Raw genomic sequence first — 45,163 nt, 5'->3', positions numbered from 1 at the left:
ATACACAGGTCCAGCTCTGTATCGTCCACATGGTTCGCAACTCGGTTAAGTACGTTCCGTGGAAGGACTACAAGGCCGTTACCGCTGATCTCAAGCAAATCTATCAGTCCGTCACTGAAGAAGAAGCACGGCAGGCGCTGGAACGGTTCTCTGAACGCTGGGACGATAAATACCCCCAGATCAGCCGTTCATGGCGTACACACTGGGAAAACCTGAACACACTGTTCAACTACCCTCAGGACATACGCAAGGCTATTTATACAACGAATGCCATTGAGTCACTGAACAGCGTTATCCGTAAGGCTATTAAAAAACGGAAACTGTTTCCAACGGATGACTCGGCGCGAAAAGTGATCTATCTGGCGATTCAGGATGCCTCCAAAAAATGGACAATGCCCATCAGAAACTGGAAGGCTGCCCTGAACCGATTTATGATTGAATTTGAAGACCGTTTAACGGATTACATTTAACCCTGGCAGTTACACAGAATTAATTACAGGGTCGTGAACTCTAATTATACGTGTAACTAATTAGGGGAGGTTTACAGTTAGGCCTGTGGCTCTCTGAAAATGAGGGAGCCAAGTTCTGGCTGAACGTCCTGACGGAGCTTCAGAACCGAGGCGTCAAAGACATACTCATCGCCTGTGTCGACGGCCTGAAAGGCTTTCCCGATGCGATCAATACCGCTTTTCCCAATACACAGGTCCAGCTCTGTATCGTCCACATGGTTCGCAACTCGGTTAAGTACGTTCCGTGGAAGGACTACAAGGCCGTTACCGCTGATCTCAAGCAAATCTATCAGTCCGTCACTGAAGAAGAAGCGCGGCAGGCGCTGGAACGGTTCTCTGAACGCTGGGACGATAAATACCCCCAGATCAGCCGTTCATGGCGTACACACTGGGAAAACCTGAACACACTGTTCAACTACCCTCAAGACATACGCAAGGCTATTTATACAACGAATGCCATTGAGTCACTGAACAGCGTTATCCGTAAGGCTATTAAAAAACGGAAACTGTTTCCAACGGATGACTCGGCGCGAAAAGTGATCTATCTGGCGATTCAGGATGCCTCCAAAAAATGGACAATGCCCATCAGAAACTGGAAGGCTGCCCTGAACCGATTTATGATTGAATTTGAAGACCGTTTAACGGATTACATTTAACCCTGGCAGTTACACAGAATTAATTACAGGGTCATTTACAGAAGCGGCAATATTCCTTTCTGCTTTTCCCCATTTACTTACACCTTCATTTAATAGCCTGCGGGGCTAGCCGAACCATCCGCCACCAGTAGGCTGTCTGACCAAGTAATAGCATCATTAAAAGAGAGATTGGAAACGATCGCAAAGCGAAATTTTTGTAAGGCAATGTGATAATCAGCAACAAGAGCGCAACAGCTCCTACCCTCAAAACAATTCTGTGCCACTCTGGAATGGAAATGTTACGAGATAACCTAGAAGAAAGTAAGGAGGCATAAAATAGTATGACCACAAATATCATATGTCCAAACAGGCCTGTTTCCCATAACAAAATGGTGGTTGAAGTCACATCCATAGCAAAAGGATAAGTTGCTGCAATCTCACCCAAAGAAAAATTTGTGACCTCAGTGGAACCTATACCGTGACCGAACAGCATGCCAAGTACATCATTAGACTCTATGTGTTCACGCCACCAGACTATCAAATGGGTTACCCTTCCTATCTGACCTAAATACTCTGCTTCATTCTCTGGATCAAGCGCATCCATGACACGCTCAAGCGTAGTTTTATGAACATTGTATTTCGAGAAACGAGCAGTCTCCTCAGAAGAGTAATGAAGTGCCTCATATGCTTGAAAAAGTACTACTACCAATCCTATGGCTCCTAAAGTTAGTAGAATACCTTGGATTGGACGCCGAAAAATTTCTCGCTGATAAAACAGTACAGCGACAACAGGCATTAACAGCACCGCAGCCTTTACCTCAGCCAACCCTATGGTGATAAGACAGCAAATTGCTTGGGCAGCCAGGTACTTTCGCTTTATATATTTTTCGCGTTGAAGAGCAAACGAGAGAAGAACTATGATTAAAAGGAAGACGGCCATAGCCGCGCTCTGCCCGCCACCATCCATATGGCCGGGAAAAGTTCCCACAACAGCATCCCAAGGCGATGAACGCGTGCTAATTCTTGCGACCACAAAATACTGAAACAAAGACATTGGCAGTTGCAGCAAACTAACAAGCATCAATAACTTCCAAACTCGTTCAATTGTGTAGTGACTTGACTCAGAGGCCATGAATACCAACATCACCGGCCAAACAAAGAAATACCAACGTGATGAAACAAGTAGCTCTCCAAATTTCGGTTGAACCATAATCGAAAAGAAAGCTGTTGAAAACAAAAAGAAACCAATCAACAGGACAAAACCCGGCGGACGACTAATACCCAATGACAGGTTTTTATTCCTGCCAGCGACAAAGCTCAGCCTGAAAATTAACAAGGCCGTAGCCAGATAAAAGACCCAGGAAATTTGGTTTACTCCAGTAAAATAGATTATTGGCCCTAAAAAGAGAAAACCTCCTACAATCACGGCTTGCAGAGTCCATGAAGTCGGTACTACAGAAACAGTCACGACAGCCAACAATGCCGCCAAGAAAAAACCTAAATAGAAAAGTAACTCAAACATCGTAAATTCAATCCCAAACAACCCATTTATGGATCTAACCTGCCACAGATCAATTGTAGTAATTCAGGCTCACCCATACAGGACTGGAGGCTGATCATGATCTGGGCTGATGATAATCCCTTAAAATAACGTTTCTAATTGATAATTATCTAGCTGTAATGAGTTACTCATACCTATTACAGATTATTATGAAAATAGAGTTCCCTTTGATAAGGAAAAGGCTATATACACAGATCTTCGTTAAGAGCTCGACTCAGTCAATGCCTTCTCCTCATCAACAACGTACGAAGAATAAACCGCGGATTGCCGATAATATAACGTGAAAACATTCTTTTAGGTTCAAGTAAGAAACGGTATAGCCACTCAAGGCCTCGTTTTCTCAAGAACAAAGGCGCACGACTTACTTCACCTGAATAGAAGTCAAACAACGCCCCAACACCCAAAATAACTGAAGCTTTTAGTTCATCAGCATGGCGCATTATCCACAGCTCTTGTGCCGGCACTCCCATAGCAACAAAAAGCATACTTGCACCACTATTGTTTAGAGACTCTATAACTGACTGAGTGTGTTCACTACGTAAATAGCCATGATGCGTCCAGACAATTTGTAGCCCAGGAAACTGTTCTTGCATACGTTGCGCACAACGCTCTGCGATCCCGGGCTTGGCACCCAACAAAGCGATACTCACTCCTGCGGCTGCAGCATCGCGACACAACATTGGAAATAAATCAGTGCCATTAACATTATCTCTGAGTGACTCCCCGTAAATCTTGGCTGCCAAGCGCATGCCACTCCCATCTGCATACAGAATACTTGCATCCTGAAGAGCAGCCTTGTAACTGGCATCCTTTACTGCCACATTGATACAGTGCGCATTCACAAAAAAGACTTTTTGTTTAAAACCACACCTTGCGGCCTCAATCAGATCACTAGATGATTCTTTAAGAGTGGTATTGAAAATTGACAAGTCAAACAGCAATACTTTCACACGATCAAAAAACATCCCCCCCTCCCCAAAAAAACCACATCAAACATTGCCACCCTCAAACAGAATAAATAGCAACGAACTTACCCCAGTATCTCTTGATAAACCTTTGAAACACCTTCGGCCATACTTCGATCAGAAAAAAGCAAACTCTGTTTGCCGTATGCTGCCTTTCGCATTGCAGCCCAAGCGTAGCGCCCCCCTATTAGGTCATCCAGCGTAATTGCCAGAGCATTCGCATCTCCAGGGGGTACAATCAATCCCGTACAACTCTGCTCCAGCACTTCTGGTATTCCTTCGACATCGGATGCAACAACAGGCACTCCCATCGCCATAGCCTCCAAGATCACCATAGGCATACCTTCACCAAACATACTAGGAAGAACAAAAGCATCTAACTTCGTTAGCTCGTAATTCACATTCTGAGTAAAACCCACCCAATCTATGTTATCAGCCACTCCAAGGCTATCAGCCAGAGACTTGATTTCATTCTCGTACGCAAGCGTTTCGAACGGGCCAACAGCTCGCAGGCGAACGGACCTTCCGTTATCGCGTAAGAGAGCAATAGCTTCGACAAGTACCTCTAACCCCTTACGTGGTCTGAATAGCGCTACACTACCGATAACCCATTCAGTTCTGGGCGGTTCACGTACTGGCAACTGGCCCGGTGTGGGCACCCCATTAGCAACCATTCGAATTTTACCCGACAATATCCCCTGACTCTTTAAATATCGCTCAAGGCTCTTCGATACAGGAAGCAGGCGTTTAACACCTGTTAGACTAAAGCGTTCTATCACAGTGTTAATACGGTTACGAAGGGGATCTTCAGTATCTCGTGAAGTCGGACTGTGGACGTGATGAACCATCGGCACACCTGCCAAAAAGGAAGCAACCCGTCCAACTAGTGCAGCTCGGGGTGAATGTGTATGCACCAACGCATAATCTTCATCTCGTATTTTACGTGCTAAACTGAAAGCGATACCCAAATCAAAACGAGACTTCATTGGAACCAAATGAAGAGGGGCCTCCTTTGCCATTCGCATCTTTGGAAATTTGCCTTCCTTAACACACGCAAATCCCACATCGTAACCGAATTCTGGAAGGCGCAACGCGAGCAGATCCTGTACGCGCTCTGCACCAGAGTATAAGTCGCCATTAATGATATGAAGAATTCTTGTTTTCAAGGTGCATTTCCTTTGTTTGCTATGTACCCTGGAACATGACCAAGGGACTGGTCGCTAACTCTGCGATGCTTCTTTAGCCAATTTCTCGCCTCCACTACATCTGAACCGAAACGTAAACAAAGAGCCTCTACATCAGCTTCGTAATAGTCCAACAACAGCTGTGCTGTAGCAGCTGACATTTGTGATTTTTCAACTCTCTGGCCATTGATTCGTTTATAAATGAGCAACATAGCCCGCTTTACAGAGGGGTGACGATTGAAGAACGGCTCCATAGTCTCATTAACCCTTAACCCTAGACGCTGTAGCCATACAAGACGGGGGCTAAATGTCACGTTTGATCGAACAAATTCAAAATCATCATAAAATTCGGCACTCAAACCTGCCCATTCACATATTTCACGCATAAAAGCGCTTGGATCAATTTGCAGCCGATCCAATGTCAGTACCTTTATCTGTTCACTCGAAAAGTGCTCTTCATAGTCCTGCAAGTGTCTAGCATAACGGCCAGCATCAGGGACCCGAAGAAACCAATCGCCAAGACCAGCTTCATCTAAATTAATTTCCCCTCTCTCGAAACGCATGCAAATTCCAACGTACTCATCGAATTCCATATCAGGCGGAATAAAGAAGCGACTTTTGTGGAACTCGAAGCTGGATAGTAATCTATCGATAGGATCACGCAGGATAAACAAGATCTTTGCATCTGACACCACCGAGGCTATCGCCGATGCCACTATATTGCTCTCAGCCAAATATCCAGGAGAGGCCTCCATACGCAAACCTCCAGACGTTACAGAAGGGAACATAGCATTGTAAGCAGCCTGAGTGTGTGGCGGCTGTGAGCGAAAATAGTCGGTCTCCTTCCGCGTTGAACCACTCACCCCTGGGTGGGAATTAAGATATTGGTACACCGATGTTGTTCCAGACTTCTCAGTGCCCGCGATAATAAGATAACTCGAATTCACAGATTAAATATCCATCGTTTGTATTTCTAATTCGTCCGAATCAGCGGCTGAAGAAAACGCCCATTGCTCTTGAACACACGGATTAACAAATCACCATCCGCACGAGAGAGTGGCCGAAATAAGATAACACCTACTACCAATATAAGTAGGGCGATCAGAAGACATATCCATGGATTTAATTCATGCTCTAACCAAACGCCAGTCCCGCAAGCAATCACGCCTGAGATTAACATGCTTAATATACCCATTTTATCCAGATCAATACCGATTCCTTGGCGCCGCATCCACCACAGAGCAAAGCTATTGCGGAGCCAAAGTGAAACTACCACACCAGCAATAAACCCAATCACCCCCTGAGAAGAGCCCAACCATGCTCCCAATGGTAGAATCAGAAACAGGACACTTTGCCTCAGGAGTGCGCCCGTCTTATCATGAATCTGCATTGCCATATTGACGATTTGCCCCTGACTGGTGGCGCCAAGGCCTATGAATAAAATTAAAGTCGCTAAGCCCGCCTCACTATACTTACCGCTGCTAAGTAGTGTCACCAGTTCGTCTCCAGCTACCATCAATCCAACCACGCAGGCCAGGACGATAATCTGATTACCCTTCCACATCAGCGCCAAACTCTGAGAGACAACGCGAGGCTCGCCCACAGCCAGACGAGAAATAAGCATCGGCCTAAGAATATTAGAGAGAAGTTGAGTGGGCATGTAGCGTGAAACGATGGTCTGTAGCTGTTGAAGAAAGGAAAACAGTCCTGCCGCTTCAAGCCCAAGAAGGCGCGCTATCAGTAAACGTTGTGCCCCCTCACTTGCTGTCGACTGCATCAAATTGACCCCGGCTAAATGCCAAGCAAACTCCACCACTTCTCGCGCCTTTACTTGGTAGTCGCCCATATCAGTAAGAGTATTAAGCTTTCGAGTTAGAGCCCACCCGGCCAGCAGTAGACAAACAAGGGACACCACCACATCCAACCACAGCATCCACGCCAGAGTCACCTGCCCTACCAGAGCCAAACAAACTAAACCCAAAAGCCGGCCAATCGGATGGAGGGAACGCACGAGCTGAGACCAGCGCTGCTCCAACAGACTCTCCAACATTTCACAGACATAACGAAAGGCCACAATCGATATCGCTAAAACCACCACCAGCCATGCCTGCTCAGCTTGATCCAAAGTAAAACCGAGCCAAACAGCAAACGTCTCCCAGCCGATCATTAATCCACCGCACCACAGGACGAGAATTCCTGCACGTATCAGCGATGCCCACATAACAAAAGACTTTACGCTGTCGGCAGTTCCACGTGCAGCGAGTTCTGGTAGAAAGCGCCTCACAGCCTCCAGCAATCCCAGAGAGCTGAGAGGTACCATCATTTCTGTCATCCCCCACAACACCATGTAAGCCCCATAATCGGTTGAGGTAAACAAGCGCACCAACAAAAGGATAAGCACAAGACTAGCTATGCCTTGTACTGCACGACCGAACACGAATGCACAAAGAGCTTTACGGAAACGGTTCCCTGAATAAAGACTACTCATTAAGTTTCACTATCAACGCGTTGCCCTTTAAGCAACACTACGCGAGCTGGATTTCCAACAACGGTTGCATCATCAGGCACGTCCTCTACCACCACGGCATTTGCGCCTATGCGAACCCGATTACCTATAGTCAGGTTATACCGAATGAATGCACCGGCACCTATCTGAACGTCGTCTCCAATCCGAGCCGCACCACCTCTACCGTCTGCGATAGTTACATGATGACGAATCCTGCATCGCTCGCCAATCACTGCACGAGGCGCGATCACAATTCCTATAGCATGGCCGAAAGAAATATCGCTTCCTATTTGGGCTTTGTAAGGAATGTATGACTGGTACACTGCACGTATCAACAGCATCAGAATCCTTGGCAATATGGGAACTTTGTGCCGAAATAACCAGTTTGAAATGTAATATAGTCTTTCCATAGCGTATTATCATTCCTGTCCGAGGATTCGTTTGTAAACACTATTAACTTCTTCTGCAATGACCTCATAGGTACGATTGATTCGCACCCATTCAGGACCTTGTGCCGCTGCTTGCTGCGCAGCCTCCGGATCAGCTAAAAGTCGACAAACCTCATCCGCGAAGGCCTCTTCACTCCAAGGAATACAGCGCCCTACCCCACTCGCCTCCATCACTTGACATTGCTCCGGGTGCTCATTGGCTACAATGCATTTGCCCATAGCCATATACTCAATAAGTTTGGTCGGTGATGTAGAGAGCAACACAGGAATTGGATAAAAAGGGGAAAAACAGATATCGGCATCACGAACGTAATCCCAGGCCTCTTCCATAGACAAGAAACCTGTAATAGTCACCGCTTCGGAGAGCCCAAGACGATGCATCTCGTCCTCAACGGCCTGCCGGTCTCCCGGTAATTGGCCTTCGCCTACATAAACTAGCTGCGCACCTGGGAACTTATCCCTTACCTTGTCGAGTACACGTACCAACATTTCAGTTTGGCGTAATTTAAGAATGATACCCAAGTACAGTAATACGGGAGAAGTAGAGTCCGGTACCCGTGCATCCTCAGCCTGACCAACCTGATCCTCCCGAATTCCCATTGGGACGGAGGTCATCTTGATCAAAGGTACACCCTCACTGGCAACATCCTCTTTCATCCGTTCGCTCTGCACGAAAACATGATCGGCCAGAGGAAGGATTATCTTGTAGAGCAACAGACGAATCGAATGTCCCTTTAACCATATCAACCGATGGTGAGGCACAAGTCGGTTCTCTGCTTGGTAAAGTTTGGATTCAGCGAAAGGGTACGACATCCAATGCACAAATTTAGCACCTGTGAGCCGCGCGGCTATACACGCTACAAGACCAGCAAAGAACTTGTCCCTAACTTGAATGACATCATAGCGATCACGCAAAGCGAGCGGCAATATCATCAAGTCTCCTACAACCCCCAGAAAGTTATTGATGATACGACCAACTACTCCGCCTGTTTTGCCCCGAGGCGTAAGATACACCTTGTTTCCAAGCCACTGAGTTGGCGATGATTCTCCATGAGCGTCCGGGCCTCGCTGCATAACCCAGTTAATCACATGACCATGTGCGGGGAGTTGTTTTGCAAAAAGCTCAACCACATCAGCACGAAAAGGAGGATAGCGGTCTTCAGTTACATAAAGCATTTTCATTGTGTTTTGTGGACCATAAGTTAAATGACGGTATAGTAAGCAAAGAAATAAGGTTAAGAAATTACTTTAGCAGTCTCATCCCATAGGTATATGGGCTGTATGAGAAAAGCATATCCTTAAAAACGTCACATATAACCTAATCTCTGATTTAACTCTTCACCTCCTGAGCGAATAAAGTATTCAAGCTCATCATCCATCAATTCTGATCGCCATTTTTCATCCAGTTGTATCCCTTTATCTGCAGATAAACGTGTGTCATTGCCATTTACGATGTGACGAGTTGCAGCTCCCAAATTAAGCATACTTTCTTCGAAGCCAAGACTAATAAATTCACACAATTTATTACCAACTTCTCTTGGCTTAGCGGCCAAATCTTCATACCTAATTATTAGCAGGTCAGCTGGATCAACTTCTTTTTCTAAAAGTGGCTGAGCCCGTTTGTAGTAATTCATCCACCCCTTTAAGCTCTTGCGTTGTGTAAAATGGCTTTTTCTGCGGGAGTGATAAACCCCCCGACCATCACGAGAAATTAGTACAATTTTAACTTTCCCTGGTGCCATCTTATTCAACTCAACAGCTTCTCGTGCGTTTTTAGATGAATCTACTATCACTTTTTTACACCATTTTTGTGCGACCGCATCATATAAAAACAACTTATTTTTCAGAGCTTTAATCTGAGAATTCAACAACGGTAACTTATTACCTGTACGATATCTCATTTCCAACCAAACCTTGCGTAAATAGACAGCCATTTTATAGCTTGAAGTTTGTTTTCTCTTATCAACAACAGTTACTGCCAATGCATCCCAAAGACTGTATGTATAGGGGTCAGCCTTAATATCAACCCCCATACTAGTTGCCAATTCCTGATAAACAAGATTCCAATATGCGCAATCAGGTACATTAGCTCCACATGAGCACGTTTGCTGAAGTGATATCGCTTTCCCCAGTAAATTAACCTCTCCTAATGAAGCAGCTTGACTATGCCCCCCAATAAACATATCCGTGATTGTTGAGCCGCAACGTGCAGCCGAACAGATGTAAAGTGTTCGCCAATTCGGAGAAAGTTCGTAGTTCATCGTTTAATATCCTCGCATGTTGAAGGTTTTATCCACCGCAATTCTGAAGTTAACGTGTATTTAAGATAAATAAAAACAATAACCACTTACTTAACGACACTCTGCTTGGTATTGTTCTGTAAGTTATTACTACAGAATAAAATACGTTTACTTCAGGTTTATGAGCTCTAACGCAGCTTCATATACGGGCATACACAAGTACTCAACAATTTCTTTTTCATCTGGTTTTAAGCTATTCTTTTTATTAAGACTACGCTCACTAATTGCTTCAGCATACTCAGGTTTATAATCAACATCGATGCGTTCATACAGCAATGGCAAAAGTGTATTTTTATTCATGACAAGAGTATCATAGTCCAGAACAGTTAACTGGCCTTCAGGATAGTTCTCTTTCAAGTCAAACAATTGGGAAATTTTTCCGTTAAAAGCATAGGCTGCACGGCGAATAGGAGGAACTCCTAAGATACCAAACTTTTGAAACCGAATTCTATCTCGATAATCCATCTGGTCGAATCCACATTGGAGAAAAAGTTCATTCAAGGCAAAACGTTTCCAGTTGTATACCATCGAATAAACTACCGAATGCGGATTTCGTAACGACCAGACGATACGTTGCCCTTGATGTTCGAAATACTCAGAGTACCGCTCATTAAGATAGGTTGTCTGGAAACAATACCGTCCTCGCGGTTCATGCTCTACTCTCCCTGAGAGTATCTGAGCTGCATCTAGTTCGTCATCATTACTAAACCAATAGTTCATCATTCCGTCACTATTCGTAATGACACGTGCAAGCATGGTTCCGCCTGAGCGCTGACAGCCGGTGACGAGCACTGAATCCGGGTAATCATCCAGACAGTTTAGGATTTTTTCCTGTACTCCACGTACACTCCAGGCAAAATCCCTCCAGCTTTTTATTTTCTGGTTATTATTAAAAAACATTGCTTTCCCTATGTATATCTAACCAAGGTAGGCGCGATAAAGTTCGCAAAATTCCTTCCCAATCAAAACAATATGATTGACAACTCAATATCTAAACAAATTCAAAAGCATTAACACCTAAACATTCAACCTATACAGTTTCATTAATAACTGCCATTTCAATTAAAAATACTTATAAAACCGCCAACAATAGTCCAAAAAACTATCAACTCTGCCTCAATTAAGCCATTAACATAAAGCATAAAAATCTTTTTTTGATATAAGAACGATTACTCTCTCTGATATCAAAAACTGGCTGAGTGAAGGTTTTAAAATAGTAAAAACCCTAAAAACCTCTTCCATAAAAGTTAATAAATATCCTTAGAAATCAGGCTCAACGGCGTCTTAATCAATATCTTAATATCCAGACTCAACGACCAGTTATTGATATACGTCAGATCAAACTCGACCCGTTTTTCCATCTTATCCAGAGTTTCGGTTTCCCCCCGATAACCACTGATCTGCGCCAGGCCAGTAATACCCGGTTTAATCCGGTGACGGGCCAGGTAGGCATTGACTTTGTCGGAGTAATAATCGTTATGAGCCACGGCATGGGGCCTTGGGCCCACCAGTGACATGGTGCCCTGGAGTACATTGATAAATTGCGGTAATTCGTCGATGGAAGTGCGACGGATAAAAGCACCGATTTTCGTCACCCGGGAATCGCCTTTAGTGGCCTGTTTGACCTCTTTATCATCATGCAGGCGCATACTGCGGAATTTCCACACTTTGATAATTTCGCCATCGAAGCCGTGGCGGTCCTGTTTAAAGAATACCGGCCCTTCGGACTCCCGTTTGATCAGGATGGCGATAATCAGCATCAGGGGGCTGAATGCCACCAGTGCGATGGCGGCCAGCACTTTATCCATGGCGCTTTTCAGCATGATGTGGCTGCGGCGGGAGGTCATCGGACTTTCATTGAGGGAGATCAAAGGCATACCCGCGACTTCGCGGATGGAGTGGTTGAGGAGGCTGAGGCCGAAGATATCCGGCACCCAGATAACATCGACATTCATATCCAGCAGATCGATATGCAGGGCTTCAATAATATCGGATTCGGCCACCGGCAGTGCCACATAAACCCGCCGGATTTTGAACTCTTTAATCAGCAGTCTGAGATTTTCAGCCCCACCTAACAGAGGCAGGGGCAGATCGATCACCTCATCGTCCTGCAGTGGGTCATCATCGGATTGGATAAAGCCCATCACCCGGTCAGGCAGCCAGCGGTTGCCGTTAAGATTATTGACCAGATTAACCGCCATATCTCCGGTGCCAATAACCAGTGCAGGCAGTTCGCGGGAGAACATGATTTTATAGCGTTTATAGAGAGCGCTCAGCAGGTTCATGCTGATCAGTTGCAGGATATAGCCGGATATGGCCCACTCTATCAGCACTTCGCGGGAGAAACTTTCACCGCTTTTTGTGACAAAACCCACCAGCGCCAACAGCAGTAACACGTGAAACCAGGCGGCCAGCAGCCGCAGTGCGCTTTTATAAAAGCCCAGCGACTGACGATAAACGCCGCGCCGGCGGTAGATAATCCAGACACACAGCAGCGCCACCACCGCTAACAAACGGTAGTTGGCCGGCACATCGCCTACTTTGAGAAAGGTAAAAAAGAACAGCGTACCACAGACAATCACCAGGTCAGCAAAGTGCTGTACCCAGAATGCAAGTGACTCATGATTGTTTAATAACCGCCGCTTACGAGCGACAGTACCATATTGCGTGACGCTGATGTTCATCTGCCTGCAACCCCTGACCTGCTCCGTAAAACGCGACTGATATCTCCGTAAATCCCTGATCGCGTTGTGACTTTTTTACATTTTTACACTATTTGCGTTACTGATATATTAACGACCATCACCATTGTGCAGCGCAACAAAAAAGCAGTAATAATTCTACTCTTTTTCAATGTACAACCGCAAATTTTGTTTACATCTGGCGACAGTGGTTGTTAGAATCATCCTATTCTTTCACTAAATAGTTTCGGTCTTTATGGCCATAACAAGGAGCACGCTACTATGCGCCGTTTAATTATTGGTGTTGTAGCAGGGATGTTGTTGCCGTTGTACCCTGCCTTCGCTGACGCTAATGACACCATCATTAGTCAAATCCAGGAGGCTACTCAGGACGCTTCCACACCTGAGCAAATTTCTGCGGCTATCGAGAATATGCTGGCTAACGCTGAGTCTCCAGAACAGCAACAGGCTATTCTGACCGCTGCAATGAGCGTGTATTCAGCGGATGCGGATGCACTGGCTGCCATCGGTTCAGCTGCTAATAATGCGGGTATCTCAGCTGATGTTGTCACTCAGTCTGCACTGGCTGCCAATGTGAGCCCCACCGACGTACTGGCGGCAACCGCTGCGGGTAACGGCAACGGACAGGGCCGTGGTAATGGTAACGGTCAGGGTAATGGCCAGGGCCTGGGTATTGCACCCGGACAAACCGGCAACCCGGTTACACCTCCGCCATTCGGTAATAATGGTGGCGGCGCTGGCGGCGGCACTGGCAGCCCCAGCTGATCACCGGCGATATCACACCCTAAAAAAAGCGCTTTTCAGCGCTTTTTTTTGTTCATAGCCCAAAAACAGACTCACCACAGAGAGCACGGGGGGAAAGATAGCTATAACAAAAGCCCTTCTCGTGACCTTGGCATGCCCTTTGGGTTCTGTGGTAAATCCACCCAAAAAGATTACTCACCACAGAGAACACAGAGAGCACCGAGGATAAGATAGCTGTAACAAAAGCGCTTCTCTGTCGACTTCCGCTCCCTTAGCATGCCATTTGGGTACTGTGGTACAGCCAAAAAGATTACTCACCACAGAGAACACCGAGAGCACCGAGGAAAAGATATCTCTAACAAAAGCTCTTCTCTGTGTCCTCTGTGGTAAAACCGCTCTTACACAAAAGCTCTTCTCTGCGGATCTCTGTTCCCTTAGCATGCCCTTTGGGTGCTGTAGTGACGCCCTCCTCTTTAGAATCTTATCGCCCCTGGAAGGGGCTCCTACAACACATCCTCCTCCGTAGGAGCCCCATCCTGGGGCGATAAAAACATTGCTGCTGGTACCCGGCTGCTAAGCGCAACGGGTAGGTTCATTTAAAAAGCTCTTCTCTGTGGATCTCCTTGTCCTCTGTGGTAAAACCGCTCTTACCCCAAAGCCACCTCCGTGCCCTTAGCATGCCATTTGGGTAGCGTGGTACAGCCAAAAAGATCACTCACCACCGAGAACACAGAGAGCACCGAGGAAAAGATATCTCTAACAAAAGCTCTTCTCTGTGTTCCTCTGTGTCCTCTGTGGTAAAACCGCTCTTACACATAAGCTCTTCTCTGCGGATCACTGTGCCCTTTGGGTACTAAAAAGATTTCTCACCACCGAGAACACAGAGTACACCGAGGAAAGATAGCTATAACAAAAGCCCTTCTCGTGACCTTGGCATGCCCTTTGGGTACTGTGGTACAGCCAAAAAGATCACTCACCACCGAGAACACAGAGAACACTGAGGATAAGATAGCTATGACAAAAGCTCTTCTCTGTGTTCCTCTGTGTCCTCTGTGGTAAAACGCTCTTACTAAAAGCTCTTCTTTAGAATCTTATCGCCCCTGGAAGGGGCTCCTACAACACATCCTCCTCCGTAGGAGCCCCATCCTGGGGCGATAAAAACATTGCTGCTGGTACCCGGCTGCTAAGCGCAACGGGTAGGTTCATTTAAAAAGCTCTTCTCTGTGGATCTCTGCGCCCTTAGCATGCGCTTTGGGTACTGTGGGGTAAAACTGCTCTTAAAACCAATAGTTCACTGGAAACACACCATCGCTTCTTATTTATGTCCCTAATTAACGCGCGAAGCATCTTTTTCTATCTGTTTTTTCTGTTTCTATAGCCTGAGACTGTATTTGCGGTAGAATCTCCTGCTTACAGATCAGCTAGTACACTCAGGATTATCGGCTGCAAGGACTCAGGCGTTGAACAGCTCTACCGCTTCACACAGATCTTCCGTTTCTGACACACAAGACACCTCGCTGTTTTATAGTCTACTGGCCCTGTTGGTTTGGATTCCCCTGCCTCTGGGCAGCAATAAACCCTGGGCTGTCAGCCTGCTCTGCTTTGCTGTATTTACTCTCGCGATTGTCTGGCTGCTGTTATTTATCCGCCAGCGCATCAACCTGACACCCACTTTTCTCAAAAGCCTGCCGGTTGCCGCGCTGCTACTATGTGCCCCTTTATGGGCCATGCTGCAGGTGCTGTTTAATATCACCATTGATGCCGCAACCACCCTGCAGGATGCCCTGCTGGGTTGTGCCTTAGTGGGCCTGTTCTGCCTCACCACCTTACTGGTGCGCAGCAAGCGACGCATCAGGTTGCTCTGCTATGCACTGGTCGGCAGTGGTCTGTTTCAGGCCGTTTATGGCAGCATGATGACTCTGACAGGCGTTGAATATCTGTTCTTTGTGGAAAAAGAACATTACCGGGGCCTGGCCACCGGCACCTTTGTCAACCGCAACCACCTGGCGGGCTATCTTGAACTGACGCTGTCGGTAGGCATAGGGCTGATGATTTCGACGCTGGATGGCGTGCGCTCGGCAAACTGGCGGGACTTCTTTCGCCGGACACTGACCACACTGCTGGGTAATAAAGCCCGGCTGCGGATTATTCTGGTGATGATGGTGGCCGGACTGGTGATGACCCACTCCCGCATGGGCAACAGCGCGTTCTTTTCCAGTCTGGCGATTGCCGGTGTTCTGGCGCTGATACTCAGCCGTAGGTCAACCAAAGCGACTATTATTCTGATCAGCAGCCTGATTATTATCGATATCTTTGTGGTCGGCACATTTTTTGGAGTAGATAAAGTTGTCGAGCGTTTAGAGAACACCTCTGAAAATTCGGAAACCCGTGACGAAGTAAACACTTACACTCTGCAAGCGATACAGGACAACCTGTTCACCGGCAGTGGTGCAGGAACCTATTACACCAACTTCCCAGCCTATCGGGAGTATGATGTCGGCAGCATCTTTTATGACCATGCCCATAACGACTATTTTGAGTTTGCCAGTGATTACGGTGTAATTGTCACCGGTTGTTTACTGCTGGCTGTTCTACTGGTGTTTATCTCTGCTATCAGAGCGCAGATAAAACGCCGTAATCCCCTGATGCGGGGCCTAGCTTTCAGCGCCACCATGGCGATTATCGCCCTGGCGATTCATTCAACAGTCGACTTTAATCTGCAGATACCAGCCAATGCCACCACGTTTGTGGTGATTTTAGCCTTAGGGCAGATCTCACTTCATCTTAAGAGCCGGGGGCATAAAAGCCGAGCTCGGTAGTCCGAGCGCTTTGCTTATCCGCGGTCAGGAAGAGCATGGATTCTTGCCTGTAGGAGCTGTTTCTAACAGCGATGGTTTATCGCCCCTGGTAGCCTGAGGCCTCGCGGCGATTATGTTTAATTTGTGCCTGCTGACGATCGCCCCTGGAAGAGGCTCCTACAACACATCACACTCCGTAGGAGCCCCATCCTGGGGCGATAAAAACATTGCTGCTGGTACCCGGCGTGCTAAGCGCACCGGGTAAATTTATTAAACAGCTCTTCTCTGTGGTCCTCTGTGTTCTCGGTGGTAACGATCGCCCCGGGACGGGGCTCCTACAACACATTCTCCTCCGCGATGAAACCATCGCTATTAAGGAATAATGATTTCGGTTTCTGGCGTGATCTTTTTTAACTCCGCTTTCAACACCCGCTTCGCTTCTTTATCCCCATGGACGATACGGATCTCTTTAGGCTTGTAACGCATTCTTTTAACAAAACTGATCAGATCTTTTTGATCGGCATGGGCTGAATAACCACTGATGGTATACACCCCTGCCCGGATATCGATCTTTTCGTTATCAAGATAGACATAGCCACCAGCTGGCCCATATTTCTGAATATCATGCCCGGGTGTACCTTTGGCCTGATAGCCGACAAACAGCACCTCCGTCCGCGGGTCAGGCAGAAGCGCTTTAAGATAGTTAACAATCCGTCCACCCGCACACATACCGCTGGCAGCGATGACAATGGCTGGTCGACCACTGCTTTTGAGGTAGTTCACCAGTTTCAGGTGCTGGCTATGTGAATCTATTGTGATCAGTTGTTCAAAGGCCAGCGGATGGCGCCCATGCTGCTTGCGTGTTTTTGCCTCAGCATCCCAGAGTGTGCTCAATTCTCGATAATGCTGAGTGAATTTAGCGGCCAGGGGCGAATCGACGATCACATCGATGTTTTCCCAGGCGGTGCCTTTCTGCCGGTGGATAATATCTTCCAGCTCGTAGAGCAACTCCTGCGTTCTGCCGATGCTGAATGCCGGAATCAGCACCGTGCCCGCATCTTGCAGACAATGGGCGATAATATTCTCAAGCTGTTTGCGCCGGTTACGCCGGTTTTCATGGAGTTTGTCGCCATAGGTGCTTTCTATAATCAGCCGGTCGGCACGCCAGGGCGCTTGCGGAGCGGGAAGTAACGGGGCATAGGGAGCGCCAAGGTCTCCTGAGAACAGGATAATCTCTTTTGTATTATCGACGCTGCACTCAAACTCGATATAGGCTGACCCCAGAATGTGACCGGCGGGCTTAAAGCGAAATCTCAGCCCCTCTACCGATTCAACCGGATGCCACTGTTTATACTCTACCGGCTGGACCTGCTGTGACAGCAGATTGAGAAATTGGCGGATTAAGGTTGCATTGCGTGTAACACCGATCTTCAGCGCATCTTCCAGCACTAACGGTAATAACCGGGCCGTCGCTTTGGATGCGTAGACAGGCCCGTTAAAACCTGCTGCCATCAGCGAAGGGATTCGCCCGACATGATCGATATGGCAGTGGGTGATAAACAGTGCTTTAACGTTGCTTACAGGGAAGTCGAGCTTGAGATTATCCGATTCAGTACCTGAAGCCTCTTCGCCCTGGAACATGCCGCAATCGATCAGCACGCTGCTTTGCTTGTCTAAAACCAGTTCGTGGCAAGAGCCAGTGACGCCTGAGGTTGCGCCGTGGTGTTTTATCGTAATCATATGAACATCCTTGTTCTTTGTGGCATACCTTGTCATCAAAAAGTCGCCACCATAAAGGTTACCAAAATCTGATTCCCCCTGTAGGAACCTTATTTCGCTTCGCTTGCCCTGGAGTCTGAGAGCACACCCTGTGGGAGGCGCGCTGGTATGCCCTTTGGGTACCTCGCGGCGATTATTTTTAAATTGTGCCACCTGATAGATTTATCGCGACGAGGGCGTCCCTCCCACAAGCCCCTGCCACCATAAAGGTTACCAAAATCTGATTTCCCCTGTAGGAACCTTATTTCGCTTCTCTTGCCCTGGAGTCTGAGAGCCCCCCCCCCTGTGGGAGGCGCGCCCTCGCGGCGATTATTTTTAATTATCGCCCTTAAATACCCAAAGGGCGTGCTAAGAGCACTTGGTAAATTTATTAAACAGCTCTTCTCTGTGGTCCTCTGTGTTCTCGGTGGTAAAACGCTCTTCTTTAAAATCTTATCGCCCCGGGACGGGGCTCCTACAATACATCCTCCTCCGTAGGAGCCCCTTCCAGGGGCGATAAAACCTCGCGATGGATCCCCAAAGGGCGTGCTAAGAGCACTGGGTAAATTTATTAAACAGCTCTTCTCTGTGGACCTCTGTGTCCTCTGTGGTAAAACCGCTCTTCTTTAAAATCTTATCGCCCCGGGTACTCAGAGGGCATGCCAACGGGGCTCCTACAGATGAAAATACCTTAAGCCTTGTAAAACCCTTTATACCATTCCACAAACTTTTGCATACCGTCTTCGATGGTGGTGCTGGGCTTAAATCCCACGGCGTCTTGTAAACTGTCGATATCAGCATAGGTCGCGGGAACGTCACCGGGCTGCATCGGCAGGTACTCTTTTTTCGCGGTTTTGCCCGCGGCTGATTCGATCGCTTCGATAAAGCGACTGAGTTCGATCGGTTCATTGTTGCCGATATTGAATACCCGGTAGGGGGCACTGCTGCTGTCGGGGCTGGTTCTTGGATTGTTTTCATCCGCCTGAGGGATAACATCCTGAATACGGATTACCCCTTCAACTATATCATCCACATAGGTGAAGTCGCGCAGCATTTTACCGTGGTTGAACACTTTGATGGGACGGTCTTCGAGGATCGCGCTGGTGAACAGGAACGGCGCCATATCCGGACGTCCCCAGGGACCGTAAACAGTAAAGAAACGCAGGCCGGTGGTGGGGATACCGTAGAGATGCGAATAACTGTGCGCCATCAGTTCATTGGACTTTTTCGTGACGGCATACAATGACACAGGATGATCAACACCGTCGGCGGTGGAGAACGGCATTTTGGTATTCATGCCATACACCGAGGAGGATGAAGCATACACCAGATGCTTTACGTTGTTCTGACGGCAGCCTTCCAGAATGGTCATCATGCCGGTCAGGTTGGAATCAACATAAGCAAATGGATTTTCCAGTGAATAACGCACCCCGGCCTGAGCCGCCAGATGGATAACCCGGTCGAAGCCACTCTCTGCAAACAGTGCAGCCATCCCTTCGCGGTCAGCCAGATCCAGTTTTACAAAGCTGAATTCTGGGTACTGCTCCAGCCGCTGCAGACGGGCTTCCTTCAATGCGGGGTCGTAGTAATCGTTCAGGTTGTCCAGCCCGATCACTTTATGCCCTGCCTGACAGAGGCGCTCTGATACAAAGTTGCCGATAAAGCCGGCAGCGCCGGTGACGAGATAGGTTAGCTTCATATTGATGTTAGCCCGGAAGGATAAGAATTTAAGATGGGCTAATTATCGCCGCTGGAAGCGGCTCCTACAAGTCAGGATTTTTCGCGACGGGGGCGTCGCTCCCACACAGGCAAATGAAACTCTGCAGGAGATACGCCCTCGTGCCGATTTTAGTCTTGTTTAATGGACAAACCCCGGCCTATCGCATAGTAGCTGAAGCCCCGGTCTGCTAAACGTATCGGATCATAGAGGTTACGGCCATCGAAGATAACCGGTTCCGCCAGTTGCGCTTTGATCAGATCAAAATCCGGTGCCCGGAAGCTTTGCCATTCGGTACAGATCACCAGCATATCTGCGCCATTCAGGGCGGCTTCTTTGGTGCCCATCAGGTTCAGATCGGCGCGGGAACCGAAGATACGCTGGGTTTCTTCCATCGCTTCCGGGTCATAGGCCTGCACTTTCGCACCCGCTTCCCAGAGCAGTTGCATCAGCACCCGGCTGGACGCTTCGCGCATATCATCGGTTTTCGGTTTGAACGAGAGACCCCAGAGCGCAACCGTTTTGCCGGCAATATCTCCGTTAAAGTGACGGTTTATCAGTTCAAACAGTTTGGTTTTCTGTTTGGCATTTACCGCTTCAACTGCTTTCAGAATTTTAGAATCGTAACCGATCTGTTCAGAGGTTTTCACCAGTGCCTGAACATCTTTCGGGAAGCAGGAACCACCATAACCACAACCGGGATAGATAAAGTGGTAACCGATCCGTTCATCAGAGCCGATACCGTTGCGGACATTTTCGATATCTGCGCCTACCATCTCCGCAATATTGGCCATCTCATTCATAAAGCTGATTTTGGTGGCCAGCATGCAGTTGGCTGCATATTTAGTCAGCTCTGCACTGCGCACATCCATAAAGATGATGCGGTCGTGGTTGCGGTTAAAGGGCGCATAAAGCTCAGTCATCACATCTTTAACATGATCGCTGTCGGTCCCGATAACAATCCGGTCCGGACGCATGCAGTCACTGACTGCCGCCCCCTCTTTGAGGAACTCAGGGTTGGAGACCACATGATATTCCAGCTCAGCACCACGGGCAGCCAGGGTTTCGGCGATGGTTGCTTTGACCTTATCACCGGTCCCCACGGGCACGGTGGACTTATCGATCACAATGCGCGGCCCGGGCATATAGGTGGCGATGGTTTTTGCCACGGCCTGAACATATTGAAGATCGGCAGAACCATCCTCATCCGGGGGTGTACCCACGGCGATAAACTGAAGCTCACCAAACTCAACGGCTTCTTTAGCATCGGTGGTAAACAGCAGACGACCAGCTTCGTAGTTTGACTGCACCAGAGGTGTCAGGCCGGGTTCATAGATCGGGATAATGCCATTTTTAAGGTTTTCAACCTTCTGCGCATCCACATCAACACAGCAAACCTCATGACCGACCTCAGCCAGGACCGCCGCCTGAACCAAACCTACATAACCTATACCAAAAACCGTAACTTTCATGTGCTGAGTATCCTTTTGCAGCAATTTATCTGGCCAAAATTATACCAGCCTTAATGCTGCATTTGCGAAATTTATCCCGACCAAACCGAGCGGTATATTATGGCGGAGATATTACCATAGGATGACCTGAGAGCCGAAGCCTGAAGAGCCGAAGTCCGTGGTCCGAGCGCTTCGCTTGTCCGAAGTCAGGAAGAGCATGGATTCTTGCCTGTAGGAGCCCCTTTAGCATGCTCTCTGGGTACCAGGGGCGATAAAATCTATCGCGGCGGGACGCCGCTCCTACAACACATTCCCACCCCGTAGGAGCCCCGTCCCGGGGCGATAAAACCTAGCACCGGTACCCAATGGGCGTGCTAAGCGCACCGAGTAAATTTATTTAGAAAGCTCTTCTCTGTGGACCTCTGTGTCCTCGGTGGTGATGATCGCCCCTGGTACCCAGAGGGCTCCTACAGAAGGAGCCACCCTGAGGCCTCGCGGCGATTATTTTTAGCTTGTGCCTGCTGATGGATTTATCGCCGCGGGGGCGCGCCTCCCACAAATCTTTCCCTCAAATCTCTGCCACCAGCCCCTGTTACAAAGGTACCAAAATCTGATTTCCCCTTGTAGGAGCCCTTTTAGCATGCCCTCCTACAGATGAGGATGGCGATATCCAATTTACCTTGTGGGAGGCGCGCTGGTATGCCCTTTGGGTACCTCGCGGCAATTATGTTTAATTTGTGCCTGCTGACGATCGCCCCTGGAAGGGGCTCCTACAACACATCACACTCCGTAGGAGCCCCATCCTGGGGCGATAAAAACATTGCTGCTGGTACCCGGCATGCTAAGCGCACCGGGCAGGTCATTTAAACGCTCTTCTCTGTGTTCTCGGTGGTAACAATCGTCCTGGTAGCAAGAGGGCTCCTACAACACATCACACTCCGTAGGAGCCCCATCCTGGGGCGATAAAAACATTGCTGCTGGTACCCGGCATGCTAAGCGCTCCAGGTAGATTTATTTAAAAAGTCCTTCTCTGTGGACCTCTGTGTCCTCGGTGGTGATGATCGCCCCGGGTACCAGGGGCGATATCGCAATCGCGGATCAAAAAAAAGCCCCTGCTCAATAATGAGTAGAGGCTTGAGTCATGGGTACAAGAATAACCATGGAAACTATAAAAGATAAGGTTGATACGACAGCCTGCACACTGCCGTATCTGGCCCGGTGTTTTACCACCGAACCTCCGGTAACCTGCCGCCCGAAGGCATTGGGTCACCGGAATTCAGGTAATCACGGACAAATCCGGATTACATCACCATGCGACGGACATCGCTCAGCAGCTGGTTGAGGTAGGTCAGGAAGCGACCCGCATCACTGCCATTAATCGCGCGGTGATCATAAGACAGGCACAGTGGCAGCATCTTACGGGGTTCAAACTCCTTACCGTTCCAGCGCGGTTCGATATCCGCTTTAGAAACACCCAGAATTGCCACTTCAGGGGCATTAACGATTGGCGTAAAGCCAGTACCGCCGATACCGCCCAGGCTTGAGATGGTGAAGCACGCGCCCTGCATCTCGGTTGGCTTGAGCTTACGATCTTTGGCCTTACCCGCCAGCTCAACCGCTTCCAGTGACAGCTCGTAGATACTCTTCTTGTCAGCATCCTTGATGACAGGCACCATCAGGCCATTCGGGGTATCAACCGCCATACCGATGTTGACATACTTCTTGTAAACAATGTGTTCACCATCGGCATGCAGTGAAGCGTTAAACTTCGGATGCGCTTTCAGGGCAATCGCAATCGCTTTCAGCATGAATGGCAGCGGCGTCAGCTTCACTCCGTTACGGGCAGCTTCGTCTTTCATCTCGGCACGGAACGCTTCCAGATCAGTGATATCCGCTTTATCAAACTGAGTCACATGGGGGATGTTCAGCCAGCAGCGGGACATGTTGGCCGCCGTCAGCTTGTGGATCTTGGACATCTTCTCCATCTCGATCTCACCGAACTGGCTGAAATCGACTTCAGGAATCGCAGGAATACCCGAACCGCCGGTCACCGCTGCAGCAGCCGGTTTCTCGGCCAGCTGTTTCAGGGCACCTTTAACGTAGGCCTGAACATCCTCTTTGAGGATACGCCCACGAGGACCAGTACCGGATACCAGAGCAAGATCAACACCGAACTCACGAGCCGTAGCACGTACTGCCGGTCCAGCATGAACGTTTTTGTTTTTCTTCTCCAGGGCTTCACGATCAACACTGCCACTCGCCGCTGGCGCAGGAGCTGCCGCTTTCGCCGGAGCAGGTACAGCCGGTGCAGATGCTGCCGCAGGTGCTGGAGCCGCAGCGGCGGCCGGTGCAGGCGCTGCCCCACCAGCCACTTCCAGTTGCATCAGCAACTGACCTTCGTTGACCTGATCACCCTCTTTGATCTTCATGGATTTAACCACACCACCTTTCGGGGCAGGCACTTCCATCGACGCTTTGTCGGTTTCCAGCACGATCAGGGAATCACCTTCGGCAACGGTGTCGCCATCCTTAACCAGCACTTCAACCACATCAACGTCGGTGGCTCCGCTCAGGTCTGGAATCAGCACATCTTCAACGCCACCCGCCGTTGGGGCTGGCGCAGGCGTTTCAGCCGCAGCAGGTTCGGCAGCCGGAGCCGGCGCGGCAGCAGCAGCAGGGGCTGCGCCCTCAATCTGCAGATCACACAGGTGGTCACCTTCGTTGGTGGTATCACCCTCTTTAATCTTCATAGAAACAACCACACCGGCTTTCGGTGCAGGCACTTCCATCGAGGCTTTATCGGTTTCCAGCACGATCAGGGAGTCACCTTCCGCAACGGTGTCGCCATCCTTCACCAGGACCTCAACCACATCAACGTCGGAGGCACCACTCAGATCGGGCACCAGAACTTTCTCAACCGCGCTGGCCGCTGGCGCTGCTGCAGGAGCCGCGGCAGGTGCTTCTGCCGCCGGTGCAGGCTCAGCCGCAGGCGCTTCAGCAACCGGAGCAACCTCTTCAACTACCAGGCCGGTGTCCAGCACCACAATCGCCTGGCCTTCGTTACAGGTGCCGTCTGCTTCAACCAGAATCTCTTTCACTGTACCCGCGTGGGTAGATGGCACCTCCATCGATGCCTTGTCGGTTTCCAGAACGATCAGGGAATCGCCCTCAACCACTGTGTCACCAACCGCTACACAGATCTCAACAATATCTACGTCTGTGTAACCACCAATATCAGGAACCGTAATGTTTACAGTACTCACGTCATTATCCTCTCTTAAAAGTTCAGCTTCGGGTTTACACAGTCCAGGGGGCTGGTTTTTCCGGGTTTATGCCAAACTTCTGCATCGCTTTGGCTACAACAGTACGCTCAACTTTGCCCTCTTCAGCCAGCGCAGTCAGCGCAGCAACAGTGACGTAGTAACGGTTCACTTCGAAAAACTCACGCAGCTTGGCGCGGGTATCGGAGCGACCAAAACCATCGGTACCCAGTACTTTATAGGTGCGAGGGATATATTCACGCAGCTGATCAGCGTATATACGCATGTAGTCAGTGGAGGCGATAACCGGACCTTCGTGGCCATTCAGACACTCGGCCAGGTATGAGGTACGTGCTTCCTCTTCAGGGTGCAGCATATTCCAGCGAGCAACACTCTGAGCATCACGACGCAGTTCGTTAATCGAGGTGGTGCTCCAGATATCGGATTCGACACCGAACTCATCCCGCAGGATATCGGCCGCCGCAATCACTTCACGCAGAATCGTACCGCAACCCATCAGCTGTACTTTCTTGTCGGAATCTTTACCTTCCTGCAGAACATACATCCCTTTCACGATACCTTCCTCAGCACCTACCGGCATGGCAGGGTGAGCGTAGTTCTCGTTCATGGTGGTGATGTAGTAGAACTTGTTCTCTTTGTCCTGGAACATCCGTTTGAGGCCGTCCTGTACGATCACGGTCAGCTCGTAGCCGAAAGTCGGATCGTAAGAGACACAGTTCGGAATCATCTGCGCCATCAGGTGAGAGTGACCATCCTGATGCTGCAAACCCTCACCATTCAGCGTGGTACGACCCGAGGTCGCACCGATCAGGAAGCCACGGGCCTGCATATCACCCGCAGCCCAGGCAAGGTCCATGATCCGCTGGAAGCCGAACATAGAGTAGTAGATGTAGAACGGCACCATGGTGCAGTTGTTGTTGCTGTAAGAGGTTGCACAGGCCATCCATGCAGACATCGCACCGGCTTCGTTAATACCCTCTTCGAGAATCTGACCGGTCTTGGACTCTTTGTAGAACATGATCTGGTCAGAATCGTGTGGTACATAGCGCTGCCCCGCTGAGGTATAGATACCCAACTGCCGGAACATACCTTCCATACCAAAGGTACGGGCTTCATCCGGCACGATCGGCACAACCCGCTCGCCCATATTCTTATCTTTCACCAGCGTGCTCATCACACGGTTGAGCACCATCTGGGTCGACATTTCGCGTTTACCGCTGTCTTTCAGCTGTGCGGCAAAGGTCTCCAGCGGTGGAATTTCCAGGGCATCGAAGTCACTGCGACGGGTGGGGTAAACACCGCCCAGTTTGTTACGACGCTCCATCATGTACTTCATCTCTGCAGAATCAGGTGATGGACGGTAGTATGGAACTTCTTTCAGTTGCTCATCGGTCAGCGGAATATTGTGGTGGTCACGGAAGTCTTTCAGATCATCCATCGCCACTTTCTTCATCGAGTGGGTGTCGTTCTTCGCCTGACCCGATTTACCGGTACCGTAACCTTTAACGGTTTGCGCCAGAATGACCGTAGGCTGCCCCTTATGGTTCATCGCCGCATGGTAAGCTGCGTAGACCTTATAGGGATCGTGACCGCCGCGGTTGAGGTTCATGATGTCATCGTCTGACAGATCCTTAACCATCTCCAGCAATTCAGGGTATTTACCGAAGAAGTGCTCACGGGTGTAGGCACCACCGTTTGCCTTGTAGTTCTGCAGCTCACCGTCACAGACCTCATCCATGCGCTTCTGCAGCAGACCTTTTTCATCATTTTCAAACAGTGGATCCCAGTGACGGCCCCACAGACATTTGATAACGTTCCAGCCCGCCCCGCGGAAAACACCTTCCAGTTCCTGAACGATTTTACCGTTACCACGAACCGGACCATCCAGACGCTGCAGGTTACAGTTCACCACAAACACCAGGTTTTCCAGTTGCTCACGACCGGCAAGGGAGATAGCACCCAGCGATTCCGGCTCATCACACTCACCGTCACCCAGGAATGCCCATACTTTACGTTCACCACGATTGATCAGAGAGCGGGCAGACAGGTAGCGCATAACGTGCGCCTGATAGATCGCCTGGATCGGGCCAAGACCCATTGATACCGTTGGGAACTGCCAGAAATCAGGCATCAGCCATGGATGGGGATAAGAGGACAAACCCACACCATCCACTTCACGACGGAAGTTATCCATCTGTTCTTCGGTCAGACGGCCTTCCAGATAGGCCCGGGAATAGATCCCAGGCGAGATATGCCCCTGGAAGAACACCAGATCGCCTTCGCGATCGCCTTCAGAACCGTGGAAGAAATAGTTAAAACCGATATCGTAAAGTGTTGCAGAGGAGGAGAAGCTGGAGATATGACCGCCCAGACCGTCGGCGTTATCATTGGCGCGCATCACCATCGCCATCGCGTTCCAGCGGATAAAGGAACGTATACGACGCTCCATAAACAGATCGCCCGGCATGCGGACTTCATCTTTTGATGCAATAGTATTGCGGTATGGGGTGGTCAGTGTCGAACTTCCACTAACGCCCATCTCAGAAGCTTTTTCACCCAGCTTTTTCAGCAGGTAGTGAGCACGCTCTTCGCCTTCATTCCTGGCTACCGATTCAAGCGCGTCAATCCATTCACTGGTTTCAATAGGATCAATATCGTCGATAAATTCTTGCACTTTGCCTTTCTCCACTATTCTTGTCTTGTCTTGCACTCAAAACCAGGTATCCCAATCATCCCGGCGTAGGGTAAACTCTGTTAAGAATAGAAGTTATCAGTAAAAAAGCAGGAAAAAAAACAGCGGTTTCAACTGAAGCCGATGATTTTATAGATTTTTATCACTTCGCCCTGCTCACCAACACTTCTACGAATGCCTTAACGAGTTCAACAACAGGCTTCATGCTGCACCGCAGCAGGCCTGTTTTTTTTTGTTATCGTTTTTATTTTGTAGTAATACTACAAAAAAACAGAATTAATGTCTATATGAATGGCATGAATAGCCATTAATGTAGTTTTTATACATAAGACAGGTTACAGGGTTGTTACATCTGCCCGACGCAGCGCTCTTTTAAGACGGGTATTCTCTTTCCCCTGCTCCAGCAGGGCATCTTCCACATAAGCCAGATGATCATGGGCCGCTTTGCGGGCCTTTTCAGGTTCACCCGCCAGGATCGCTTCCATCAGCACAGAATGCTGTAAATGAATTTTGCTGCGAATATCGCTTTTAGGATAGATATCCTGCAGGTTTTCCCAGATATGCTGACGCAGCAAACTGAACAGCGCCCGCATCATGTGCAGCAATACCATATTATGGGTTGCTTCGGCGATGGCCAGATGAAAATCAACATCCGCATACACCTCTTTATCAAACTCCTTACGGTCATGAAACCCTTGCAGGGCATCATAACGGGCCCGGATATGCTCTTTATCGGCGGGGGTGCTGCGCAGGGCTGCGTAATATGCCGATACCCCCTCCAGCGCATGACGAAACTCCAGCAGATCATACTGGGCCTCCGGATGGGTTTTGAACAGCTCCAGCAGGGGGTCAGAGAATGCTTTGCCCAGATCTTCCGAGATATAGGTCCCGCCCCCCTGACGGCTCACCAGCACCCCTTTCGCCGCCAACTTCTGTATCGCTTCTCTTAATGAGGGACGGGACACTTCAAACTGCTTAGCCAGTTCCCGCTCCGGTGGCAACTTCTGCCCGGGTTTAAGGGTGCCTTCCAGAACCATCTCTTCCAACTGTCCCATGATGACATCTGAAATTTTCGGTTGCTTCACTCGCTGATACGCCATCTGACCATCTCCGCCAGCCATTGCTCTTCTCAATACTGACTCTTTAGTTATTAATTTTAAGGGTGCTTATGAACGCGGCCTGAGCCAACAACTAAAGCACCATCGCCCCCGGCAGGGCTTTTAAAAGTTGCCAGCATTACCATTTGCAAACTGGTCTGACCATACTGTTTGTTATTGATTTGTATAAAAAATAGCGCTTTTTATAAAAAAGAAGCTAAGTTTATTAGTTACAAAAGCATTGACAAGGCACCGCTCTAAATTCTAAGGTAGCGACTAATTGCATGGTAAATTGGTATTACCAATTATTCAAGAACAATTTTTCAAGGCTCCGAATGGCCTGTTCTGAATCCGGCAAAGAAAGACAAAAACAACAAACATCATGAGGGAAGATCATGAATAAATTCGCAAAGGCCCTGGTCTCTGCAGCTGTAATCACAACAGCTATGACGGCAACAACCACAGCAGTACAAGCGGCAGATAAGTTACTTCTGAAAACGCCAATCGCTTTCGGATCACACCTGCCCGCACTGGGAACCCCCATTAAGTGGGTGTCTGAACAGTTACCGGTTATGAGTGATGGCTCGATTAAGATGAAAATCTACGAGCCGGGCAAACTGGTAGGCGCTAAGGAGATTCTGGGGGCTGTATCATCCGGTAAAGTAAACTCTGGCTATGCCACCGCAGGCTACTGGCAGGGTAAGATTCCGGCTGCCGCGCTGTTCTCCGCCGTGCCATTCGGACCGGAAGCTGGCGAATATATGGCCTGGCTCTATTACGGTAATGGTCTGAAACTGTATCAGGAGATGTATGACTCCAACGGTTACAACGTTCACGTTGTCCCATGCGCCATTATCTCTCCGGAAACTTCCGGCTGGTTCAAGAAAGAGATCAATACACCGGAAGACCTGAAAGGTCTGAATATGCGGTTCTTCGGTCTTGGTGCATCGGTGATGGAAAAACTGGGCGTATCCACCTCCCAACTGCCCGGCGGTGAAATTTTCGGCGCCCTGGAGAAAGGCGCGATTGATGCCACCGAGTTCTCTCAGCCCGCCATTGACCAGCGTCTGGGTCTGTACAAGATTGCCAAATACAACTACTTCCCAGGCTGGCATCAGCAGGCAACTATCTTCGAACTACTGATCAATGGTGACACCTGGAAAGGTATGAGCCCCGGTCAGCAGGCGATTGTTAATAACACCTGTAAAGCATCAATGACTAACGCAATAGCCGAAGGCGAATCAATGCAGTTTGATGTGATGGCTAAAGCAAAGGAAAACGGCGTTCATATCCGTTACTGGAATGACACTATGCTGAACACCTTTGAAGAGAAATGGAACGAAGTGGTAGCTGAGAAGACCGCTGAAGATCCGTTCTTCAAGAAAGTCTGGGATGACCTGAGCACTTTCCGCAAAGGTTATGACCTTTGGGAAGCCAACGCATTCCTGCCACGCGCGAAAAACAACTAAGCATGAATCTGATATGACTTAGCAACGCAGGGGCTGATTAGCCCCTGTGTTTAGTCTGTCGGTTTTAAATCTGTTCTGAAACCTGAGAGCACTCTGCAAAGAAGCGACCGGCGCCGCTGTTTTACAGAGTTTTTTCAAAACTTATTCATATACTGACGTTACAAACGTTAACTCCAAATACAATAAAAACTGGTAAAGGTGCAATATCGTGAACGAGCCTAACAGCCTGCCTTCGGTCCCTCTGGCGGACAGCATTGACAGGGCCATCCAGAAAATCGGCCATATGATCGCCTGGGTCTATGTCATTCTGGTGCTGGTCATTATTACTCAGGTGATTCTGCGAAAAGGATTTTCCAATGGTCTGATCGTCTTAGAAGAGCTGGAATGGCACCTGTATGCACTCGGAGTAATGTTTGGTTTGTCATATGCACAGACCACTAACTCGCATATCCGGGTCGATCTGTTTTATTCATCCTTCAGATCAAAAACCAAATATATTATTGAAATATTGGGCATCCTGCTGTTAGTGCTGCCTTTTATCTCGGTTATTTTTATCCACAGTCTTGATTTCGTTGCGGATTCCTATCGTATCGATGAACACTCAGAGTCTCCTTCGGGTCTGCCCTATCGCTGGCTGGTCAAAAGTGCTATGCCCGCCAGTATGTTGCTATTGGGTATCGCGGTAGTGTCACGTCTGTACCGTGACACGGTTTTACTGTTTAAAGGGGACAATGCGTAATGGAAATTAATGAAATTCTTGTTATTGCGATGTTCCTGTCGTTCATCGTATTGCTGTTTACCGGGATTCCGGTGGCCTGGGTTCTCGGGGGGGTAGGCGTTGCATTTGCCCTGATCGGTTATCTGGCGGACACCTATTTTGATACCATTACCGGACTGGATTTTCTGACGCTGGGTCTGGTGGTAAACCGGCTGTGGAAGATCATGGACAACTGGATACTGGTTGCCCTGCCGATGTTTATCTTCATGGGGATAATGCTCGATAAATCCGGCGTTGCAGAGCGTCTGATGAACTCCATGCAGGAGCTGTTCGGCCGGGTGCGCGGTGGTCTTGCCATCACGGTTACCGCTATCGGTATTATTCTGGCAGCCTCTACCGGTATTATCGGTGCATCCGTAGTACTTCTGGCGGTTATGTCGCTACCCTCGATGACCAAGCAGGGCTATTCCATGCCTTTAGCGTTGGGCACCATTGCCAGCGCCGGTACGCTTGGCATTCTGATTCCACCCAGCATTATGCTGGTGATCATGGCGGATCAGCTGGGGCTCTCCGTGGGTGATCTGTTTATGGGGGCGGTGTTCCCCGGTCTGATGCTGGGTGCGATGTATATCATCTATATCCTCATCGTCGGCAAGCTGAAACCTGAAGCCGCCCCGATTCCACCGGATACCAAACCAGTCACTCTTCAGACTGTTATCTCTGTGCTGAAGGCTGTCTTGCCCACCCTGCTGCTGATCTTTGTTGTACTGGGTTCCATTTTTGGTGGCTTTGCCACGCCAACCGAAGCTTCGGGCGTAGGCGCATTTGGTGCGACCCTGCTGGCAATCTACAACCGCAAATTCAATTTCCGGGTACTGAAAGAGGTGATGCAGGGCACCTATAACACCACCGCCTATATCTTTGCGATCTTTATCGGTGCGACCTGTTTCGCCCTGGTTCTGCGTGAACTGGGCGGCGATGAGCTGATTGAGTCTTTCCTGACCGGTCTGCCATTTGGTCCTTACGGTATTATCTTCTTTATCCTGGGGGTGATCTTCCTGCTGGGGTTCTTCCTCGACTGGATTGAGATCACGCTGATTATTCTGCCATTGCTGGCACCGGTTATCTCCGCACTGGGACTGGATATAGATGGTTATGGTGTAGTCGATAATCCTGAGCTGGTGTGGTTTGTGATGCTGGTTGCGATGGCGCTGCAGACCTCGTTCCTGACACCGCCGGTGGGCTTTGCCCTGTTCTATCTCAAAGGTGTTTGCCCGCCGAGTGTTAAGCTAAGCGATATTTATAAGGGTGTTATCCCCTTTATTCTGTTGCAGCTTATCGGTCTGCTGGTGCTGGTTTTCGTCCCGCAACTGGTACTCTGGCTACCCGCGGCCGCTTACGGCTAAACACTCCCGGTAGCCACATATATAGCATGTTTAGTACAGAAGGAGCCCGTCTCCTTCTGCTGTTCTATTTCATCCGACCTGCGGGTCACACGTTAATCGGGCAGATCCTGAATCACCATTTGAATCAGCAGCTGCCAAGGCGAGGCATTTAAATGAAGCAGGAATATCAACAATTCAAGCAACTATTGCAGGAATTTCTGCCCGCTGAACAGATCATCTCTGATCCGCTTCGCACCCTGGCCTATGGGACCGATGCCAGTTTCTACCGCTTGATTCCACAACTGGTACTGCGCCCGGAATCGGAACTGGCTGTGGCGCGTATTGTAAAGCTGGCTTTCAGTCACAGAATACCTGTGACCTTCCGCGCCGCGGGTACCAGCCTTTCCGGGCAGGCCATTACCGACTCGGTCTTGATTCAGCTGAAAGATGGCTGGAAAGGTTATCAGATAGAGGATGATGCCAGCCGTATCACGCTTCAGCCGGGTGTCATCGGTGGCCATGCGAACCGCTATCTGGCTCCGTTTAATAAGAAGATCGGGCCTGATCCAGCCTCCATCAACACCGCAATGATCGGCGGTATCGCGGCGAATAACGCCAGCGGCATGTGTTGTGGCACTGCGCAAAACAGTTATCGTACCCTGCACAGCATGAAGCTGATTCTGGCGGATGGAACCTCTGTCGATACCGGAGACAGCCACTCGGTCAGCGCCTTCAGAAAAAGTCACGCTAGTCTGCTGACCGCTCTGGAAGCCCTGGCCCTGCAAACCAGAGACAACACCGCCCTGCGGCAACGGATCGAGCATAAATACCGGCTGAAAAATACCACCGGATATGCACTGAATGCACTGATCGATTATCAGGACCCGATCGAGATCATGCAACATCTGATGATCGGTTCAGAAGGTACGCTGGGCTTTATCAGCAGCATCACCTACAACACGGTGGATGAGCATCCGGATAAAGCGTCGGCACTGATCTTTTTCCCCACCGTTCGCATCACCTGTGAAGCGGTGGCAATACTGAAAAAGACCCCGGTATCCGCCGTTGAGATGATGGATCGTGCGGGCCTGCGTTCAATTGAAAATAAACCCGGCATGCCTGACTTTATCAAACTGCTCCCGGATGATGCAGCAGCACTGCTGGTTGAAACACGGGCGGGCTGCAAAGACCACCTGGCTGAGCAGGTTGAACAGATTAAGGTCTCTATCGCCTCGCTTGAGACCGTTCGCGATATCGAGTTCACAACGGATCCGCAGGAGTATTCAAAGTACTGGGCGATCCGTAAAGGCCTGTTCCCCGCAGTCGGCGCGGTACGCCAAACCGGCACCACCGTCATTATTGAAGATGTCGCATTTCCGGTAGAGCAGCTCGCTGATGCAGTGCACGACCTGCACCAGATCTTTGTCAAATGGGATTATAATGAAGCGCTTATCTTTGGCCACGCGCTGGAGGGCAATCTGCACTTTGTGTTTACCCAGTCATTTGATGATCAGACTGAGATAGACCGTTATGAAGGTCTGATGGATGATGTGGCAACCCTGGTGGTGGATAAATATGATGGCTCGCTGAAAGCAGAACATGGAACCGGTCGCAATATGGCTCCCTACGTTGAGAAGGAGTGGGGCGCGCAGGCCTATGCCCTGATGTGGGAGATCAAAGAGCTATTCGACCCGCACAATATTCTCAACCCCGGGGTGTTGCTAAACCGCAATGCCCATGTGCATCTGGAAAACCTCAAACCGCTTCCCGCTGCTGATCCACTGGTCGATAAATGTATCGAGTGTGGCTTCTGCGAACCCACCTGCCCGTCACGGGATCTCACCCTGACTCCGCGCCAGAGAATTGTTATCTGGCGTGAGATCGCCCGGCTTGAGGCCAGCCATGAGGATCCTGAACGACTGGCAGAGCTGCGCAAAGAGTACCTTTATCAGGGCATAGATACCTGCGCGGCCTGCGGGTTATGCTCCACCACCTGTCCGGTTGAGATTAACACCGGTGATCTGACCCGCTTGTTACGCAGCAGGAACAATGCACGCCATACGAAACTGGCGCAATGGCTGGCAGAACACTACGGCGGGGTCATGACGGCCAGCAAGGTGGCCTTTAAAGGCGCTGACCTGACCCATGGCCTGATCGGCACCAAAGCGATGACGGCGATCTGTGACACCACCCGTAAGCTTTCCGGGGGACGGGTACAGCAATGGACTCCGGCGATGCCTACGGCGGCGCCTAAGATCAATATCCACCGCCCGGTGACCCACCCGGATGCGCCAAAGGTTGTCTATCTGCCCAGCTGTGCCAGCCGGGCGATGGGGCCGGCACGGGGCGATGAGGAGCAGACATCTCTGGCCGAGAAGACCGAGCAGCTCTTACGTAAGGCGGGCTATCAGGTGATCTACCCGGAGAATCTGGATCAGTTGTGCTGCGGTATGCCCTTCCAGTCAAAAGGGATGTTTGAGGCCGCCGATTATAAGGCCGCTGAAACCGAAGCGATGTTACTTAAGGCTACCAATAATGGCGAGTATCCTGTATTTTCAGATACCAGCCCCTGCAGCCTTAGACTAAAGGATAATACAGATCAACGTATTCAACTTTTTGATACGGTAGAATTTATCCATGAGTTTCTGCTCGACCGGCTGGTGATAACACCGGTCGAGGAAACGGTTGCGCTGCACATCACCTGCAGTACAACCCGGATGGGGGTCAGCGATAAGCTGAAGCGAATTGTTGAAGCCTGTGTAACCAATCTGGTTATTCCGGAGCAGATAACCTGTTGCGGGTTTGCCGGAGATAAGGGATTCTCAACTCCCGAGCTGAATGAGTCAGCATTACGCTCACTCAAAGATGATATTGAGGGGTGCACCAGCGGATACTCGACCAGCCGCACCTGTGAGATCGGGTTGTCGCACCATAGCGGTTTAGATTACAAATCGATCATTTATCTTCTGGATCGTGTCAGTCAGCCAAAACTCAATGCTGACAACAGTGTTCCAGAAAACAAACTGATTCAGCACACCAACACTGAACAGTAATTTATGAGGATATTGAGCATGCCACTCCCTGAGATTAAGACCATTTTGTACACAACCTCTTTGGGCAAACACACCCGCCCGGTTTTCAGACAGGCGGTGAACCTTGCTCAAACCATGAAAGCGCATATTATTATGCTGCATGTTATTGAGCCGATCGGTGAATTGGGACATGCCCTGATTCAAAACTATCTGCCGGAAGATATCGTTAAGAAGATGCATGACGAGGGTATCGATCAGGTTATGCAGCAGATGAAAACCCGGGTCGAAAAGTTTTGCGAAGAGGAGCTGGGCTCTCTCGATAAGATCGTCGATCTCGACATCGAGCATATGATCGTGGAGGGCAACTATACCGATTCTATCCTGAAAGTAGCCGCTAAGCGCAACGTGGATATGATTGTGATGGGCTCTGAAAACACCTTCGGTCACCACAGCCAGACTACGCGTCAGGTCATTAAAGGCGCGACGGTACCTGTTGTCGCTGTACCGACCGGTAAAAAATACGTGTAAGTTCTCAGTATGATCAAGCCTGTCAACTGACAGGCTTTTTTTTGTCTGGCGTAAAGCGGCTGTACCAGCTACAGGTGGATGTCTGACACTGCCAAAAGCAGTTTTTCATCCTTATTTCAGTTTTCCCGGTCATAATAACGGATCAGTATTTTACCAGCAGCCAGGACAGCTCATGGACATATCCCTTATCATTGCGGTTACTGCGGTCGCGATCATTTCAGTCTTTCTCAGCCCCAAAGCAAACAACAGCAAGGCTTTCTTTAGTGGACACTCCCCTGAAGGCAAGCCCCCGGGTCTGTTAATGCTGACCTTTTCACAGGTGACAACCTGGATCTTTGCCCGCTCTCTGCTGAACGCTGCGATTCTTGGCTTTTATTATGGTCTCTGGGGTACCCTGGCGTATGCCGCGTACTATCTCTCGTTTCTGACCGGCGCAAAAATTATCGACTCAGTCAGATTTGACCAGGGTTTTAGCAGCATTCAGGCGTTTCTGGCCCACCGGTTTGGCCACTGGGGCACCCGCTGCTATAACTTCGTGATCGGTATTCGCCTGATCAGCGAGGTGTTTGCCAACATCCTGGTGATCGGCATCCTCTTCGGTGTCACCGGCAGCACCTCCTATACCGCAGCCGTGGCGCTGTTTGCCGTTATCACACTGATCTATTCGATGCTGGGCGGGTTGCATGCCTCGCTGCGTACCGATCTGTTTCAGATGATACTGTTTCTGGTTCTGCTGGGTGGCCTGACCATTCTGGTGCTGACAACAGGACAGCTCACCAGCACGGCTCTGATGTTTAAAAGCTTTGATATAACGGATCCCGGACCGGTATTGATTCTGGTAGCGCTGTTACAGATCTGGAGCTATCCGATGCATGACCCGGTGATGATGGACCGGGGGTTTCTGGCAGACCGTGAGACCACCCGCAAAAGCTTCTACCATGCAACCTGGATCAGCTTTATCTGCATCGCCCTGTTTGGCTGCTTTGGTATCATCGCTGGCGCTAACACCATCAGCGGTGAAGCGATGAATGACACGCTGATGCGACTTCTCGGTGAAGTGCCAATGCTGTTGTTCAATATCACACTGGTTATCTCGGCAATGTCCACGCTGGACAGCACCCTGTCGAGCGCGTCCAAGCTGGTTGCGGTGGATATGCAATGGATTGAGCCATCACTGATTAATGGCCGAATCACCATGGCGGTCTTTGTGTTACTGGGGTTACTGCTGGTATTCGCGGGTAATAAGGATCTGTTCAGCGCAGTTGCAGTGAGCGGTACCGCGTCGATGTATCTTGCACCGGTGATTTTCTTCTCCTTGTGGGGTAAGCGTACCGATATTCCTTTATGGAGTTACCTCAGCTGTTTCGCAATGGCGCTGGCAGGTGCGGCCCTGTATTTCACTGAATCATCCGGGCATACTCACCTGCTAGGCGATAGCCATAAATACACTAAGCTATTATGGATATCTCTCAGCGTTCTGGCGGGCGGCTGCCTGCTGTTCTGGGCAGGGATGATCAGTAAACAGCAACCCGCAACGCTGCAAGAAACAGCCGTATGATGCCCTTCAAACCCAACGACGCAAGCCCGCTATTAATCTTTGGCGGGCCTTATAGTAATCTTCAGGCCACCCGGGCGATCAGACAGGTGGCTGATAAGCTCGGGATAGCGGCGCACAATATCCTCTGTACCGGTGATCTGGTGGCCTATTGTGCTGAACCGGACCAGACGGTTGATCTGATCCGGAAATGGGGCATCGGCGTGGTTGCCGGTAATTGTGAAGAATCGGTCGGAAATGGTGCTGAGGATTGTGGCTGTGGGTTCACTGAAGGCAGCTCATGCGATCTGCTGTCTGCCCAGTGGTATAACTACACCCTGCCCCGGGTTAGCGAAGCCAATAAAGCCTGGATGCGACAACTGCCCAACCGGATCTGTTTCAACTATTGCCAGCTTGCATTCACCGTTATTCATGGGGGGGTTGATAGCAATAATCAGTTTATCTTTGCCTCTGCCCCGATTGACGAGATGCAGCAACAACTCCAGCAATCCGGCAGTCAGATCATTATCGCGGGACACTGCGGTATCCCCTTTGGCCGGGAGACCGGCAGCGGCTACTGGTTGAATGCCGGTGTGATCGGTATGCCTGCGAATGATGGCACCCCTGACACCTGGTATATGATCATTACGCCTACTGAAACACAGCTGACTTGCAGTTGGCATCGGCTTCAATACGACCATACTGAAACCGCCCTAAGGATGGAACAATCCGGACTGGGCAACGGCTATATGAGCGCGCTTACCTCCGGTATATGGCCCAGCCTCGATGTATTGCCCGAACCAGAAAAAGATCTGACCGGCAGAAAGCTGTCTGTTGCTACGATCAACATTCCGAAAAAACCAAACGCTATTTAAGGTTTATCAAATCGCTTATACTGCATCGATGCGATTACTCTGGATCATAACCTTCACCGCGGCGCTGCTCTGGTCAGCCATCAATCCCAGGGATCAGTTCACCTGGTTTCTTGAAGTTGTACCGGCGTTGATCGGCGCAGTTGTGTTAGCGCTCACCTGGAAAAAATACCCACTGACACCTTTGCTCTATGTGCTGATTCTGATTCACTGCATCATACTGATGGTCGGCGGACACTACACCTATGCTGAAGTGCCACTGTTCGACCAGATATCTGAACTGTTCGGCTGGCAACGTAACAACTATGACAAGGTGGGTCACCTGGCACAGGGTTTTATTCCCGCTATCATCGCCAGAGAGATTATGATTCGCGCCAATGCCGTGAATGGACGCAGATGGCTGAACCTGTTTGTTATCAGTTTCTGCCTCGCCTTCAGTGCACTCTATGAACTGATCGAATGGTGGGTAGCCGAGTTGACTGGCGAATCTGCTGAAGCATTTCTGGGCACTCAGGGTTATATCTGGGACACCCAGTCAGATATGTTTCTGGCCCTGATCGGCGCCTGTTGTGCCCTGCTCCTGCTCAGCCGCTGGCATGATCGCCAGTTGCAGCAGATCAGCAGATAAATTTAATCGTCTCAGGTAAATAACATGAGACCGCTGATACAAATCAACTAACATAAGACACCTAACATAAGACACCTAACATAAGACACTAACATAAGAGACCTTATGCGCGAAGATACCGATAACTACCGCGAACTCTTTATTAACGATACCCCCATGGTCGATCTTCGGGCACCGATTGAGTTCAGCCAGGGTGCCTTTCCTTCGGCAATCAGTCTGCCGCTGATGAGTGATGATGAAAGAGCACAGGTCGGTACCTGCTATAAACAGCAGGGTCAGCAAGCCGCGATAAAACTGGGACATCAGTTAGTCAGCGGGGAGATAAAAGAGAGGAGAATGGCACGCTGGATCGAGTTTTGCCGTCATAACCCTCAGGGCTACATCTACTGTTTTCGCGGTGGTCTGCGTTCGCAAACGACTCAGCAATGGCTCAAGGATGCAGGTATCCATTACCCGCTGGTACGAGGCGGTTATAAAGCGCTGCGAAACGCTCTGCTCGATGTTATCAACGAACTTTCAGAGACTCTGCCTTTCCATATCGTCGGCGGCAAAACCGGTTCAGCCAAAACCCTGATGGTCAACACCCTGGCTAATGCGGTAGATCTCGAAGGAGCGGCTCATCATCGGGGCTCCAGCTTTGGCGCCTATGTTAAGCCTCAGAACACCCAGATCAACTTTGAAAATATCACCGCTATCCAGATGCTGAAAAAGCAGCATGCGGGCTACCAGCAACTGGTATTTGAAGATGAAGGGCGGCATATCGGCAGTGTTGATCTCCCTGTTCCCCTCTACCAGAAAATGCTTAGCGCCCCTGTTGCCGTCATCGAAGACCCCCTGGATATTCGGCTGCAGAGGTTACTGAAAGAGTATGTCATCGATATGGTCGCTGACTACATCCACGTCCACGGAGAGGAGCAGGGACAGGTACTTTGCGAAGCGTATCTGCTCAGCGGACTGGATAAAATCCGCAGAAGACTGGGTAATGAGCGCTGGCAGATCCTGCGGGAAGAGATGCTGAAAGCGATCAGACTACACCAGGCTGGCGCGGGATATGACGCCCACCTGAACTGGCTGTTCCCCCTGCTTAACTGGTATTACGATCCGATGTATGAATATCAGTTGAGCCTGAAAGCCGACCGGATTGTTTACCGGGGTAACTGGCAGGAGTGCCATGATTATCTGAAAGCACAATCCGTTGACTAACAGCGGTTGTCCGATCTCCGAGCGCTGCGCTTGTCCGATCATTTCATTTCCCTGTACGTTGTCGCTGACAACTTCCCCGCCCTACAGCAAAATCAAAGATCTGGTTCACCACAGAGGACACAGAGAGCACAGAGGAAAACAAAAGCTCTTCTCAGTGAACTCTGTGCTCTCTGTGGTAAATTTTATCTATACTCTTCCCAACCTCAGAGTCCGGATCCAGGACAACTGACCACTGCTGTTTAAACGAAAAAAGGCCGGTTCGACAACCGGCCTCAGAAAACAGCCATTCAAAGCTCGAAGGGGTGACCTGAGAATGGACTATGTTTTTCTGCAAAAACCCGGGATCAGAACTTAAGACGCATACCTGCCAGGTAACCCATCTTAACGCCATCTTCATCGGTATCAGCAATTTCAGCAAAGACAGATACGTTCTTCTGAGTTGGGAACTTATAAACAACGTTAACGTACCATTCAGATACATCATCCTGACCATCTTCTTCAACCTTGGTCAGACCCAGACCCAGATCGGTAGTCGCTGCAACCGGGATAATAGTGATAACGTTATACTGACTGGCTTCGACAGTACCATCATCAGACTTACTGTAATCCACGCCAAACTCAGCAAAACCTGCATCGTACATAGCGCTTACACCCCAGACATCGACATCACCGCTGGTAGAAGGATCTTCATCAAAAGTCTGATAAGCCGCACCCAGCTCAACACCAGCAACAGAGGTTGAAACAAACAGGTCATACCCTTTACCATCGGCACTCTTTTCTCCATCGGCTTCAAGCTCGGTAGAGAGGATCAGCGTAAAGTTATCCATGTTCACATCAACACGAACCACATCGTTACCATCAGTTGCAGTCGCATCAAAACGATCTTCTTTCAGCTCATCTTCCAGTTGCTCATCAACACCAAAGCTGTCTACGGCAAAGTTCTGCTGACCAACAGACACCGAAACATTACCAAACTGCATGCCAACATACGCTTCTTCCAGCTGGCTGCTGCTCTCTTTATCCTTACCGTTTGCAGCATTTTTATAGCCAAAATCCAGCTGACCAAAGGCCTTCATGTCATTGCCCAGATCATAGATAACAGAGTTTTTCAGCTCAAGATCATCGAAATCGACATTCAGGTTCTGATCTTTACCCACGTCTTTACGCAATTGAATCTGAAAGTCACCTTTCAGTTTATAAGTCAGCCCCTTACCTTCGTAAATAGTCGCAGCGCTTGCAGAACCAGCAGTAGTCGCGGCAATAGCAGCGGCCAGGATAAGCTTTTTCATTTCTTTCTCCAGTTAAGAAAAGATAAAATACAGTTAAGTTAAATTATTAAAAAGGCAATCCCTGCCACCTCATCGACATAAGGTAAAGTTCCAAAATAAATTTATTTATTCCTGATCCAGGCTTTAAACCTTTCTCTGGTTTCAGCATCAGCTTTCATATACCAATACTGAAGCAGCTGCTCAGGAAGGTTTACAGAATCAGAGTTATAAACAGACCCATTTGATAATGGGTTTATAGCAACTCCTGAAGCTACATTATTTATCGGTAAGCTGGCGGAAGATCGGTTACTCGCTGCGAAGCTATTGATCGAAAGTGCATCACCTGACTGGTTAAAACGCTGAAGCTCCGCTGCATAATCACGGCTAAGCTGAAATCCCTCTTTGATAAGAGGTTTAGATTGATAACTGATAGTATGACCAGAGCTATCAGCAAGTTTCCACTGTTGGCCCTTATCAAACGTCTCGAAGTCTGACAACCGGGTAATCTCTGGAGTGGAAAGCTGAATACGGCTATCTTTAGCATTGAAAACAATGACATGTGGGTTAGTGGTTTCTATTTCGAGATCGCCGGATGACTCTATTTCTGCCGAGTAGTTAACCAGAACCTGGTTAATACCGTTGGGTAGCGTGGCAGATACAGTATTTCCAATGAGAGAATCACTTTCTACTTCAACACCGTTTACAGCAATAATAGAGATACCACTACCTGCTAATAATTCGACTTCAGCCATAACGGACGTAGAAATAAATAACAACACTGAACAGATTATTTTTGAACTAAATCGCATTACGACTGCCTTATATCTTAAGCAAAAATTCATTGGCTGCGATATTAGTTAGCAACTATTACAGCAAAGTTACCTAATTATTAAAACAACGTTGCGTTAAATTAATAATCAAAAGAAATACCAATTATGTTATTATTATTAAAAATTAATTATATTTATATTAAAAATCCTATAGAATATAGATATAAATAAACCTAAAACAAAAAACCTGAGGTAAATATTGAGGTAAAAAAAGGGGCGATCAATGATCGCCCCTTTCCCAATATTCTGAGTTAATAGCTGATTTACATCTTACCTATACTGAAAAACAGAGTTTCACCAGAACTGTCGTCCACCCCATCGTTATCGGTCACAGCAAACCCCTTACCTGCAGCATCAATCGTAAACCCTTCTATCTTATCCTGCACATAGCCATTCAGAGACTTCAGATCGGGAAGGAAATCATGAACCAGCATCTTCTTCACGACCGGCAGCTCACTGCCAATCGCCGCAGGTTTTAGCTGATCGAGAGAAACACTGTAGAGACGCTTCACGGCCGCAGACTCTCCCAACTGATTATCCCGCTCGATAATGTAAACCTTATCGCCATGACTAACGATCTCAGACAAACCAACCCAACCGCTGGAAACTTTCTCGAGCGGATAACGCACAGCCCCCCAGCTATCTGTTTTCAGGTTATACGCTAACAGCTTAACCTGATCGGCAGGATCATCTTTCCATGGCCGCTGTATTGCAATCCACAGAGTATCGCCGATCATAGTGATCCCTTCAGCACCAAACTTAACCTCATGCTTTAGCAGGTCAGTTGGGAAATCGATCGTACGATCAATCTCACCCATGTTATTCACATGATGAATAGCATGGGGAACACCTTTCGCTGTTTTACCTTCCGATGCCAGCCAGAAGCCGTCATCACCATCCGTCACTATACCTTCGAGGTCAAGCTTCTCAGCTGTTTTACCCTCACGCAGCACCGGCATTGCCGCAGTGATTTTAGCGGGCGTCTGGTTTGCATCGATGCTGAAGATTGTCGGCTGATTTGCATAGAAGCTATCGTTCACCGCATACAGCAGACCTGGTTTAGCCGGATCTGCGGTCAGACCGGACAACGCCCCCCAGCCAATTGGCAGGCCGTTGCTGGTACGGGCAGATATGATTTGAGGATACGCTACCGGCTCATCTGCAAAGCGATACAGCATTACATGCGCACGGGGACCTTTATCCTCAATCAGATCTTTCTCATTGGCACTCACCAATAAGTTGCGCTGTGGAATAACGACCGCAGACTCTGGTGCGATACCGGATGGCAACAGCTGAACAAATTCAGGATCGCCCCCCGTATCACGGTAAACGCCAATCACAGAGGCGCGCTCAGAGAGAATGAAGATATAGGTCTCACCACCAAACTTCCCGATGGCAACACCTTCAGGCTCACTACCCTTTTTACCTGAACGTTTTTCGGGGTAGTGCCCGGCTAAAACAACCTGTTGTTCAAATGATGAGCCTGATTCAAACAGTATTCGTCCATCTTTATGGAAGATGGTGAAGCCACGCGCACCACCATTCATATCCCCTTCGTTAGCAATAACAAAGCGGTTGTCATCCAGCCACTTAACAGAGTCAGGCTCACGCAGACGGGTCTGAGTACCGCTGAAATCAAGCTTCTTATCTTTCTTGATATCAATGCCCTGCAATTCAACACTGCCGGCTGTGAAGTGATTCAGAATTTTACCGCTGGCTGCATCAATCACCGCCAGATGGTTGTTTTCCTGCAGGGTAACAACGATCTCATTTCGGCTGTTAAAGTCCAGAAACTCAGGTTCCGGATCGATAGCACCGATCTCCGCCAAACCGGTCATATCAACCTTAGTCAGCTTATCGCATTCCGGCTGCCCCTTTTTAACCGGTATTATTGATACCCAACCGGCGGGAAACTGTGGCAGCGCACCATCGTTAAGATCTTCATCACGCTCATTCTCAATCGCTACCGCAACATAACGACCATCTTCAGAGACAGCAACAGAGTCTGGCTGACCACCCAGATCACAACGGGCCTGCTCTTCACGGCTTTGTAAGCCCAGTGCCAGCAGATATCCTGAAGGCTTGGTATAACTTTCAGATGTATTCACCGCTGCAAACACGGTCTGGCCGGAAATAGCGACCGAGGTCGGCTCTCCATCCAGTTTAAAACTGCCGCCTGCAACAGGCTTTGCAGCATCGGTGATATCAACAAACCCCAGCGCGCCAAAGGGACTATCAGAATAAACCAGCGTATTACCATCTTCGCTCGCCGCAATAATTTCCGGAGATGTCTCCTGACTTTGAGGAGTACCTTCTGGCAGGTTATGGATAGCACCGAAGCTGGAAATACGGTTAAATGAGTTAGCCTGAGAAGTCGTTGCAATAGCAGCGATCGAGATCACTAATAGCGTTTTAGTAAAACAGTGGGCGGGCATGTTCAGTCTCCGAGTTAATTAAATGACCCGAAGAGCCTATAGATCAAAAATGACCTCACGGTTACAAGAGCAGTCCTCATATGTAAAGCTTCGAATTGCTTTGTAGTCATTCACTTCCAGAACAAGGATTCTGATCCCCTCCTGTAGAAGCCCCTTCCAGGAGCGATACCCAGGGTTTCATCGCGACGGGGGCGTCCCTCCCACAGGGCCTTAGCTTCTTCAGATAGTGCAGGAGCCCCTTCCAGGGGCGATAAGCACTCGCTGCTGGAAGCCGCTCCTCCAAAACCACCTACCCTGTGGGATTGTGATTGTGGGAGGCGAGCTGGTATGCCCTTTGGGTACCTCGCGGCGATACCCAGGGTTTTATCGCGACGGGGGCGTCGCTCCCACAGGGCCTTAGCTTCTCCAGATAGTGCAGGAGCCCCTTCCACAGGGTTTAGCTTCTTCAGGTAGTGTAGGAGCCCCTTCCAGGGGCGATAAGCACTCGCTGCTGGAAGCAGCTCCTACAAAACCACCTACCCTGCGGGGTTGTGATTGTGGGAGGCACGCTGGTATGTCCTTTGGGTACCTCGTGGCGATGAGTTAATTCACTGTCACCTGACAGTTTTATCGTGACGGGGGCGTCGCTCCCACAGGGCCTTAGCTTCTTCAGATAGTGCAGGAGCCCCTTCCACAGGGGTTTAGCTTCTTCAGATGGTGTAGGAGCCCCTTCCAGGGGCGATAAGCACTCGCGGCTGGAAGCAGCTCCTACAACAATCATCCACCCTTGTGGGATTGTGGGGACGAGCCGCGTAGCGGCGTCTGAACGAAAAAAGCCCCGATCATCTCAATGATCGGGGCTGTTTCGTATTAGGTGCTTGGCGATGACCTACTCTCGCATGGAGAAGCTCCACACTACCATCGGCGCTAAGA

Annotated in this window: 31 protein-coding genes and 1 pseudogene; 13 read left to right on the top strand and 19 right to left on the bottom strand. The window is 49.3% G+C overall.

What is annotated here, in order from left to right; genetic code table 11:
- Together JW499_RS18975 and JW499_RS18970 are read left to right on the top strand one after the other, a co-directional pair.
- On the top strand, nucleotides 1-470 hold a 470-nt coding region (locus JW499_RS18975; RefSeq protein ID WP_205212063.1), incomplete at its 5' end, for an IS256 family transposase.
- A gap of 77 nt (nucleotides 471-547) precedes the next feature.
- Nucleotides 548-1,165 (top strand): annotated as a pseudogene (locus tag JW499_RS18970) (IS256 family transposase); the annotation flags it as partial.
- Nucleotides 1,166-1,250: 85 nt separating this feature from the next.
- Here JW499_RS18970 and JW499_RS18965 read toward each other — a convergent pair.
- The 10 genes from JW499_RS18965 to JW499_RS18920 form a co-directional block, all read right to left on the bottom strand.
- Entirely contained in the window at nucleotides 1,251-2,666 is a 1,416-nt protein-coding gene (locus tag JW499_RS18965; RefSeq protein WP_205212062.1) for a hypothetical protein, read from the bottom strand.
- Nucleotides 2,667-2,923: 257 nt separating this feature from the next.
- A complete protein-coding gene (locus tag JW499_RS18960) occupies nucleotides 2,924-3,670 on the bottom strand; it encodes a WecB/TagA/CpsF family glycosyltransferase (RefSeq protein WP_205212061.1) in 747 nt (248 codons plus the stop codon).
- 65 nt (nucleotides 3,671-3,735) lie between these two features.
- Nucleotides 3,736-4,836 carry a glycosyltransferase gene (locus JW499_RS18955; RefSeq protein ID WP_205212060.1) on the bottom strand — a complete coding sequence of 367 codons (1,101 nt, stop codon included), beginning with the start codon at nucleotides 4,834-4,836 and terminating at the stop codon, nucleotides 3,736-3,738.
- Entirely contained in the window at nucleotides 4,833-5,801 is a 969-nt protein-coding gene (locus JW499_RS18950) for a sulfotransferase domain-containing protein (RefSeq protein WP_205212059.1), read from the bottom strand. Before JW499_RS18950 ends, JW499_RS18955 begins: the two co-directional genes overlap by 4 nt.
- A 26-nt stretch (nucleotides 5,802-5,827) precedes the next feature.
- The gene (locus JW499_RS18945; RefSeq protein WP_205212058.1) at nucleotides 5,828-7,342 is read right to left on the bottom strand and encodes a lipopolysaccharide biosynthesis protein; all 1,515 of its coding nucleotides are present in this window, start codon (nucleotides 7,340-7,342) and stop codon (nucleotides 5,828-5,830) included.
- Nucleotides 7,342-7,770, bottom strand: a complete 429-nt coding sequence (locus JW499_RS18940) for a serine O-acetyltransferase (protein WP_205212057.1) — start codon at nucleotides 7,768-7,770, stop codon at nucleotides 7,342-7,344. Before JW499_RS18940 ends, JW499_RS18945 begins: the two co-directional genes overlap by 1 nt.
- Nucleotides 7,771-7,779: 9 nt before the next feature.
- Nucleotides 7,780-8,991, bottom strand: coding sequence for a glycosyltransferase (locus JW499_RS18935; protein ID WP_205212056.1), 1,212 nt, complete (start codon nucleotides 8,989-8,991; stop codon nucleotides 7,780-7,782).
- Nucleotides 8,992-9,116: 125 nt separating this feature from the next.
- Nucleotides 9,117-10,070, bottom strand: a complete 954-nt coding sequence (locus JW499_RS18930) for a sulfotransferase (RefSeq protein WP_205212055.1) — start codon at nucleotides 10,068-10,070, stop codon at nucleotides 9,117-9,119.
- Between the two features lie 147 nt (nucleotides 10,071-10,217).
- Nucleotides 10,218-11,009, bottom strand: coding sequence for a hypothetical protein (locus tag JW499_RS18925; protein ID WP_205212054.1), 792 nt, complete (start codon nucleotides 11,007-11,009; stop codon nucleotides 10,218-10,220).
- Between the two features lie 347 nt (nucleotides 11,010-11,356).
- Nucleotides 11,357-12,793 carry an undecaprenyl-phosphate glucose phosphotransferase gene (locus tag JW499_RS18920; RefSeq protein WP_205212053.1) on the bottom strand — a complete coding sequence of 479 codons (1,437 nt, stop codon included), beginning with the start codon at nucleotides 12,791-12,793 and terminating at the stop codon, nucleotides 11,357-11,359.
- Between the two features lie 279 nt (nucleotides 12,794-13,072).
- Between JW499_RS18920 and JW499_RS18915 the strand changes: the two genes are divergently transcribed.
- A complete protein-coding gene (locus tag JW499_RS18915) occupies nucleotides 13,073-13,576 on the top strand; it encodes a hypothetical protein (RefSeq protein WP_205212052.1) in 504 nt (167 codons plus the stop codon).
- Nucleotides 13,577-15,015: 1,439 nt separating this feature from the next.
- On the top strand, nucleotides 15,016-16,374 hold the full coding sequence (locus JW499_RS18910) for an O-antigen ligase family protein (protein ID WP_205212051.1): 1,359 nt from the start codon (nucleotides 15,016-15,018) through the stop codon (nucleotides 16,372-16,374).
- Between the two features lie 351 nt (nucleotides 16,375-16,725).
- Here the strand turns inward: JW499_RS18910 and JW499_RS18905 are convergent, their stop codons facing one another.
- From JW499_RS18905 to pdhR, 6 genes are all read right to left on the bottom strand, one after another.
- Nucleotides 16,726-18,093 carry an MBL fold metallo-hydrolase RNA specificity domain-containing protein gene (locus JW499_RS18905; RefSeq protein WP_205212050.1) on the bottom strand — a complete coding sequence of 456 codons (1,368 nt, stop codon included), beginning with the start codon at nucleotides 18,091-18,093 and terminating at the stop codon, nucleotides 16,726-16,728.
- 709 nt (nucleotides 18,094-18,802) lie between these two features.
- Nucleotides 18,803-19,810: an NAD-dependent epimerase gene (locus JW499_RS18900; protein WP_205212049.1), complete on the bottom strand. Its 1,008-nt coding sequence runs from the start codon at nucleotides 19,808-19,810 to the stop codon at nucleotides 18,803-18,805.
- Nucleotides 19,811-19,959: 149 nt separating this feature from the next.
- The gene (locus JW499_RS18895) at nucleotides 19,960-21,300 is read right to left on the bottom strand and encodes a UDP-glucose dehydrogenase family protein (RefSeq protein ID WP_205212048.1); all 1,341 of its coding nucleotides are present in this window, start codon (nucleotides 21,298-21,300) and stop codon (nucleotides 19,960-19,962) included.
- Nucleotides 21,301-22,580: 1,280 nt separating this feature from the next.
- Complete coding sequence (aceF, locus tag JW499_RS18890; RefSeq protein WP_205212047.1) at nucleotides 22,581-24,542, bottom strand: dihydrolipoyllysine-residue acetyltransferase; 1,962 nt, start codon at nucleotides 24,540-24,542, stop codon at nucleotides 22,581-22,583.
- Between the two features lie 34 nt (nucleotides 24,543-24,576).
- On the bottom strand, nucleotides 24,577-27,234 hold the full coding sequence (gene aceE, locus JW499_RS18885) for a pyruvate dehydrogenase (acetyl-transferring), homodimeric type (RefSeq protein ID WP_332874039.1): 2,658 nt from the start codon (nucleotides 27,232-27,234) through the stop codon (nucleotides 24,577-24,579).
- Between the two features lie 353 nt (nucleotides 27,235-27,587).
- On the bottom strand, nucleotides 27,588-28,352 hold the full coding sequence (gene pdhR / locus JW499_RS18880) for a pyruvate dehydrogenase complex transcriptional repressor PdhR (protein ID WP_205212046.1): 765 nt from the start codon (nucleotides 28,350-28,352) through the stop codon (nucleotides 27,588-27,590).
- A 392-nt stretch (nucleotides 28,353-28,744) separates the two neighbouring features.
- On the opposite strand from pdhR, the gene JW499_RS18875 reads away from it, so the two are divergent.
- The 9 genes from JW499_RS18875 to mnmH all read left to right on the top strand — a co-directional run bounded on the left by JW499_RS18875 (nucleotide 28,745) and on the right by mnmH (nucleotide 39,718).
- Nucleotides 28,745-29,818: a TRAP transporter substrate-binding protein gene (locus JW499_RS18875; protein WP_205212045.1), complete on the top strand. Its 1,074-nt coding sequence runs from the start codon at nucleotides 28,745-28,747 to the stop codon at nucleotides 29,816-29,818.
- 208 nt (nucleotides 29,819-30,026) lie between these two features.
- Entirely contained in the window at nucleotides 30,027-30,557 is a 531-nt protein-coding gene (locus JW499_RS18870; RefSeq protein WP_205212044.1) for a TRAP transporter small permease subunit, read from the top strand.
- Nucleotides 30,557-31,942 carry a TRAP transporter large permease gene (locus tag JW499_RS18865; RefSeq protein ID WP_205212043.1) on the top strand — a complete coding sequence of 462 codons (1,386 nt, stop codon included), beginning with the start codon at nucleotides 30,557-30,559 and terminating at the stop codon, nucleotides 31,940-31,942. Before JW499_RS18870 ends, JW499_RS18865 begins: the two co-directional genes overlap by 1 nt.
- Nucleotides 31,943-32,094: 152 nt before the next feature.
- Nucleotides 32,095-34,974 carry an FAD-binding and (Fe-S)-binding domain-containing protein gene (locus JW499_RS18860; RefSeq protein WP_205212042.1) on the top strand — a complete coding sequence of 960 codons (2,880 nt, stop codon included), beginning with the start codon at nucleotides 32,095-32,097 and terminating at the stop codon, nucleotides 34,972-34,974.
- An 18-nt stretch (nucleotides 34,975-34,992) separates the two neighbouring features.
- Nucleotides 34,993-35,481, top strand: coding sequence for a universal stress protein (locus JW499_RS18855; RefSeq protein ID WP_205212041.1), 489 nt, complete (start codon nucleotides 34,993-34,995; stop codon nucleotides 35,479-35,481).
- Nucleotides 35,482-35,653: 172 nt separating this feature from the next.
- The gene (locus JW499_RS18850) at nucleotides 35,654-37,039 is read left to right on the top strand and encodes a sodium:proline symporter (protein WP_205212040.1); all 1,386 of its coding nucleotides are present in this window, start codon (nucleotides 35,654-35,656) and stop codon (nucleotides 37,037-37,039) included.
- Entirely contained in the window at nucleotides 37,036-37,890 is an 855-nt protein-coding gene (locus JW499_RS18845; RefSeq protein ID WP_205212039.1) for a metallophosphoesterase family protein, read from the top strand. Before JW499_RS18850 ends, JW499_RS18845 begins: the two co-directional genes overlap by 4 nt.
- Before the next feature lie 28 nt (nucleotides 37,891-37,918).
- Nucleotides 37,919-38,515, top strand: coding sequence for a DUF2238 domain-containing protein (locus JW499_RS18840; protein WP_205212038.1), 597 nt, complete (start codon nucleotides 37,919-37,921; stop codon nucleotides 38,513-38,515).
- A 105-nt stretch (nucleotides 38,516-38,620) separates the two neighbouring features.
- Nucleotides 38,621-39,718: a tRNA 2-selenouridine(34) synthase MnmH gene (gene mnmH / locus JW499_RS18835; protein WP_205212037.1), complete on the top strand. Its 1,098-nt coding sequence runs from the start codon at nucleotides 38,621-38,623 to the stop codon at nucleotides 39,716-39,718.
- A gap of 344 nt (nucleotides 39,719-40,062) precedes the next feature.
- Here the strand turns inward: mnmH and JW499_RS18830 are convergent, their stop codons facing one another.
- From JW499_RS18830 to JW499_RS18820, 3 genes are all read right to left on the bottom strand, one after another.
- Nucleotides 40,063-41,007, bottom strand: a complete 945-nt coding sequence (locus tag JW499_RS18830) for a porin (RefSeq protein ID WP_205212036.1) — start codon at nucleotides 41,005-41,007, stop codon at nucleotides 40,063-40,065.
- Nucleotides 41,008-41,108: 101 nt separating this feature from the next.
- Entirely contained in the window at nucleotides 41,109-41,795 is a 687-nt protein-coding gene (locus JW499_RS18825; RefSeq protein WP_205212035.1) for a YccT family protein, read from the bottom strand.
- 284 nt (nucleotides 41,796-42,079) lie between these two features.
- Nucleotides 42,080-44,251 (bottom strand): esterase-like activity of phytase family protein, encoded by a 2,172-nt coding sequence (locus tag JW499_RS18820; RefSeq protein WP_205212034.1) that lies wholly within the window; start codon nucleotides 44,249-44,251, stop codon nucleotides 42,080-42,082.
- Nucleotides 44,252-45,163: the final 912 nt, after the last annotated feature.

This window comes from Amphritea pacifica (assembly GCF_016924145.1).
GTDB lineage: Bacteria > Pseudomonadota > Gammaproteobacteria > Pseudomonadales > Balneatricaceae > Amphritea > Amphritea pacifica.
Note: the sequence above shows the minus strand (reverse complement) of the source record. Positions and strands in the feature narration are given on the sequence as shown.

Bases quoted from the DNA above. Each gene is read 5' to 3' on its own strand.
- JW499_RS18830 (WP_205212036.1), bottom strand. From the start codon at position 41,007: ATGAAAAAGCTTATCCTGGCCGCTGCTATTGCCGCGACTACTGCTGGT.
- JW499_RS18865 (WP_205212043.1), top strand. From the start codon at position 30,557: ATGGAAATTAATGAAATTCTTGTTATTGCGATGTTCCTGTCGTTCATC.
- JW499_RS18940 (WP_205212057.1), bottom strand. From the start codon at position 7,770: ATGGAAAGACTATATTACATTTCAAACTGGTTATTTCGGCACAAAGTT.
- JW499_RS18825 (WP_205212035.1), bottom strand. From the start codon at position 41,795: ATGCGATTTAGTTCAAAAATAATCTGTTCAGTGTTGTTATTTATTTCT.
- JW499_RS18945 (WP_205212058.1), bottom strand. From the start codon at position 7,342: ATGAGTAGTCTTTATTCAGGGAACCGTTTCCGTAAAGCTCTTTGTGCA.
- JW499_RS18840 (WP_205212038.1), top strand. From the start codon at position 37,919: ATGCGATTACTCTGGATCATAACCTTCACCGCGGCGCTGCTCTGGTCA.
- JW499_RS18845 (WP_205212039.1), top strand. From the start codon at position 37,036: ATGATGCCCTTCAAACCCAACGACGCAAGCCCGCTATTAATCTTTGGC.
- JW499_RS18850 (WP_205212040.1), top strand. From the start codon at position 35,654: ATGGACATATCCCTTATCATTGCGGTTACTGCGGTCGCGATCATTTCA.
- JW499_RS18915 (WP_205212052.1), top strand. From the start codon at position 13,073: ATGCGCCGTTTAATTATTGGTGTTGTAGCAGGGATGTTGTTGCCGTTG.
- JW499_RS18920 (WP_205212053.1), bottom strand. From the start codon at position 12,793: ATGAACATCAGCGTCACGCAATATGGTACTGTCGCTCGTAAGCGGCGG.
- JW499_RS18905 (WP_205212050.1), bottom strand. From the start codon at position 18,093: ATGATTACGATAAAACACCACGGCGCAACCTCAGGCGTCACTGGCTCT.
- mnmH (WP_205212037.1), top strand. From the start codon at position 38,621: ATGCGCGAAGATACCGATAACTACCGCGAACTCTTTATTAACGATACC.
- JW499_RS18855 (WP_205212041.1), top strand. From the start codon at position 34,993: ATGCCACTCCCTGAGATTAAGACCATTTTGTACACAACCTCTTTGGGC.
- JW499_RS18925 (WP_205212054.1), bottom strand. From the start codon at position 11,009: ATGTTTTTTAATAATAACCAGAAAATAAAAAGCTGGAGGGATTTTGCC.
- JW499_RS18860 (WP_205212042.1), top strand. From the start codon at position 32,095: ATGAAGCAGGAATATCAACAATTCAAGCAACTATTGCAGGAATTTCTG.
- JW499_RS18895 (WP_205212048.1), bottom strand. From the start codon at position 21,300: ATGAAAGTTACGGTTTTTGGTATAGGTTATGTAGGTTTGGTTCAGGCG.
- JW499_RS18930 (WP_205212055.1), bottom strand. From the start codon at position 10,070: ATGAACTACGAACTTTCTCCGAATTGGCGAACACTTTACATCTGTTCG.
- JW499_RS18820 (WP_205212034.1), bottom strand. From the start codon at position 44,251: ATGCCCGCCCACTGTTTTACTAAAACGCTATTAGTGATCTCGATCGCT.
- JW499_RS18965 (WP_205212062.1), bottom strand. From the start codon at position 2,666: ATGTTTGAGTTACTTTTCTATTTAGGTTTTTTCTTGGCGGCATTGTTG.
- pdhR (WP_205212046.1), bottom strand. From the start codon at position 28,352: ATGGCGTATCAGCGAGTGAAGCAACCGAAAATTTCAGATGTCATCATG.
- JW499_RS18875 (WP_205212045.1), top strand. From the start codon at position 28,745: ATGAATAAATTCGCAAAGGCCCTGGTCTCTGCAGCTGTAATCACAACA.
- JW499_RS18935 (WP_205212056.1), bottom strand. From the start codon at position 8,991: ATGAAAATGCTTTATGTAACTGAAGACCGCTATCCTCCTTTTCGTGCT.
- JW499_RS18960 (WP_205212061.1), bottom strand. From the start codon at position 3,670: ATGTTTTTTGATCGTGTGAAAGTATTGCTGTTTGACTTGTCAATTTTC.
- JW499_RS18900 (WP_205212049.1), bottom strand. From the start codon at position 19,810: ATGAAGCTAACCTATCTCGTCACCGGCGCTGCCGGCTTTATCGGCAAC.